The following is a 42,975-nucleotide window of genomic DNA, read 5'->3' as shown; positions in this document are numbered from 1 at the left end:
GGATCATGCCGGGCCCGACAGGCCAACACCCCTCAAGGATCACTCCTGACCAGGGCGCAAAGAAAGTAACGGGGCACGGGGGCCTGGCATGTCGCCCGCTCGCGGGGAGGGCGCCACCGGGGGCCTGACATTTCGCTCGCTCGCGCCGCCCGCTCGCGCCGCCCGCTCGCGCCACCCGCTCGTGCTGGCGCCGGGTCAGCGCGCGACCGAGGGACAAACGGAGGAACGGAGGAGCGGAGGAGCCGACTGCACACAGGTACTGCCACGGCCTCCCGGGTGCGCGCTCACTCCAGTAGCGTCGGACCCATGGAATTCAGGTACCTGGGCAACTCCGGACTCAAGATCTCCGAGATCACCTACGGCAACTGGCTGACGCACGGCTCGCAGGTCGAGAACGACGTCGCCACACAGTGCGTGCGGGCAGCGCTCGACGCCGGCATCACCACGTTCGACACCGCGGACACCTACGCCAACACCGCGGCCGAGACCGTCCTCGGCGAAGCGCTCAGGGGTGAGCGTCGTCAGTCCCTCGAGGTCTTCACGAAGGTCTACTGGCCGACCGGCCCGATGGGGCACAACGACGTCGGCCTCAGCCGCAAGCACATCATGGAGTCGATCAACGGCTCGCTCGAGCGTCTGCAGACCGATTACGTCGACCTGTACCAGGCCCACCGCTACGACTACGAGACCCCGCTCGAAGAGACCATGCACGCCTTCGCGGACGTGGTGCGTCAGGGCAAGGCGCTGTACATCGGCGTCAGCGAGTGGTCCGCGGAGCAGATCCGTGCCGGTGCCGCCCTCGCGAAGGAGCTCGGCTTCCAGCTCATCTCGAACCAGCCGCAGTACTCGATGCTGTGGCGCGTCATCGAGGGCGAGGTCGTCCCCGCGTCGAAGCAGCTCGGTCTGTCGCAGATCGTGTTCTCGCCGATCGCGCAGGGTGTCCTCACCGGCAAGTACAAGCCGGGCCAGCCGCTGCCCCAGGGCTCCCGTGCCACGGACGAGAAGGGCGGCGCGGACATGATCAAGCGGTACATGCGCGACGAGGTCCTCGAGGCGGTCCAGCGTCTCCAGCCGGTCGCTGACGAGGCCGGGCTCACCCTCGCCCAGCTCGCCGTCGCCTGGACCCTGCAGAACGAGAACGTCGCCTCGGCGATCGTCGGTGCCTCGCGTCCGTCACAGGTCGAGGACAACGTGAAGGCAGCAGGCGTGAAGCTCGACGCCGACACGATGGCGCGCATCGACGAGGCCCTCGGGGACATCCCGGAGCGCGACGCCTCGAAGAACGTCTCTCCGACGCAGCGTCCCGCCTGAGCGGAACGCGCCGCGTGACGAACGGGAGGCCCGGTACCAGCTGGTACCGGGCCTCCCGTCCGTCACGGGGCTGAGCTGGGTCAGCCGGCTGAACTGGTCAGCGCACCACCACGAGCCCTCGGCCCGTGAAACGGACGCCGTCGGTGTCGAAGTCGGCGTCGCCGAAGCTGAACAGCACCTCGCCGGTGGCACCGACGAGCGGAACCTCCGCAGGGTCGTCGGACAGGTTGACGACGACGTGGACCGGTGCTGCCGTCGGGCCGAGCAGCCCGCGGGTCAGCACGAGCCATCGCTCGTCCTCGCTGAAGCGGACGGCGTTCGCCTCGTAGCGGTGGTCGACGAACGCCTCGTCGGTGCGCCGGAGGGCGACGAGCACCCGGTAGGCGTTGAGGATCCGTGCTCCACGCTCGGACTCGACGTCAGACCAGTCGAGCTTGGAGTTGGTGAACGTCGTCGGGTCCTGCGGGTCGGGGACCGTGGACTCGTCCCAACCGTGCTCGGCGAACTCCTTGATCCGGCCCTCGGCGGTGACCTTGCCGAGTTCCGGCTCCGGGTGCGAGGTGAAGAACTGCCACGGGGTCGTGGCGGCGAACTCCTCACCCATGAAGAGCATCGGGGTGAACGGGCCGAGCAGCGTGAGCGCTGCGGCGATGACGAGACCTTCGTCCGACACGGTTGCGGCGAGACGGTCACCGGCGGCGCGGTTGCCGATCTGGTCGTGGTTCTGGTTCGCCACGACGAGGGCGGTCGTCGGCGACGTGCCGCGGTCGATCGGCCGACCGTGACGCTTGCCGCGGAAGGACGACCAGGTTCCGTCGTGGAAGAAACCCTGGTCGAGCACCTTCGCCAGGGCGGTCAGCGGGGCGAAGTCGGCGTAGTAGCCGTTCGTCTCCCCGGTGACGGCGACGTGCACGGCGTGGTGGAAGTCGTCCGACCACTGGCCGGCGAGCCCGTAGCCGGAGGCTTCGCGCGGGCGGAACATGATCGGGTCGTTGAGATCCGATTCCGCGATGAGTGACAGCGGCTTGCTGGTGAACGCCGAGAACGCGTCGGTCTCGCTGGCCATCTCGGCGAGGATGTGCGGTCGCGTCGTGTCACGGATCGCGTGCACGGCGTCGAGTCGCAGACCGTCGACGTGGTGGTCGCGGAACCACATCCGGACGTTGTCCAGGACGTACCGGCGGACCTCGGGCTCTTCGACGTTGACGGAGTCGCCCCAGGTGTTGGCCAGCCCCTGCACGAGGTACGGGCCGTAGAGCGGCAGGTAGTTCCCGCTCGGACCGAGGTGGTTGTAGACGACGTCCTGGATGACGCCGAGACCGAGGGCGTGGGCGCGGTCGACGAAGCGGTCGTAGGCATCCGGGCCGCCGTAGGGAGCGTGCACGGCGTACCACGCGACCCCGTCGTAACCCCAGTTCCACTCACCGTTGACGCCGTTCACGGGCAGCAGCTCGACGAACTCGACCCCGAGCTCGACCAGGTGCTCGAGCTTCGCGGCAGCGGCGTCGAGGGTGCCCTCTGGCGTGTAAGTGCCGACGTGCATCTCGTAGATGACACCGCCCCGCACCGGTCGACCGGTCCAGGCGTCGTCCGTCCAAGCGAAGCGTGCCGGGTCGACGACCTCGGACGGCCCGTGGACGCCCTCGGGCTGGAAGCGGCTGCGCGGATCGGGCCGGACGGACTCATCCTCGTCGATGCGGAAGCCGTACCGGGCTCCGACGACGGGGAGGACCTCGTCGGTCGTCCACCAGCCGTCGTCCCCGCGGGTGAGCGGGAACTCGGTGCCGTCGACGACGAGGCGGACGTTCTCGGGCTCGGGGGCCCAGACGCCGTAGCGGTCGGGACTGGTCATGCGTGACCCTCCAGGATCTCGACCTCGGCCTGCGCGTCGGTCTCGTTGTCTTCGGTGCTGCTGGTGGTGGTGTTCGCGGCGGTGGGGTTCGTGCTGTCGGACGTGCTCGTGTCCGTGGCGTCATGACCACCGCCGTCGACGACGTCCGCGGGCACCAGCAGTGCGACGGGGAAGTCGGTGAGGATCTCGTCGAGCAGGAGGTCCCGGTCAGCCGGGAGATGCCTCCCGGTCAGCAGGTCCACGCGCTCCACCGGCACGACGTGCAGGAGCGTGTCCGCCCATCCGCCGACGGTCTGGAGGCCCAGGGGCAGTCTCGTGGCCACCGTCACGACCCCGCCGCGGTCGAAGGCGACCACGTGGTCCGCTGCGGGGCCGGTGGCGTCGAGCGGGACGTACCGGGTGAACAGCTCCGGGTGGTCGCGACGGACGCGGAGTGCGCGGCTCGTGACGAGGGTCTTCGCGGCGGCGCCCAGGTCGATGCCGGGCAACGCGTCGGGGCCGTCGTCGTCGGCACCGTCGAGCGAGGCGAGGACGTGCCGCCGTTCGGCGTAGTCCACGGGCCGACGGTTGTCCGGGTCGACGAGCGAGCGGTCCCAGGCCTCGGTGCCCTGGTAGACGTCCGGGACGCCGGGCGCCGTGAGCTGCAGGATCTTCGCCCCGAGACCGTTGGACCAGCCGGCGGCGTCGATCCGCTCGTCGATCGCGTCGAGCTCGGCGACCACCGCGGGGTCGTCGAAGGCGGCGTCGACGATCGCGTGCATCTGCTGCTCGAACGACTCGTTCGGCTCGGTCCACGTCGTGCTGTTGCCGGCCTCTCGCGACGCCTTCTCGGCGTAGGCGTGCAGACGCTCGCGTGAGGCCGGGCGGGCCCCGACGATCGCCTGCCAGAGCAGGTTGGCGAACACCCCGTCCTCGAGCGGAGCGAGCGCGTTGAGACGGTCGAACGTCGCCGTCCACTCCTCGCCGAGTTCAGCGAGGACAGCGATGCGAGCACGGGTGTCCTCGCTGCGCTTCGTGTCGTGCGTCGTCAGGGTCGTCATGGCATGCGGCCAGCTGGCGAGACGTTCGCGCTGTGCGGCGTGGAACTCGTCGAGGGTGACCGAGAACACGCTCGGGTCGCCGCCGACCTCGCTCAGGGACGACAGGCGCGAGGTCCGGTAGAACGCGGTGTCCTCGACGCCCTTGGCCATCACCATGCCGCTGGTCTGTTGGAGGCGGATCGCGGCGGCGTTGTCCGCATCGCACAGTGCCGGTGCGATGCGGTCGATGACGTCGGCCAGGTCGGGGCGGGCTTCCGCCGCGACCTCGAGTGCCTCGATCAAGTGGTGGATGCCCTCCGGCAGGTAGGTGCGGTAGACCTCGAAGCTCGCCACGATCTCTGCGACAGCATCGACGATCCGGTCCTCGGAGACGGATCCAGAGGCGGACACGGAGGTGGCATCGCCCTGCACGGCCGGGTCGACGACCAGGAGGCGTGCCAAGCGTCGGACCTCACTGTTCAGGATGCCGTCGGCGATCCCACGACGGGTCCGGTGCGTCAGGTCCTGCCACGACACGTGCTCGCCGCGCAACCGGTCCTCGAGCGCCGTGAGGGGCGCTTCGCCGGCGGGGTCGACGAACACCCGGTCGATGAACCCGAGGGCGTCGTAACCGGTCGTCCCGTCCACAGGCCAGGACGAGGGCAGCAGTTCGCCCGGCTCGAGGATCTTCTCCACCAGCGTGTACGCACCGCCCGTCAGGTCGGCGAGGTCGTCGAGGTACCCCGCCGGGTCGTAGAGGCCGTCCGGGTGGTCGATGCGCAGACCGTCGACCAGGCCGTCGCGGAACCAGGAGCCGATGACCCCATGCGAAGCGGCGAACACCTCGGGCTCCTCCACACGGATCGCGGCGAGCGTGTTGACCGCGAAGAACCGTCTGTAGTTCAGCTCGGAGTCGGCGCGCTTCCAGTGGACGAACTCGTAGTGCTGTCGGGCGTGCACGGTCTCGACGTCGTCACCGTCGTGCACGGTGCCGGGAGCCGTCGGGTACTCGGTCTCACCGACGAGCAGCCGCGGGGCCTTGCCGTCCGGGCTCCCGGCGTCGAGGGTGACTGCATCGAGCAACCGGTCGTCGAGCACGGGGATGCGGATCCGTCCCGAGCCGGCGGCCCAGTCGATGTCGAACGCCCAGGCCACGGGGGACTCCTGGCCGTGCTCGAGGAGCGACCACCACCACGGGTTCACGGCCGGGGTCGCGACGCCGACGTGGTTCGGGACGACGTCGACGAGGACGCCGAGTCCCGCGGCGTGTGCTGCCTCGGCGAGGGCGCGGAGCGCGTCGTCGCCGCCACGCTCGGTGTCGACGTGCGTGTGGTCGACGACGTCGTACCCGTGACCGGAGCCGGGCTCCGCCTGCAGCACGGGGGAGAGGTAGAGCCAGTCGGCACCGAGGTCGCGGACGTAGTCGACGACGTCCTGCGCGGCCCTCAGGTCGAACTCGGCGGTGACCTGGAGACGGTATGTGGAGGTCGGGTTTCGGCGGGTCATTCGGTGTCCCCAATGGTGTCGTGATCGGTCTGGGTACGGGGGACGGCGGGTGCGTCGCCGTCGGGCGAGAGGGCCCCGGGAGCCGGGGCGTCGCTGGGCGCAGCTGCGGTGTCATCGATGTCGGGGCGGGCGGACACGGACGTCGGCGCCGTCGCGTCCGGCGCCGTGTCGGCCCCGGATCCGGTCGTCCCGACCGCGCTCGGCGCGGCCGATCCGGCCGGGTTCGTCGGGGTGGCTGCTGGGTGCTCCGGCTCGTCCTCGTGCGCCGTGTCGACCGGGGTGCGCTGGATCTCGTGCTCGGGCTCGGCACGGAGGACGATCATCGAGCGGGCGGGGACGTCGAGCGCGTCCCCGGCTTCGAGGACCTCGTCCCGCGCTCCGGGTTCAGCGGTGTCGATGCGGACGGTCCACCCGGGCGAGTACTCCTCCGGGGGGAGCGTGAAGGTCACGACACCGTCGTGCGCGTTGAAGTACGTCAGGAAGGCCACGTCGGTGATGCGCTCCCCGCGGGCGTCACGTCCGCGGATGCCCTCGCCGTTCAGGTACATCCCGACGCTCTTGCCGAAGCCGGAGTCCCACTCTTCGGGCTGCATGGCGTCGCCGGCCGGGGTCAGCCAGACCACGTCGGGCAACGGTTCGCCCTCACCACGGCGCACCGGTCGACCGTTGAAGTACCGGGTCCGTCGGAAGGTCGGGTGGTCGTGCCGGAGCTTCACGACGTCAGCGGTGAACTGGATGAGCTCGTCGTCGGCGGTCGCCCAGTCGATCCAGCTCAGTTCGGAGTCCTGCGCGTAGACGTTGTTGTTGCCCTGCTGCGTGCGGCCGAGTTCGTCGCCATGGGCGATCATCGGCACACCCTGACTCAGCAGGAGCGTGGCGATGAAGTTGCGGCGGCGCTGCAGTCGGAGTGCGGTGACCTCCGGGTCGTCCGTGGGGCCTTCGATGCCGGAGTTCCACGAGCGGTTGTGGCTCTCGCCGTCGTTGTTGTCCTCACCGTTGGCGTCGTTGTGCTTCTCGTTGTAGGCCACCAGGTCGTACAGCGTGAAGCCGTCGTGGGCGGTGATGAAGTTGATGCTCGCCTTGGGCGTGCGGCCGTCGTGCTCGTACAGGTCGGCGGATCCCGAGATGCGCGATGCGAACTCGCCGAGGGTGGACGGCTCGCCCCGCCAGAAGTCGCGCACGGTGTCGCGGTACTTGCCGTTCCACTCCGACCACTGCGGCGGGAAGTTGCCCACCTGGTAGCCGCCGGGGCCGACGTCCCACGGCTCGGCGATGAGCTTCACCTGCGACACGATCGGGTCCTGCTGCACCAGTTCGAAGAAGGCGGAGAGCCGGTCGACCTCGTAGAACTCCCGGGCCAGGGCTGCGGCGAGGTCGAAGCGGAAGCCGTCGACGTGCATCTCGGTCACCCAGTAGCGGAGGGAGTCCATGATCAGCTGCAGCGAGTGCGGGTGCCCGACGTTGAGCGAGTTGCCGGTGCCCGTCACGTCCATGTAGTACCGCTTGTCGTCGTCCATCAGGCGGTAGTACGCCGCGTTGTCGAGACCGCGGAAGGACAGCGTCGGGCCGAGGTGGTTGCCCTCGGCGGTGTGGTTGTAGACGACGTCGATGACGACCTCTATACCGGCACGGTGCAGTTCGCGCACCATCGTCTTGAACTCCTGCACCTGCTGCCCGCCGTCGCCCGAGGACGAGTAGTGCGAGTGCGGCGCGAAGAACCCGATGGTGTTGTAGCCCCAGTAGTTCGACAGCCCCTTGTCCTGCAGCGTCGAGTCGTTCACGAACTGGTGCACCGGCATGAGCTCGAGCGTCGTCACGCCCAAGCGCTTGAGGTGCTCGATGACGGCCGGGTGTGAGACGCCAGCGTAGGTACCGCGCTGCTCTTCGGGTACGTCGGGGTGCGTCTCGGTGAGGCCCTTGACGTGCGCCTCGTAGATGACGGTCTCGCCGTACGGGATGCGGGGTGCGCGGTCGCCCTGCCAGTCGAAGAACGGGTTGATGACCACGCCCTTGACCATGTGGGAAGCCGAGTCTTCGTCGTTCGTCGAGTCCGGGTCGCCGAACGTGTACGAGAAGAGGGACTGGTCCCAGTCGATGTCGCCGCTCGTCGCCTTCGCGTACGGGTCGAGGAGGAGCTTCGCCGGGTTCGAGCGGACGCCGTTCGTCGGGTCGTACGGGGCGTGGACGCGGAAGCCGTACTCCTGGCCCGGGCCGACGGTGGGCAGGTAGGCGTGCCACACGTGGGCGTCGACCTCGACGAGTCGGACCCGTTCTTCGGTCCCGTCGGCATCGAACAGGCAGAGCTCGACCCCTTCGGCGACCTCGCTGAACACAGCGAAGTTCGTGCCGCTGCCGTCGTAGGTCGCGCCGAGCGGGTAGGGGTTGCCGGGCCAGGTGTGCAAACGTGCCTCCAGAAGAGATGAACTGGGCCAACGTATCGGCGGGCCCCTGTGATGTCCGGGCCCGGGACGCGCACTGTGGAGCGTTGCGGCCCTCCACAAGCGTTGGTCGGACAGGCCTGCTCAGTCCTGCACAGGACGGACGTCGAGTCGAACTCCTCCACAGTTCGTCACGGCCCGTCCGCCAGCCAGTGCGCGCGGAGTAGCGTCGCCGCCATGACCAACATCGTCACGCAGATCGCAGACAAGGTGCGGCCCGTCGGCGTCGCCTCCAACTACGGCGACCCGGTGGACGTCGGGGACAGCACCCTGATCCCCGTCTCCGTCAACTGGTACGGCTTCGGCGGCGGCTCGGACGCCGACGAAGACGGGGCCGGTGGTGGCGGCGGCGGTGCCGTTTCGCTCCCCGTCGGCGCCTACGTCCGTCGTCCCGGACAGGACCTCGCCTTCGAGCCGAACGTCATCTCGCTCCTCACGATCAGCATCCCGGTGATCTGGGTCGCCGGCAAGGTGCTCGTCAAGCTCATCCGCGCGCTCAAGAAGTGACCACCTGACGGACAGGAGGCTCGTGGTGACGGACCACGGGCCTCCTGTCCGATGGGTACACTGCTGGGACACACACGGGAGTCCGCCAGAGCGGGCTGAGAGGGAGCGAACCGCGCTCCGACCGTCGAACCTGATCCGGATCATGCCGGCGCAGGGAGGAGTCATCGCGATGTCCACTGGCGCACCTACCGAAACGTCCATCGAACGCCCCGTCTCGAAGCGCTCGCTCCGCTGGCGTGTCGTCGACATCGTCGTCGCCGCGGTCCTCGCGGTCGCGGTCGGCGTCGTCTTCAAGCTCTGGGACTTCGCCTACGAGCCGATCGGCGCGGGTCTCGGCCTGGTCCTCCCGGGTTCGCAGGCACTGGTCGGCGGCGTCTGGCTGCTCGCCGGACCGCTCGTCGCCATCGTCGTCCGCAAGCCGGGTGCAGCGCTCTTCGGCGAGATCGTCGCCGCATCGGTCGAGGCCATGCTCGGCACACAGTGGGGCTGGGGGACACTGCTCTCCGGGCTGGTCCAGGGCGTCGGCGCCGAGATCGTCCTCGCGCTGTTCCTCTACCGGGTGTGGAAGCTGCCCGTGGTCATGCTCGCCGGAGCCGCGACCGGTCTCGCGCTCGGCCTGAACGACGCGTTCCGGTACTACGCGGGAGCGACCGCCTCGTTCCAGGTGACGTACGTGATCTGCGCGATCATCTCCGGCGTGGTGATCGCGGGCATCGGGTCCTGGCTGCTCGTCCGCGCACTCGCCCGGACCGGGGTGCTCTCCTCCTTCGCGGCCGGACGGGAGCACGGGCGCCGGCCACGATCCTCCGCAGCGTGACGACCGACGCGGGATCCGGCGCGTCGTCGGCGGCCCGTCCGGCGCACCTCGTGTTCCAGGGCTGGGGATGGCGGTACCCCGAGCGGCAGACCTGGGCCGTCCGGAACGTCGACCTCGACATCCTCCCGGGCGAGCGCGTCGCCGTCGTCGGTCCGTCCGGCGCCGGCAAGTCGACACTCCTCCGTGCTGCGGTCGGTGTCCTCGCCGACGACCCCGACGACGGCGACGACACCGCGGCCTCGGTCGAGGGTGTCGTCCTGATCGACGGTGCCGACCCGCGGACCGTCCGAGGACGCGTCGGCCTCGTCATGCAGGACCCCGAAGCGCACACGGTGATGTCGCGGGTCGGCGACGACGTCGCGTTCGGCTGCGAGAACCTCGGCGTCCCACGCCACGAGATCTGGCCGCGGGTGCAGCACGCGCTCGACATCGTCGGGCTCGACCTCCCGCTCGGCCGGTCCACCACGCAGCTCTCCGGTGGGCAACGGCAGCGGCTCGCGCTCGCCGGGGTGCTCGCGATGCGTCCGGGCGCCCTCGTGCTCGACGAACCCAGCGCCAACCTCGACCCCGCGGGCGTCGGCCAGGTGCACGACGCTGTCCGGGCGCTCCTCGACGACACCGGAGCGACGATGCTCGTGGTCGAGCACCGCATCGGCACGTGGCTCGACCTGGTCGACCGGCTCGTGTTGCTCGAGCCGGGGGGCGGAGTCGCCGCCGACGGCCCCCCCGACGTCGTGCTCGCTGCCCACGGGGACGCGCTCGAGCGCGGCGGGGTGTGGATCCCGGGGAGCGAACCCGCAGTCGGTTCGGCGCGGAGTGCACCCCGTGGCGGTGCGTCCTCCGGTGGAGCGTCGCGCGGAGTCGCCCTCCGCCGCGCTACGCGAGCGCGCGGAATGCCAGGGTCCGGCGATGCGGACACCGGGGGATCTCGCCCGCTCGGCGGCGCGGGCGGGCCGGAAGCCGCACGGCCAGCGCGAGCGGGCGGAATGCCAGGGTCGGGCGACGCGGACGCCGGGGGATCTCGCCCGCTCGGCGCCGTGGGGGAGCCGGAAGCCCCACGTCCCGCGCGAGCGGGCGGAATGCCAGGGGACGCAGTCCCCGAGACCGTGGTGTTCCGCCCGCTCGGCGCGGGAGCGGCCGGACAGGAGGCCCACCCCACGACGGGCGGGACCGCACTGCTCCGCGCGCGCGGCCTGGCGACCAGTCGGAGCGCGAGCCGGAGCAGCAGACGACGCAGGCGCGGCTTCGACCAGGCGCTCCACGTTGGTCACGACATCGACCTCGAGGTCCGGAGCGGACGGGTGCTCGCCGTCACCGGGGCGAACGGCGTCGGCAAGAGCACCCTCGGGCTCACTCTCGCGGGGCTCCTCCGCCCCGCTGCCGGAACGCTGGAGGCCACCCCGGTCCTGGTCGGAACAGCGAGCCCGGCGCCGACCGGAACCGCCCCGACCGGAACGGCTCCGTACTCCTGGTCCAGCCGCGAGCTCGCCGCCCGGATCGGTACCGTCTTCCAGGACCCGGAACACCAGTTCATCGCGCGCTCCGTCCGCGAGGAACTCGTCGCCGGCCCGGCCGCGCTCGGGATGCCCGCTGCCGCGATCGACGAGCGGGTCACCGAACTGCTCGACAGGTTCCGGCTCGACCACCTGGGCGACGCGAACCCCTTCACGCTCTCCGGCGGTGAGCAACGGCGGCTCGCGATCGCAGCGGTGATCGCGACACGCCCGCCGGTCCTCGTGCTCGACGAACCGACCTCCGGTCAGGACCGAGCCACCTGGAGTGCCGTGGTCGAGCAGCTCGGCGCCCTCGCCGATGCCGGGACCGCCGTCGTCGTGGTGACACACGATCGAGATCTCGTCCGAGCGCTCGACGCTGACGAGGTCGTCCTCCACGCGGACGGCCTGATCCCGGCAGCGCCGGTCGTCACTTCCACGGGGGAACCACGGTGACCGCCCCGTCGACCGCACTGAGTGGTCGGACCGGTGCCGAGCCTCCCGTCCGTCCCGGGCGTGGAGTTGCCTCCGTGCAACCGGTGGCATCGCTGCTCGGGGTGATCGCACTGGGTGTCGTGCTGGTCCTCAGCCTCGACCTGGTGTCCGCGACGGTCGCGCTGCTGCTCGAACTCGCGCTCCTGCCGTTGCTCCGCATCCCCGTCCGCACCCTCCTCCTGCGCACGTCCCCGGTCCTGGTCGCTGTCCCGTTGACCGGCGTGAGCATCGCCCTGTACGGGCAGCCGTCCGGGCGTGTCTGGTTCGACTTGGCCTTCGCGCACGTCACCGACGGGTCGTTGCAGCTGGCGCTCGCGACGATGTTGCGTGTCCTCGCCGTCGGCGTGCCGGGCATCGTCCTGTTCATCAGGACGGACGTCACGGACCTGGCGGACGGGCTCGCGCAGATCCTCCACCTTCCGGCTCGGTTCGTCCTCGGTGCCCTGGCCGCTGTCCGCATGATGACCCTGCTCGGCGACGACTGGCGGCAGCTCGCGATGGCACGGCGCGCCCGGGGTGTCGCGGACAGTGGTCGCATGCGTCGCGGCCTGTCGATGGCATTCGGGTTGCTCGTGGTCGCGTTGCGTCGAGCGACAACGCTCGCGGTGGCCATGGAGTCCCGCGGATTCGGTGCGCCCGGCAGACGCACCTGGGCACGTCCAGTCCGGTTCGCCGGTCCCGAGTGGGCGATGGTGGCGGTCCTGGTCGGCATCGGCGCGTTCGCGGTCGTCGCTGCCCTCCTCGCGGGCACCTGGCGTGCCTGACGTCGACGCACCGGCTGCGTCGGGAGCGGACGCCGACGGCCTGGAGGCCCGGATCGCCTCGACGGGGGCGCTCGCTTCCCGCGCGCGGTCGGCCTTCCGGACGGCACGGAACGCCCCCTCCCGGACGGCTCGGAACGACCGTCTCGTGGTCCTCGTGGACGGACGCTCGGGGACCGGCAAGACGACGCTCGGGAACGCTCTCGCGGCGGAACTCGACGCGACCATCGTCCATCTGGACGATGTCTACCCGGGGTGGGACGGCCTCCAGGCTGCTGCCGACAGCGTCGTTCGGGACGTGCTCGGGGCCCCCTCCGGGTACCGGCGGTGGGACTGGGCGACTTCTGCGCCTGCGGACTGGGTTCCGGTGGACCCCGCCGCGCCGATCGTCATCGAAGGGTGCGGGGCGTTGTCCCGCGCGTCGGCACCGCTGGCGACCTTCCGAGTGTGGTTGACCGCGGAGGAGGGCGAGCGTCGTCGCCGCGCACTCGACCGGGACGGCGAGACGTTCGCGCGGCAGTGGGAACGGTGGGCCCGGCAGGAGGAGGCGTTCATCGCTGCCGAGATGCCGCAGACCCTCGCCGACGAGGTGCTCCGGTCGTAGGGACGGCGCTACGCCCAGCCGAGTTCGTGCAGCCGTTCGTCGTCGATGCCGTAGAAGTGACCGATCTCGTGCACGAGCGTGGTGTGCACCTCGTCTTTGAGGTCCTCCAGGGTGTCGCACTCGAGCAGGTGTTGCTTGCGGAACACGACGATCCGGTCCGGGAGCTCCCCGAAGCCGTACTGGCCGCGCTCGGTCTGGGCGACGCCGTCGTAGACGCCGAACAGGTCGGAGCCGTCTTCGGGCTCGTCCTCGACCACGAAGACGACATTGTCGAGCCCGTCGACCATGTCGTCGGGCAGGAGGTCGAGCTCGTCGGTCACGAGCTGTTCGAAGGCCTCGGTCGACATCTCCATCACGGGAGGATCGTGGCACAGCTGCCCGGACGTGTCCTGGTCGGCGTGGACACGCCGGCACGACCCTCCACACGACGTCCGCACGACGAAGGCCCCCGTCCTGCGGACGGGGGCCTTCGCGGAACTGGGGTGAGTAACGGGGCTTGAACCCGCGACCTCCTGGACCACAACCAGGCGCTCTACCAGCTGAGCTATACCCACCATGAGTCAATCCGGCGAGCCGGAGCAACCACTCGATTGTAGTACATCCGGACGCCTGCCCGGACCACCGTCGCTACTCGCCGGCCTGCGGGGTCGGCTCCGGCTGCGGTTCGGCGCTGGACTGCGGGGCCAGGCGCGACTCCCACTTCGCCACGACCTCGGCCGCGACGGCCTTCACGTCGTCGCTCGCCGGGCCCGGCTCCGGGGTGAAGCCGGCGCGGCGGTAGTACTCGAGCTCACGGATCGACTCGAGGATGTCGGCGAGGGCGCGGTGCCCCCCGTGCTTCTCGGGCGAGTTGAAGTACACGCGCGGGAACCAGCGACGGCAGAGTTCCTTGATGCTCGAGACGTCGACGCTCCGGTAGTGCAGGTGGTTGTCGATCCGCGGCATGTACTTCGCCAGGAACGCACGGTCCGTGCCGATCGTGTTGCCGGCCAGGGGAGCGGACCCCTCGGTCGGGACGTGGGCGAGGATGTACTCGAGGACCTGGTACTCGGCGTCCGCGAGGGACACACCGTTCGGGATCTCGTCGATGAGGCCCGACGTCGTGTGCATCTTCGTGACGAAGTCGTTCATGTTGTCGAGTGCCGACTGGTCCGGCTTGATGACGATGTCGAACCCGGGGTGCACGGGGTTGAGGTCGAAGTCCGTGATGACCACAGCGACCTCCACGAGCTCGTCGACCTCGACGTCGAGGCCCGTCATCTCACAGTCGATCCAGACGAGGCGGTCATTCGCGGCAGACATACCGCGATCCTACTTCCGTGCGCCGACGCCCCGGGCCCCCTGCGGACCGGAGGTCCGGCAGCTGGCGGCGAGTGGTCGGACGAACGCACGCGCGGCCGGTCGGGCGGGGCAGCGAGCCGGGGGCGAGCGGGAGCCGCGAGCCGGGATGCCGATGAGGGAGCGGGTGAGCGCGAGCGGGCGGAGTGCCGGCGTGGTGTCGCCGGCACGACTGGTCTTCTGCCCGCTCGCGGCCGTGGTGTCGCCACGGGAGGCCCGCAACCGGCTCGCGGGACCGCTGCCGGCCTCCCGTCCGGGTCGGCGAGGTTGAGCAGGCGGATATTCCCCCGTCATCTTCTGCTGGAGCCCGTGGTGTTCCGCCCGCTCGCCAGCCAGCAGCTCCCTTCCGATCGCCAGCCAGCAGCTCCCTTCCGATCGCCACGCGGCGTGCCGCAGGAGGTTCGTCTCGCTCGTCACCTGACCGCGAACGGGAGGAATCCCACCGGACCGACGCGCGGCACCCTGGTGTTCCGCCCACTCGCGGGGTGGACGAGCGAGCCTCGCCGGACGGGAGGCCCCGCTCCAGTCCGCAGGTCGCGTCACGCGCCTCCCGACCACGGCGCCACCGCGAGTGGGCGGGATCCCACGTGGCTGGCGCGCCACGCCCTGGCATTCCGCCCGCTCACGCGCTGCGAGCGGCATGCGCGAGCCGAGGCCGCTCACACCCCACCCCGACCGGTAGCCGCGAGCGGAGCCCGCCCGCGCGCCCCGACCGACAGCCGCGTGAGCGCCAGCAACGAGAGCAGCCAGCACGAGAGCAGCCAGCAACGAGAGCAGCCAGCAACGCGAGCAGCCCGCCACCGACACCGATGGCCGGGCCCGCACCGCGGACCCGGCCATCGTCGGCAGCAGGAACTACGCCATCTCGCCGGCCGAGATCGCCTCGGCTTCGACGCGCTCGGGCTCCTCCCCGTCGTCCACGCGCCGCAGCACCTTCGTGGTGAGCACGACGACCAGGAACGCGACCGCGACGGACACCCCCGCGAAGACGTAGGCGGCACTCGGCGAGTACGCGTCGGCGAGCAGCGTCGCGACGGGCGGGGCGATGGCTCCACCGATGAAGCGGACTGCGGAGTACGCGCTCGATGCGACGGAGCGGGGCAGGTCGGTCGCCTCCATGACGCACTCGGTGAGCACGGTGTTGAGGACACCGAGCACGAGTCCGCCGATGACGACGCAGACGATCAGCCCGGCCGGCGACTGGACGACGACGGCTGCGGCGAACAGGTCGAGTGCGAGCAGCGGCAGCGCGAGCTTGAGGACGCTGGTGCGCCGCATCCGCGCCGTGAGCATCGGGGCGACCCACACCGAGGTGATGGCGAGTCCGACGCCCCAGCCGAAGAACGTGAACCCGATGCCGAGCGCCCCGAAGCCGAGCGGGAACGGCGTGTAGGCGAGGAGCACGAAGAAGCCGATGTTGTAGAAGAGGGCGGTCGCGGCGAGGGCGGCCAGGGCCGGTCGGCCGAGGGCACGGAACGGCGCGGAGAGCTTCGTCGGGGTGGGCTTCTCGAGCGAGCCGGACTTCAGCAACGCCAGGATCGCGATGAACGCGACGGCCATCAGCGTGGTGACGCCGAAGAACGGTCCGCGCCAGCTGACGGATCCGAGCAGGCCGCCGACGAGGGGGCCGACCGCGATGCCGAGGCCGAGCGCGGCCTCGTACAGGATGATCGCCGACGCGGTCCCGCCCGACGCTGCGCCGACGATCGTGGCCAGCGCGGTCGAGATGAAGAGCGCGTTGCCGAGGCCCCAGCCGGCGCGGAAGCCGATGATCGTCCAGACGTCGTTCGACACGGCGGCGAGGACCGAGAACAGCACGATGAGGGCGAGGCCGATCATCAGGGTCTTCTTCGCGCCGATGCGGCTGGACACCCAGCTGGTGAAGAACATCGCGATGCCGGTGACGGCGAGGTAGCTGGTGAAGAGCAGCTCGGTCTGCGCGGGCGTGGCGCGGAGCGACTCGGCGATGGCGGGGAGGATCGGGTCGACGAGGCCGATGCCCATGAAGGCGACGACGCAGGCGAACGCGATGGCCCACACCGCGGAGGACTGCTTCAGGATCGAACCGGACGAGCCGGCGGTGCCGGACTGGCCGGCGGGTGCGTGCGCGTTCACGCGGTGGTCTCCGTTCTGGTCCTCGCTGCGATGAGGGCCGATGCTTCGTGCAGGATGTCCCAGTCGTCGTCGGTGAGGTCCTCGAAGAGGGGGCCGACGGTGCTGGTGAGTGCGGCTCGCCACGCGACGAGTCGCTCGCGGCCGGCGTCGGTGATCTCGATGAGCTGGCCGCGCGAGTCGTCGGGGTCGACGGTCCGCGAGACGAGTCCGTCGGCGGTCATGCCGGCGACCAGGCGGGTCATGGTCGGCTGGGACACCCGCGACGCCTTGGCGAGTTCGCCGAGTCGCAGGGACTCCTCGGTCTCGAGGATCCCGAGGGTCCGCCAAACGGCGGTGGACGTGGTGTGCCCGGTGGCCTGGAGCGCGGACCGGATGAGCCGGTTGACGGAGACGAGGAGGGTCTCGATGGTCTGTTCCCGCGTTCGTTCCATAGCCGGACTATATAGCACGGCTATGGATTCGGCAAGGAGGCCCGACACGCCTCCGCCGAGCTGCTCCTGTCCGCCGGGCGCTCACGATGCGCTGGACGGCGGTGCCCCCTGTCCTGGTAGAAGGGACCCATGACCGACATCACCATCCACGAGGGCGACGAGTTCACCGCCATCTTCCACGAGGGCCCCTTCGACGGGACCACGGACACCCGCACCGCCACGAGCGACGCGCTGGACGACGAGGTGACGGTGTTCGCGGACGTCGAGGGCCTCCAGACCGCCTTCACCTACAAGGCCACCGGCTCCCGTCAGGTCCTCGACCAGATCTCGGTCGACTACACCTTCGCGCCGGACGAGTCCGACCCGGTCGACGACCTGCAGGACCGCGGCGACCGCTCCGGCGAGTTCGACCGCGAGTAGCAGCCGTCGATGGTGCCCCCGGTCGTCCTGGACGGCCGGGGGCACTGTCGTCCCGATCGGGAGTGCCCGGGTCGTGGCTGACGTTGCACGACACCATGCAGGTCGATCTCTGGACGTCCGCGTTCTGCGCGCCGTGTGCCGCTGCCCGGCGCGTCGTCGGTGACGCCGCCCGACTCGTGCCGGGCCTCGTCGTCACCGAACGGGACGTCGCGAGCGACCCCGAGCGCGTCGAGGAGCTCGGGATCCGATCGACCCCGACCGTCCTGGTCAGGAAGGACGACGGGTCCGAGGTCTTCCGCTCAGCGGGCGTCCCGACCCGCGACCAGTTCCTCGTCGCGGTCGCGAAGGCGCTCGACTGACACCGTCGTGACGGGGGCCGGGACCGTCGTCGTCGCCGGACGCAGCGCCGATCGGAGCGCCCGCCACGACCGCTTCACCGCTCGGATCGGTGTCCCTATCAGCGCCGCCGCCCGGCCGGTCACCGACCGGTCGTGGTCGCCGAGCGCGTTCCGCCGCTCCCAGGCCCGCCGCAACGCGCCGCCGCGACTCCGCCGAGCTGCGGGTCGGTCGACGAGCAGTCCGGCGTCGCGGAGGCGCATCGACTCCTCGGCACGGTCCGCCCAGTCGTCGTCCGATGCCGGGTGGAAGTAGTTGTCCGTCATCCAGTCCGGGCGGACCGTCCCGAACCGGCCGTGCACCAGGTCGTCGGCCGTACCCTCGAGCCCGCTGCCGACGAAGACCTCGTTGATGAGGGAGCGGGACGTGCCGAAGTCCGTCAGCGTCAGCGCCGGCACTCCTCGGGCAGCGGCTTCGAGGACCGCGGTCGAGCTGATCGTCACGAGCGCCACCGCCCGGTCGAGGTGTGCGGACATCGGACCGGCCTCGACCACCAGGTTCGACGGGGCGTCGACGGGGACCAGGTCGGCGTAGGGGAAGGTCTCGCGGTGCGTCTGCTGCTCACCGGCCGCTGCGCGGGTCTTCACCACGACACGCCACTCCGGGTGTGCCCGAGCCGTGTCGACGAGCCATCCGATGACGCGGCGACGGTCCTCCTCCGCGACGGGCACGCTCGGCTGCGCGGCGAACACCACGGAGTCGCGGACCACCCCGGTGCGCGTCGGACCGACAGCCCGGGCGAACGGCAGCGTCGCGAGGGCGAACGACGGCTCCACCCCACCGGCGGTCGCCAGGGCCCGGTACTCCCGGACCTCGCGGTGACTGTGCAGCACGAACAGGTCGGCGCGCGCCCGGAGGAACACGCCCTTCCACTTCGCCGGGAACGAGATGCCCGGCAGGCCGCTGAGCAGCACCGGCCGCGGCGGGACCGACCCTCGGGGGAACGACCGCAGCACCTGGTCGACGATGACCTCGGCCACCGGACCGATGCACGACACCAGGACCGCGTCCGGTGGGCCGGCCCGGAGGCGCGCCACCACCTCGTCCATGCCCACCGGCCCGGGAGGAGCCAGGTCGATCGGGCCGAGACGAGCATCGACGCCCCGGAACGCCGCCCGCAGTTGCGCCGGACTCGCCGACCGGGGCGTCGCCACCGTCAGCAGCTCCAGCGACCAGTGCGCCGGCGTCGCCGAGAGCAGGTGCGCGCCCCACTTCGCGAACGAGTCCGTGTCGACCAGGCCGACCACCCGTCGGCGGTGAGGCGGTGTGGTGGAGGGGTGGCGAGCCTCCCGGTCGTCACCGGTCCCGTCGGCGTCGTGCGCTGGAGCGCTCACGCACCCACCCGACGGAGCTTGGCGAGGGGGGCCTGCTCGCCGGGGAAGATGCGCTTGACGCCGTCGCCCATCGCGGTCTCGATGATGCGGATGTCCCGGACCAGCGTGCGGAGGCCGTGCGGCTCGAGCGACGCCGCGTGGTCCGAGCCCCACATGGTGCGGTCGAGCGTGATGTGGCGTTCGACGGCCGTCGCACCGAGCGCGACGGCCGCGAGGGAGATCTGGAGGCCCGGCTCGTGTCCCGAGTAGCCGACCGGCACGCCCGCGTAGGCGTACCGGGTGGCGAGGGTCTCGATCATGCGGAGGTTCGCCTCGTCGGCGGGGAGGGGGTACGTCGACGTCGCGTGCATGAGCACCAGACGCTCGGTGCCGAGCGTCGAGACGGCGCGGTCGATCTGCTCCAGCGTCGACATGCCGGTCGACAGGATCACCGGCTTGCCGGTCGCGGCGACGACGGCGAGCATCCCGAGGTCCGTCACCGACGCCGAAGCGATCTTGTACGCGACGACGTTGAGGTCCTCGAGGAACGCCACCGAGGGCTCGTCCCACGGCGACGCGAACCAGTCGAGGCCGCGGAGTGTCGCGTGGTCGCCGATCTCGATGTACTGGTCACGGTCGAACTCCACGCGGTAGCGGTAGTCCAGGTAGGTCATGTCGCCCCACGGGGTGCTGCGCGGCATCGACTTCATGTGCTCCGGCGTCGAGATCTCCGGCGTACGCTTCTGAAACTTCACCGCCTGCATGCCGGCGTCTGCGGCGATGTCGATGAGCTGCTTGGCGATCTCGACGTCGCCGTTGTGGTTCAGGCCGATCTCGCCGATGAGGTACGCGGGGTTGCCCGCGCCGATGGTGGAGAGGCCGATGCGGACGCTCATGGTGCTCCGTTCTCCGCGGCGGAGGCCCGCGCGGGGTGGGGGTCGATGGGTGCGGGTGCGTGGGTTCTGTTGCGCGAGCGGGCGGGAACGTCGGGTGCGGCTGTTTCGGGGCGTGGCATCTCGCCCGCTCGCGCAGCGGCGGCGGGTGTGACCTCGGTCGCAGGCTCGGCACCGGCACCGGCACCGGCACCGGCACCGGCACCGGCTTCGGCTCCGGCATCGGCCGCGGCTGTGACCTCGAGGAGGGGAGCCAAGGCCGACGCGAGGGCCAGGTCATGCGGCTCGTCGATGTCGATCGCGGTCGAGGCCGGGACGACCACCAACTCGACGCGCCCGACGAAGCGGTGGCGGGCCTCCCGGAAGGCGACGACCCGTACGGCGTAGAACGCGCCGGTCTCGCGGTACTCCGGCGCGCGGTCCTGCCGGCGCGGGCGGGTGGCGGCGTCGTGGTTGACGGCGAGGGCCGAGCCGTCCTCGGCGACGCGCCAGAGGAACGCGTGCGAGGGAGCGGCTGCGAGGACCGAGTCGGCGGCGCCGTCGAGGACGCGAGCGACGGCCCGGTCGAGATCGGCGGGGTCGATGAAGGGCGACGTGGCCTGGAGGAAGAGGAGGACCTCCGGCGCGTCGTGCCCGGTCGCGACCGCGTCGAGGGCGTGCAGGAGCGCGGACTCCGACGAGGCCTGGTCTCCCGAGAGACCCTCCAGCCGCCGCACCACCCGCGCTCCGGCTGCGACTGCCTCGGCGGCGATCGCATCGCCGTCGGTGCTCACGATGACCTCGTCCACCGAGGTTGCGGCGAGTGCCGCCCTGACGGCGCGGGCGACGAGGGTGCGACCGGCGACCTGGCGGAGGTTCTTGCCGGGGATGCCCTTCGAGCCCGCTCTCGCCGGGATCACCGCGAGGACGCGGGGCGTGGAGCTCATGAGGGGAAACGTAGGGAGCAGCGATGACGCTGAGCGGAACGGCAGGGAGACGGCTGGCGAACCGTTCCGGAAGGGGGCCGCGCGGGCTGGCGGGGCGGCGATGCGAGCGGCGCTGGCGCGCGGGCGGGCGGAGTGGCGCGCGGGCGGGCGGAGTACCCGGGTCCGCTTGGGTGCGTCCCGGGTCTTCCGCCCGCTCGCCTCGCCTCGGCGAGGGCGAGGGCGAGGGCGACGGGCGGAAGCGCGGGCGCAGGCAATGGACGGGGCGGGGCCGGGAGGCGCGTGGCGCGTGAGCGGGCGGAGTACCCGGGTCTGCCTGGGTGCGTCCAGGGTCTTCCGCCCGCCCGCTCGCCTTGGGCGAGGGCGAGGGCGAGGGCGAGGGTGAGGGCGCGGGGCGGGGCGAATGGGACGGTGCCGGGAGGTGCGTGGCGCGTGAGCGGGCGGAGTACCCGGGTCCGCCCGGATGGTCCCTGGTACTCCGCCCGCTCGCGCCGCGGGGCGGGCGGGGGCTTGTCCTATGGTGGAGAGATGCTCGACGCCGAAGACGTCCTCGATCCTCCGCCACGACGGGTCCTCGTGGCGGGGACGGCCGGCGTCGGCAAGACCACGACGGCGCGCCGGATCGCCCGGGCGATCGGCGCACCGCACACGGAGCTCGACGGGATGTACCACGGGCCCGGATGGACGGTGCTGCCGGACTTCGAAGCTCGGGTGGACGAGATGACCGCGACCCCGAGCTGGGTCTGCGAGTGGCAGTACCGAGGCGTGCGGCATCTGCTGGTCGAGCGTGCGGACACCCTGGTCTGGCTCGACCTGCCGAGGTCGGTGGCGTTCCTGCGCCTCCTCCGACGGACAGTCCGACGACGCCTGCACCGTACGGAGTTGTGGAACGGCAACGTCGAACCGCCGCTGTGGACGTTCTTCACCCGGAAGGAGCACATCCTCCGCTGGGGCATCGCGAAGCGGAACGAGATGCGGGAGCGGGTGCCTTCGCTGGCTGACGACGCTCCGCACCTGCGCATCGTGCGCCTGCGCTCGCAGCGGGAGGTCGAGCGGTTCGTCGGGCAGCTCAGCACGCGCACCGAATAAGATCGTCGGCGTCCGCCTCCGTAGCTCAGTGGATAGAGCAGGTGGTTTCTACCCACCGTGCCGCGGGTTCGATTCCTGCCGGGGGCACCGACGACGAAGGCCGCCATCCTCGGGGATGGCGGCCTTCGTCGTCAGGCGGTGTCAGTTCACTCGTCGTCGTCCACAGCGCGTCGACGCAGTTCGCTCGCGCTGACGGGATTCGAGTACGGGGACTCAGACGTCTCGTTCGCGTCAGCGGGCTCGGCGGGGGCATCGGCGATCCGCGTCGGGATCGACGTCGTGCTGGCGGTGCCGGCAGCGCCGACAGGCACGTCGGTCCTGTCGCTCCTGGCACCGCGGCCGTCGTCACGCTCGTTGTCGTCGTGTGAGAAGCTGCGCGCGGTCCACGACGCCGGGAGGTCGTTGCGACCGTTCCGTTCGTCGCGCACCACCGGTGCACGGTCCGCGGAGCCGGGGCGGAGAGAACTCACGGGGAAGTCGTCCACGGCGTCCTCGTTGTCAGCGTCGGTTTGGTCGGCGTCGGCGGTGTCGTGCTCTCGGGAGGCTGACCAGCCGCGGTTCGGCGACCCGAAGGCAGGGGAGCCGAGGGTCGGACGGATAGGCGTGGTTTCCCCGTCGGAGTAGGGGCGCGTCGCGTTGTCCGAGATCGGGACCGTCGCGTCGGAGCCGTACGAGCTGTCACCGGTACCGGCGGCCGAACCGGCGCGAGCGCCGGCGTCCGGCGTGACCGGCGGCTGGGCGGGGCGGAGCGAAGTGGTGGTCGGAGTGGGCGCCGGCTCCGGCGTGCGGGCCGAGTCGACCTTGTCGGCGTTCCAGTCCTGCTGGCGCTTGATGAGGTCCGCGTCGGGGTCCGGGGAATCGAACTTCCAGCGCTCGAGGTCGCTCTTGAAGAGCTTGCGCGCGCGACCGGGCCGAGCCTGCCACTCGAGGATTCGGTCACGGAACTCTGTCAGCGACTGCTCTGCCTGGAAGCTGAAGGTCGAGGAGTTCTTCTTGATGTCCGCGATCTCGTGCTGCGCCCAGTTCGCGGCAGTCGGTGCGCCGGTGACGGGGAGCAGACGGAGTCGGATGTCGGCGTCCTCGGCGAGATGGTCCGCGTAGGCGCGCTCATCGTGCCCGAGCGAACCCCAGTTGGCGGCCTTCCGCGCTGCCGAGATGAGTCCGGCGACGGCAGCGTTCTTCGCTTCACGCTCCTGCAGCGAGACGACGCGCTTCGTCGCTCCGCGGCCGATCAGTGCCGCGACGATGCCCGCGACGACGATCGCGATGAAGGGGATGATCGCCCCCGACAACACGCGCCAGCCGTCGTCCGACGAGGTCCAGTCGTTCAGGTCGTTCCACCACTGCATGCGCGCACCCTACGTCGGGATCGGTCAGGGTCTGGGGATGACAGGCGGAGGAACCGCACATCCATCGCATCTGATTCCGATGTGGAACATCATCACCAGCGCAGGGTGTCGACGGCGTCGTCCGCGTCCCAGACGTTGGGGAGTTCGACGAACCGGCGTTCGGCCGCGATGTAGCGACGGGCGCGGTACGCGGTGTCCCCGGCGACGTCGACCCGGTCCACGTACCCGACGATCTCGCCGTTCGCCCGCGTGACACGGCTCAGGTCGTCGCGTACGTCCAGGATCCGGAGATCGCCGCGGGAGCGCGCGACCGGTCGAGGCGAGTGGATGCTGAGCCGGGCGTCCGTCGTCGTCTGCATGTGGGCCTCCTGGTCGGCGGGTGTGACTCGAATGTACGTTCGGCCACCGACACCGCGGCCGGCCGCAGCCCGACCTGGGGAACACGCACGGGCCTCCCGGCGTTGTGGAGGAATGTTCCCTCAACGGCTCTCCCGAGCCTCGGAAGGCAGGTCCTGACCATGACCACGTTCGTGCTCGCAGGTGGATGTTTCTGGTGCCTCGACGCGGTGTACCGCACGCTGCAGGGCGTGCAGGACGTCGTGTCCGGCTACATCGGCGGGAGTGACCCGCACCCGACGTACGAGCAGGTGTGCACCGGCACGACCGGCCATGCCGAGGCCGTCGCCGTCACCTTCGACGAGACCGTCCTGCCGGCGCAGGTCGTCCTCGACGTGTTCTTCACCCTCCACGACCCGCGCCAGCTGAACCGTCAGGGTGCCGACGTCGGTACCCAGTACCGGTCGGCCATGTTCCCCGCGGACGGCGAGCAGCGTGCGCTGTTCGAGCAGGCGATCAGGCGGGCCTCGGACATCTGGGACGGCGGGATCGTCACCAGCATCGAGCCGCTCGGCGAGTTCCACCGCGCGGAGGAGTACCACCAGGACTTCTTCGCGAAGAACCCGGGGCAGGGCTACTGCCTCGCCGTCGCACTGCCCAAGGTCAACAAGGTCCGCAAGGCATACAGTCAGTACATCCTGGCGTCCTGAACGACGGGGCGTCGGGGCCACGAGGAGGTGGTCGCACGATGACGAACGACACGCTGCAGAACGCGGACGCGACGACGGGGACCTGGGTCGCCGTCGGACCGGCAGGAGCGGTGGGCACCATCCACCGCGATGCCGACGGGTTCCGTGTGGAGCTGTACGGGCGACGCGGCCCGGGCGGGACGTACCCGTCGCTCCAGTCCGCCAAGGGCGCGGTGCACAAGGCGATGGGTCCGCTCGCGGACCGGCCCGAGTTCCGCGCACACTGATCGGGACGGGAGGCTCCGATCACCTTCCTGCACAGGGAGCGTGATCGGCGCCTCCTCTCCACATCCTCGGCGCCACGAGCGGGCGGGGGCTCGCGCTGTCCGACGATCGAGCCATGAACGACACGATCACGGTCTGCGGCATCGTCGCCACCGAACCCCGCCACCTCGTCACCGAGACGGGCATCGCCATCACGAGCCTCCGGCTCGCCTCACCGTCCCGCCGCTGGGACCGCCAGACCTCGACCTGGGGCAACGGTCCGACCAACTGGTACACCGTCACCGCTTTCCGTTCCCTCGCCGCCAACGTCAACCGATCGCTCAGCAAGGGGGACCGGGTGGTCGTCACCGGACGCGTGCGCATCCGCAACTGGGAGCGCGACGGCCGTGGCGGGACGAGCGTGGAGATCGACGCCGAGGGGATCGGCCACGACCTCGCCTGGGGGATCAGCAACTGGATGCGACTGCCGCGCCACGTCACCGAGGCGACCGCCGCCCCCGGCTCCTCGCCACGCGTCGACCACGACACCGGCGAGGTCCACGAAGACATCCCGGACGCTGCGCACCCACCCGTCGAGGCAGTGCCGGACGACACCCACCCCGACGAGCGCCAGGGCGCCGACGACTCCCTCGCCGCGATGCTGACCCCCGCCGGCGAGCCGCCGGACCACCCGGTCGGGCTCGATGCGGCCTGATCTCGGCACCCGAGCCCACGAGTGACCGGTGTCATCACTACACTTGGAGCAATATGGCTGAGTACATCTACCAGATGGTCCGCGCCCGCAAGGCGGTCGGTGACAAGCTGATCCTCGACGACGTCACGATGTCGTTCCTGCCCGGCGCCAAGATCGGCGTCGTCGGGCCGAACGGTGCGGGCAAGTCGACGATCCTGAAGATCATGGCGGGGCTCGACCAGCCCTCGAACGGCGAGGCGAAGCTGACCCCGGGCTTCACCGTCGGCATCCTCATGCAGGAGCCGGAGCTCGACGAGACCAAGACGGTCCTCGAGAACGTCCAGGAAGGCGTCGGCGAGATCCACGGGAAGCTCGCGCGCTTCAACGAGATCTCCGCGCTGATGGCGGAGCCGGATGCCGACTTCGACGCGCTCCTGGCCGAGATGGGCACCCTGCAGGAAGAGATCGACGCGGCTGACGCGTGGGACCTCGACTCGCAGCTCGAGCAGGCCATGGCCGCCCTCCAGTGCCCGCCCGGGGACGAGCTCGTCACGCACCTCTCCGGTGGTGAGAAGCGTCGCGTGGCACTGTGCAAGCTCCTGCTCCAGAAGCCGGACCTGCTGCTCCTCGACGAGCCCACCAACCACCTGGACGCCGAGAGCGTGCAGTGGCTCGAGCAGCACCTGCAGCAGTACCACGGTGCCGTCCTGGCCGTGACCCACGACCGGTACTTCCTCGACCACGTCGCCCAGTGGATCGCCGAGGTCGACCGCGGTCGCCTCTACCCGTACGAGGGCAACTACTCGACCTACCTCGAGAAGAAGCGCGCCCGCCTCGAGGTCCAGGGCAAGAAGGACGCCAAGCTCGCCAAGCGCCTGACGTCCGAGCTCGACTGGGTCCGCAGCAACACGAAGGGGCGCCAGGCCAAGTCAAAGGCGCGTCTGGCGCGCTACGAGGAGATGGTCACGGAGGCCGAGCGCACGCGCAAGCTCGACTTCGAGGAGATCGTCATCCCCGTCGGACCGCGTCTGGGCTCGCAGGTCATCGACGCCGAGAAACTGCACAAGCAGTTCGGCGAGCGCGTCATCATCGGCGACCTGTCGTTCACGCTGCCCCGCAACGGCATCGTCGGCGTCATCGGCCCGAACGGTGTCGGCAAGACCACGCTCTTCAAGACGATCGTCGGCCTCGAGCCGCTCGATGGCGGCACGCTCAAGATCGGCGACACCGTCGACATCTCGTACGTCGACCAGAGCCGTGGTGGCATCGACCCGAACAAGAACCTGTGGGAGGTCGTGTCCGACGGACTCGACTACATCCAGGTCGGTAAGACCGAGATCCCGTCTCGTGCGTACGTGTCGCAGTTCGGGTTCAAGGGCCCGGACCAGCAGAAGCGTGCCGGCATCCTGTCCGGTGGTGAGCGCAACCGTCTGAACCTGGCGCTGACGCTCAAGCAGGGCGGCAACCTGCTGCTCCTCGACGAGCCGACGAACGACCTGGACGTCGAGACGCTGGGCAGCCTCGAGAACGCGCTGCTCGAGTACCCCGGTTGCGCCGTGGTCATCACCCACGACCGGTGGTTCCTCGACCGCATCGCGACGCACATCCTCGCCTGGGAAGGCCTGAACGAGGACGGCACGCCGATCTGGTACTGGTTCGAGGGCAACTTCGAGGCGTACGAAGAGAACAAGATCGAGCGCCTCGGAGCCGACGCTGCGAAGCCCGGCCGCGCGACGTACCGCAAGCTCACCCGGGACTAGTCCCGGTGGCACGCCTGCACGCTCCGATCCGCATCCGGTGGAGTGACATCGACGCCTACGGGCACGTGAACAACTCCGCGATGCTCCGGCTGCTCGAAGAAGCACGCGTGCTGGCGTTCTGGGCGCCGGACCCCGACGAGATCGATGAGTCGGGGTCCGCGCCCGAGCCGGTGATCGACGGCCGCCCGGGTTCGGGGACGATGACGGTGATCGCGGCGCAGCGCCTCGAGTACCTCGCATCGACGCCGTACTTCCGTCGGCCGCTCGACATCCAGCTCTGGATCGGGCGGATGGGTGGGGCCAGCCTCGACATCTCGTACGAGGTGTGGTCGCCGATCGGGCACGATCCCGCCGAGCTCTACACGCGGGCCACGACCACGCTGGTGCTCGTCGACGCGGAGACGAACCGCCCACGACGCCTCACCGACGTCGAGCGGGCCGCTTGCCAGCAGTACGTCGAACCGCCGGTGACGTTCTCGCGACCCTGACGATCGCTCGATCGTGTAGCCGGCGGTAGGCTCTTCGGGCTCTCGAGTCCTCGGCCCGTCGGACACGTCAGCTCGTCAGTGCGTCGGGCCGCCGGACACGCCAGTCCTCGCGCAGGTTGACACTGCGGCACAGCGTCACAGCGTCAGCTCGACACTCCGTCAGGCGGTCGGAACGCGCATCATGCCCTCCTGGGCGACGGTGGCCAGCAGGCGGCCGTCGTGGGAGAACATCCGGCCCAGCGCGAGGCCCCGGCCACCCTGGGCGCTCGGCGACTCCTGCGCGTACAGCACCCACTCGTCGGCGCGACCGTCACGGTGCCACCACATGGCGTGGTCGAGGCTCGCCAGCTTCACGCCGGGCGTGCCCCAGGCCATGCCGTGCCGACGCATGATCGGTTCGAGGAGGGACAGGTCGCTCGCGTAGGCGAGGACGGCACGGTGCAGGGCGGGGTCGTCCGGCATGTCACGCTCGACGCGGAACCAGACCGCCTGGTGTGCGACCTGCGCGCCCTGGACGCCCACGTAGACCGGACCGTCGACGTGTCGCATGTCGATCGATCGTTCCGCCCACGCCTGTGCGGTCGGGTGGTCGATGCCCGCCAGCACGGAGGCTGCGGAGGGCAGGGACTCCGGCGTGGGGACGTCGAGGGGCATCGGGTCCTGGTGTTCGGCTCCGGCGTCCGGCGTCTGGAACGACGCGATCATCGAGAAGATCGGTGTGCCGTTCTGGTACGCCTGGACCCGGCGGGTGGCGAACGATCGGCCGTCGTGGATCCGCTCCACGCCGAACGTGATCGGGACGTCGATCGCTCCCGGCCGGAGGAAGTAGCCGTGGACGGAGTGGATGTCGCGGCCCTCGATGGTGGCCTGCGCGGCGACGATGCACTGCGCCAGGACCTGCCCTCCGAAGATCCGGCCGCCCGGCGACCAGTGACTCGCTCCGGTGAGGATCGTCTCCCTGGTGCTCGCTCCGGTGTCCTCGAGACGCAGCGTGGAGAGGAAGTCGGGTTCGCGGATCACGCCATCAGTCTACGAAGACTGCATGCGCGTGCCAGAGGTGCTGTCCAGGGGTCCTGACCGGGGTGTCCTCAGTCGCTTCCGGTCGCAGTCGCGCCGAGCAGGTCGAGGACGCGCGGGGATGTCCTCAGCACGCTCCAGACGATCACGGCGACGAGCGTCCCGCTGGCGCTGGCCAGCCAGGGAGTGACGAGGTGTGACCAGGCTGTCGGCGAGATGATCCACACGAGCTGGTTGGCGATCACCGATCCCGCCAGCGAGAGCAGCAGACCGAGACCTGGGCGGAGGCTCTGGGCGGCGAACAGGCCGGCGACGACGAGGACGGACGACAGGGCGTTGAACAGATGTGGCATGGGCGTGTGGGGGATCGACAGGCGAGCGCGGGGTGAGGGGTGTCGGGGAGTCGACCGTGGGGTTGGTCCTCATGGGACCGACCCCACGGTCGACTGGCTGGTGCGTCAGCTGCTCGACGCGGCGCGTTCGACGGCGAGTGCCCCGGTGCTGTCACCCGTGCTGATGGCGATCTTGCGCGGCTTCGACGACTCCTGGACGGGGATCGTCACGCTGAGCACGCCGTTGTCGTAGTGCGCGGCGATCCGTTCGACGTCCAGGCCGTCGCCGAGCGTGAGCTGCCGGACGAACGAACCGGGCTGCCGCTCCCGCGTGAGCCACTGTGCACCGTCGGGGGCGCCGAGGGTCCGTTCAGCCCGGATGGTCAGCACGGAACCGTCGACGTCGATGTCGACCGAGCCCGGATCGACGCCGGGCAGGTCCACGTCCATGACGTAGTGGTCACCGGCGCGGTAGAGGTCCATCGGCATCGAGCGTGGGCCCGCTCCTGCTCCGGCGAGGAGGGACCCGGCGAGACGGTCGAGCTCGCGGAACGGGTCGAAGTTCATGGCCATCTGACATCAACTCCTTCACTGGATGGTTGTCGGTTGAGTCGCTGTGACTCAACTGCATCCGGTTTTAGCACTCGAACCCGGAGAGTGCCAAAAGGACGCCGAGAGGACGCCGAGAGGTCGACCAGCGGGTCTCCGGACGGTCGCGGCTAGGATCGGAGGCGACATGAGCAGCTCGTTCACCCTTCCCGACGCCGCCTCGCTCGGTGACCTCCGCACCTACCTCGGGCGGGCCGCTCGCATCGAGGACGGGTCGGTCCGACTCATCGCCGACTCGGGCGTCCTGGCGGTCTACACCGCCATCCTCTACCCGCTCGGTCTGCTCGACGAGCTGCCGACCGTCCTCGGCCTCCGGACCTTCGCGCTGACGCAGCCGGAGCACATCGACGTCGTCGTGCCGCTGCGGTCGTTCCAGGAACGCCTGCGGCTGCTCGCCGAGGCCCAGGACGCCGACCAGGCCGACAGCGCCGACCCGACGCGTGCCACCCCGATCGAGGTCGAGTTGCCCCTCGAGGTCCACACCGTGACGTGGGCAGCGATCTCGCCGCCCCGCGGTGGATGGGCCCCGCTGCCGGACGTCTCCGCGGAGCTCCTGCACCGCGCGGCGCGGCAGGGGATCGACGAGGTCGCGGCTGCCGTGCCGGCGAGCTCGGGGGAGTCGATCGTCCGACGCGTCCGCTCCGAGGTGTGGGGTCGGCCGATCACCGGCGTCGAGCACCTGCCTGCCGGCGCGGGATTCGCTGCCGAGAGCCTCGGGTTCCTCGGCACCGAACCGGTGCGCCTGTTCGAGACCGGTCCGTGGAGTCGGCTCACGACCTCGCGTGGGCACGTGCTCGTCAAGCGGCGCGCCTGGACGCTGAGCTCCTAGCCCGGTCTCGACCGCCGACGGCCGGCCTCGACACGCGACGCCTGGCCCCGATCCCGGCCCGAGTCCCGACCCCGGCGGTCACCCGACTGACCTGCCTGGGCGGGGGCGACCGGACGGCGGACGGGAGGCCCGTGGCGGATCCGCCACGGGCCTCCCGTCCGTCATCCGGCACGTCGGACGATGCCGAACGTCCCCCCCCGACTCAGTCGAACGCGTTCGTCATCGCGTGGGCCGCGCGGTCCAGGTACCCCCAGAGCTCGGCCTCGTCGAGCGGAGCGAGTCCGAGCGACTCCACCGCGTCGTGCATGTGCTGGAGCCAGTGCTCGCGCGCCTCGGGCGTGATGCGGAACGGGTTGTGCCGCATCCGCAGGCGGGGGTGTCCGCGCTGTTCGCTGTACGTGGACGGTCCACCCCAGTACTGCTGGAGGAACTGCGACAGCCGCCAGATCGCCCCCTCGAGGTCGTCGGCCGGGTACATCGGCCAGATGACCTCGTCGTGCTGCACTCCCTCGTAGAAGCGTCGTACCAGACGGTCGAACGTCGGGGCGCCGCCGATGCGGTCGAAGAGCGAGCCGCTCGCCGCGGCGCCGCCGAGTCCGACACGGAGCGTGACGGGCTGCGCCGGAACCGCGCCGGCACCGTCGGCGTGGCCGCTGCTGTCTGCGTGGGCGCTGCTGTCGGGCCGACCAGCGGCTCCGGCCGGTGGCACGATCGGCAGGGACGGTCCGGTCATGGCGAGTCCTCGTGGTCGGTGCTGGGCTCTTCCCCGGTGCGGATGGCCCGCCCGAAGACGTTCCGTCGTGCGCTGCGGGACCGGGCGGGTGTCGGGACCGGCGCGGTCCGCACCGGGCGCAGGCCGTTCACGGAGGTGGCGTTCTCCCACCCGGCGGGCATGATCATCGCCATCGCGGGCAGGGTGACGCCGAGTTCGTCGACGCTGTGCTTGAGCCGGATGCGGAGCTCGCGGCCGACGACGTCGAGCTCGGAGGCGCGGGTCTTCACGACCAGGCGGAACACCATGCCGGTGTCCGTGATCGACTGCAGGCCCCAGATCTCGGGCTTCTCGACGATGCGCTGACGCCACCGGGACTCCTGCGACATGGTGACGGCAGCGTGCAGGAGGGCGTCCTGCACCGCGTCGATGTCGGTGTCGTAGGGAACGGTGATGTCCACCAGGACACGGGACCACCCCTGGGACAGGTTGCCGACGCGCAGGATCTGGCCGTTCGGCACGAACCAGAGGATCCCGTTGACATCGCGGATCTGCATGACGCGTAGGCCGACGCTCTCGACGACGCCGGTCGCCTGCCCGGTATCGACGACGTCACCCACCCCGGCCTGGTCCTCGAGGATCATGAAGATGCCGGACAGGATGTCGCGGACGATGCTCTGGGCACCGACCGCCAGGCCGGCGGCGACCACCGAGGCGCCACCGACGATGCCGACGGCGGCGGTGGGGAACACCGTCGAGATGATGATGGCGAACGCGATGACCGCGACGACGACGGTCGCCAGGTTCTCGAGCACGCTGCCGAGGGTCCGGGTGCGCTGGACGACCCGGGCCGTCTGCAGCGGTGAGGCGACGAGCGCCTGCGTGTCCGCGGCACCCTGCCGCTTCTTCACGCCGTTGACGATGCGGTCGACGACCTGCTTGATCGTCCGGCGGAGGATGAGCCGGAGGACCACCGCCGCGAGCAGGACGATGACGATGGTGATCGGGACGTGCCAGGTGTCGACGAACTGGGTGAACGTGTTCGACGCCCACTTCGAGACGTCGGTGGTGTCTGCAGCCAAGAGCATGATCCGATCGATGCTAAGCGGCGAGGCCTCGGCCTCCCTGGAGGAACGCCGAGGCCTCGCCGCTCGTCACATCAGGGTCAGACGTCCGCTGCCTGGACCCGGAGGGCCCGCTCGGTGCCCGCGAGGTTCTCGGTGACGATGCGGCGCAGTGCCGGCGTCTCCGGGTGTGCCTCGAGCCACGCCACGGCCGCGTCGCGCAGCTCCGTCGACGCCAGCGGCGCGGGGTAGAGCCCCGTGACGACGGTGTCCGCGATGTGGTAGCTACGCTCGTCCCAGATGCGGGTGATCACGTCGAAGTACCGTGACACGAGGCCCTCGAGCACGACCGGGGAGTTGACGTGCTGGAACCCGATCGTGGTCTGACGGACGATCGCGTTCGGCGCGTCGTCGCTGTCGACGAGCGACGAGAACGCGGCGAGCTTGCCCTCGGCCGTGGGGATCGTCGCCCGGGCACGCGCGGCGGCCTGCTCACCCGAGGCCGTGCGGTCGGCGGCGAGCTCGGTGTCGATCTCGTCGTTGCCCGCAGCGCCGGCGAGCACGAGGCCCTCGAGCAGCTCCCAGCGGAGATCGGTGTCGACCTCGAGCCCCTGCAGCGTCACCGAGCCGTCACGCAGCCCCTGGAGCGTCGCCACGTGCTCGGGCGTCGAGGGGATCTGCGCGAAGAACTTCACGAACTGGAACTGCGCGTCGGAGCCGGACTCGGCCGACGACGCGAGCTGCCAGAGGGTGTCACCGACGGTACGGACGGTGCTGTCGGACTTCGCCGGCGCGACGTAGTTGCGCGCGGTGAGCAACAGCTGCGACAGCGTGGTCCGGATCGTCGTGGACTCGGTCTCGGTCGCGATGTTGCCGAGCACGAGCGACACGTAGTCGCTGGCGGGGGACTCGGCGTCGCGTGTGGCGTCCCAGACGGCACCCCAGACGATGGAACGCGCGAGGGGATTCGCGATCGCGGCGAGGTGCTCGATCGCAGTGCGACGGGACTGCTCGTCGAGACGGATCTTGGCGTAGGCCAGGTCGTCGTCGTTGAGCAACACGAGGTCGCCGCGGTGCACGCCGACGAGTTCGGGCACGTCCGTGCGGGCTCCGTCGACGTCGATCTCGACGCGGTGGGCCCGCTCGAGCTTGCCGCCGGACGACGCGGTGTCGGCGCCGAACGGTGCCGAGGCGTCGTTCGTGAAGGAATAGACGCCGATCGCCAGTCGGTGCGGTCGCAGCGTCGGGTGGTCGGCCGGGGCTTCCTGCAGCACGGCGAACGAGGTGATCACACCGTCGGCGTCGGTCTGGATCTCCGGGCGGAGGGTGTTCACGCCAGCGGTCTCGAGCCACAGCTTCGACCACTCGGACAGGTCACGGCCGCTGGTGGACTCGAGTTCGACGAGCAGGTCCTTCAGCTCGGTGTTGGAGTGGTGGTGCTTCTTGAAGTAGGCCGAGACGCCCGCGAAGAACGCATCGATACCGACCCACGCGACGAGCTGCTTGAGGACCGAGCCACCCTTCGCGTAGGTGATGCCGTCGAAGTTGACCTGGACGTCTTCGAGGTCGTTGATCGTCGCGACGATCGGGTGCGTCGAGGGCAGCTGGTCCTGGCGGTAGGCCCAGGACTTCTCCATCGCCTGGAACGTGGTCCACGCTTCGGTCCACTCGGTGGCTTCGGCCGTGGCGATGGTCGACGCCCACTCGGCGAACGACTCGTTGAGCCACAGGTCGTTCCACCACTTCATGGTGACGAGGTCGCCGAACCACATGTGGGCGAGTTCGTGCAGGATCGTGACGACCCGGCGCTCCTTGATGGCGTCCGTGACCTTCGAGCGGAACACGTACGTCTCGGTGAAGGTGACGGCACCCGCGTTCTCCATCGCGCCGGCGTTGAACTCCGGCACGAAGAGCTGGTCGTACTTCTCGAACGGGTAGGCGACGTCGAACTTCTCCTCGAAGTACGCGAAGCCCTTGCGGGTGATGTCGAAGACGTACTCGGGGTCGAGGTACTCGGCCAGCGACTTCCGCGCGAACACCCCGAGCGGGATGGTCCGGCCGTCGCGGCTGGTGAGCTCGCTGCGGACGACCTCGTACGGGCCGGCGACGAGCGCGGTGATGTAGCTCGAGATCTTCGCCGTGGGCGGGAAGGTCCACGTGGCGTGGTCGCCGTCGACGTGCGGCTCGGGCGTGGGAGCGTTCGACACGACTTGCCAGCGTGCCGGTGCGGTCACGGTGAAGCTGAACTCGGCCTTGAGGTCGGGCTGCTCGAACACGGCGAACATGCGCCGGCTGTCCGGGACCTCGAACTGCGCGTACAGGTAGACCTCGTCGTCGACGGGGTCCACGAAGCGGTGCAGGCCTTCGCCGGTGTTCGTGTACAGCGCGTCGGCGACGACGACGAGCTCGTTCTGCGCCTGCAGGTCGGCGAGCTGGATGCGGACGCCGTCGTTCACGGCGGCGACGTCGAGCGCCACGCCGTTCAGGGTGACCGAGTGCACGGTCTTCGTGATGGCGTCGATGAACGTGCTGGCGCCGGGCGTGGCCGTGAAGCGCACACGGGTGGTGCTGCCGAAGCTCTCGGCGCCGCGGGTCAGGTCGAGTTCGACGTCGTACGTCTGGACACTGACGATGCCGGCACGTTCCTGGGCTTCGGTTCTGGTGAGGTTCTCTCCGGGCACGGACGCTCCATCTTCGCTGCGGACGCGGACGATCGATGTCCGCGTGTCGGTGGTCCCGCTCGGCGTCGTGCGCCGGCGGGACGGCTCGTGACCAGCCTAGCGAGCGGGCGTACGCTCACGACCTGTGACTGACACCACTGTGGAGAACACCCCTGCGACCCGGACTGCTGTGGAGTTCTGGTTCGACCCGACCTGCCCCTGGGCGTGGATGACGAGCCGCTGGGTGGGTGAGGTCGAGCAGCACCGCGACCTCGACGTCACCTGGAACGTGATGAGCCTCTTCGTCCTCAACGAGCACAACGAGGGCATGCCCGCGGAGTACCGCGAGGCGATGGAGCGGAACCAGGTGTACTCGCGCCTGGTGACGGCTGCGAAGGCCCGCCACGGCCAGGAGGTCGTGAAGCGCCTCTACGACGCGCTCGGCGAGCAGATCCACCACCGCCAGCAGAAGGACCCGCAGCAGGTCGTACCGGCCGTCCTCGAGCAGCTCGGCCTCGAGGCCGACCTCGCCGACGCCGCATGGACCGACGAGACCGATGTCGCGATGCGTGAGAGTCACCGAGACGGCATCGAGCGGGTCGGCCAGGACGTCGGCACGCCCGTCATCGCCGTCGACGGTGTCGCCTTCTTCGGACCGGTCATCTCCCCGGCGCCGAAGGGCCAGCAGGCACTCGACCTCTGGGACGGCGTCGTCGCCGCGGCCCGCTACCCGGGCTTCTTCGAGCTCAAGCGCTCGCGCACGACCGGTCCGGTCTTCGACACGGTCGAGGACTGACCCCGGCGCGACCACGACGGTCGTGCCGGGCCGCGTGCACCGCGCCCCGTCCTGACGGGCGCGGTGTCGGTGCGGGGCGCAGCACATCCGATGCCGTCGCGGTCCCGCGGGCTCGCGTGGTGCGGGGCGGACGGGAGGCGTGGGTCGGCCCCGCCACGGGCCTCCCGGTCCGCGCACCGCCGCTTGCACTGCGCCCCGTTCTGACGGGCCGCGATGTCCGTGCGGGGGTGCAGCACGGCCGAGACCAGGCCAGATCAGGCCAGCGGCAACCGCATCAGCGTCAGGTCGAGCCATCGGTCGAACTTGCGGCCGACCTCCGGGACGACCGCGACCGTCGCGAACCCGAGTCGCTCGTGGAGCGCGATCGAACCCGTGTTGGTGCTGCAGATGCCGGCGATCATCACGTGCCGTCCCTCCTCGGTGGCGCGGGCGACGAGGGCGCGCATGAGCGTCGAGGCGACACCCCGCCCGCGGAACGACTCGACGACGTAGACGCTGTGCTCGACGGTGAGCCGGTAGCCCTGGTGGGGCCGCCACTGCGAGTAGGTCGCGTACCCGGCGACGACCCCGTCGACCTCGGCGACCAGGACGGGCCAGCCGTCGCCCTGCCGCTCTGCCAGCCACGTGTCGAACCAGGCGCGGGGGTGCGGGACCTCTTGCCAGATCGCCGTCGAGTGCAGGACCGCGTCGACGTGGAGTGCGTGCACGACGTCGAGGTCCGCGGGAGTGCAGTCGCGGACCCGAACCGCATCCGTCGCATATGCTGTCGCCATGTCTCACATCGTAGACGAGCCCGAGGGCACCGATGCAACCCCAGACCGGGAGCGGACGGACCACGAGCGCACAGACCACGAGCGGACAGACCAGGAGCGGACGGACCACGAGCGGAAGGTCAGCGAGCGCGGGGACAGTGAGCGCGGGGACAGCGATCACCCGGACGACGCCGACCAGCGCCGGCTGGGGGAGCGGTTGCAGCGCCTCCGCACCGAGCGCCGCTGGAGCCTCACGGAACTCGCCGAGGAGTCCGGCGTCTCCCGCGCCATGATCAACCGCGTCGAGCGGGGTGTCTCGAGCCCGACCGCGACGATCCTCGGCCGCCTCTCCGGCGCGTTCGGGCTCACCGTCTCGCAGCTCCTCGACGAGGCCCTCGAGCACGAGGTGCCCCGGACCAGCGATCCGGACGAGGCCCGCGGGGTGCAGCGTGCCGCCTCGGCCGACTCGTGGACCGACCCGGAGACCGGGTACCGCCGCCGCCCCCTGTCGAGCGCGGACTTCCCCGCCGACGTGACCGAGGTGCGCCTGCCCGCCGGTCGCGAGGTGGCCTACCCCGCCAGCGCGTACGCCTTCCTGCGGCACTGCATCTGGGTCGTCGACGGGGCCCTCGAACTGCAGGTGGGTGCGACCACGACGCGCCTCGGTGCGGGGGACCGGATCGAACTCGGCGAACCGGCCGACGTCGTCTACCGCAACGCCGGCGCCGAGCCGTGCCGGTACGTCGTCGTGGTGGTCCGCCAGCGCTGACGGGAGGCCCTCCCCGGGTCCGGCACCGCGCCTCCCGGCCGGAGCGGACGGGAGGCCCGCCCCGGGTCCGGCACCGCGCCTCCCAGCCGGAGCAGACGGGAGGCCCGCTGCGGGTGCAGGAATAGGATCGGTCCATGCGCATCCACCTCGGAACGGACCACGCCGGCCTCGAGTTCAACAAGACCCTCGCCAGGCACCTGACCGAAGCCGGCCACGAGGTCGTGGACCACGGTCCGACCGAGTACGAGCCGCTGGACGACTACCCCTCGTTCTGCATCAACGCGGCGCACGCCGTGGTGCAGGACCAGCGCGCGGGGGTCCAGGCCCTCGGCGTCGTCTTCGGCGGTTCGGGCAACGGCGAGCAGATCGCCGCGAACAAGGTCGAGGGCATCCGGGCGGCGCTGGTGTGGAACGAGTCGACCGCGGTCCTCGCCCGCCAGCACAACGACGCCAACGTCATCTCGATCGGTGCCCGTCAGCACACCGAGGACGAAGCCATCCGTTTCGTCGACCTGTTCATCGCCGAGCCGTTCTCCGGTGAGGAGCGTCACGCCCGTCGGATCGCCCAGCTCGCCGAGTACGAGACCACGGGGCACATCGCCGGCAAGCAGATCGACCAGTAGGGCCGAGTAGACAAGAGCAATGCCCGAGGGTCACTCCGTCCACCGCATCGCCCGCCAGTTCGAGCTGCACTTCGTCGGCCAGGTCTGCGAGGTCTCGAGCCCGCAGGGGCGGTTCGCTGCCGGAGCCGCGCAGCTCGACGGCCGGAGGATGATCGCCGCACGAGCCGTGGCGAAGCAGATGTTCCTCGAGTTCGAGGGCGACCTGTTCCTCCGCGTCCACCTGGGCCTGTACGGCGCTTGGGACTTCGCGGGTGAGATCTCGACCGACGCGACGATGCGGAGCGCGAACGGGCGGATCGGCCAGACGAACCAGCGCGGCACGGTCACCGACGACACGGGTGACGCCGACGAGACCACCACGACCGGCACCGACGCCCATGTCCCGGACGATGCCGGCGAGGACTCGCTCCGGTCCATCGGTGCCCCGCGACGCTCCCGCTACCGGATGGCCGAGCAGGAGAAGGTCGAGGACCCGATCGAGGCGTTCCCGCCGGACCCGGTCGGCCAGGTGCGGGTGCGGATCCTCACCGAGACCGCCGTGGCAGACCTCCGCGGGCCGACGGCGTGTGTGGTCGAGGACCCGGCCGGCGTGCAGCGTGCGCTCGACAAGCTCGGCCCGGACCCGATGAACGACGACGGGCCCGAGGCCGAGAAGGCGTTCGTGGACAACGTCCGGAAGCGCAACGTGGCGATCGGGCAGCTGTTGATGGACCAGTCCGTGGTGAGCGGCATCGGCAACGTGTACCGGGCGGAGCTGCTGTTCCGGCAGCGGATCGACCCGTACAAGCCCGGGAAGAAGATCACCGTCAAGCAGGCGAAGGCGCTGTGGCAGGACTGGTCGAAGCTCCTGCACGACGGCGTCCGTATCGGCCAGATGATGACGATGGACGGCCTGACCGACGCGGAGTACGAGAAGGCGATGCGCTCCCGCGCCGACCGGCACTGGGTGTACCACCGCGCGGGGGAGCCGTGCCGGGTCTGCGGGACGGAGATCCGCGTCGCCGACATGGCCGGTCGGAAGCTCTACTGGTGCCCGAAGGACCAGAAGTAGCCTTCCCGCAACACGCAACGGTGGTGGCGCTCCGCAGGGATACTGCCTTCCGCGACGGCGCGACCGTTGCGTTCCGAGGCCTCACAGAGCCCGGTGGGTCCAGCGGCCGGCGACGGCGGTGGCCAGGACCGGCATGGTGCGGAGTGCGGCCGACGAGGCGGTGAGCGGGTCGGACGGCACGAGGACCAGGTCGGCCACGTCGCCGACGGCCACGCCGACGCGGCCGTCGGTGCTGCCCCGCCACGCGGCGAGTGCCGACATCCGCTGCTCCGGGTGCCACGGATCCCGTCCGTCGCGGTCCCGGCCGACGGCGGCGGCCAGCGCCACCCACGGGTCGAGTGGTGCGACGGGGGCGTCCGATCCGAGTTGCATCCGGGCTCCGGCTCGCTCGAGTGCGGCGAACGGGAAGGCGCGGTCGGTGCGGCCCGCCCAGTGGTGGTCGGCGATGTCGCGGTCGTCCATGGCGTGCTCGGGCTGGACGGAGGCGATGACGCCGAGCCGCGCGAACCGTGGGACGTCGTCGGGCTGCAGCAGTTGGGCGTGCTCGATGGTGCCGCGGGTGCCGACGGTCTCGAACGCGTCGAGTGCCAGCGTGACGGCGCGGTCGCCGATGGCGTGGACGGCGGGGACGAGTCCGGCGGCGACGGCACGGCGGAGGACCGGGACGAGGTCCTCCGGCGTCCAGGTGAGCAGCCCTTCGCCGTCCGAGGTCGCGGCGGTCCGGGTGCCGAGGGACCCGTCGGTGATCACCTTGAACGGCCCCATCGTCAGCAGGCCGCGGGTGCCCGCCACGACGTCGCCGGTGCGGAGGCCGCGGGCGAGCACGCCGTCGAGCTCGCCCGGGTAGACGCCGGACGCCACGCGGATGGCGCCCGTGCCGGCGGCGATCCGGCGCGCCCATCGGTCGAGTCCGAACACCATCTCGAGGTCGACGACGCCTGTCACCCCGCGTCGGGTGGCGGCGTCGACCGCTTCCTCGACGGCGGCGTCGAGCAGTTCGTCGGGCACCCGGGACAGCGCACCGGTGACGTCGAAGGCATCCTGTTCGCGGAGGACGCCGTCCTCGCCCGCCGGCAGGGCACGGCCGAGCGCCGCTGCGAAGTGCGCGAGGGCGCGGGTGTTGCACCAGACGGCGTGCAGGTCCGCGGCGACGACGACGACCGGGAGGCCCGGGGCGGCTCGGTCGAGCAACTCGCGTCGCGCCGGGGCCGGCCAGAGTCCGTCCCGGTAGCCGTGCCCGACCAGGACGCGGTCCGGGAGCGCAGTGCGGGCGGCCTCGGCGAGGCGGTCGGCGGTCTCCTCGGCGGAGGCGCAGTCCTGCACGTCGATGCGCTGCCGCATGAGTGCCCACTGGTCGAAGTGCACGTGGTGGTCACGGAGCCCCGGTCCGAGCCAGGCGCCGTCCGCCTCGACGACCTCGGTGGTGACCTCGGTGCCGGAGGGCACGTCGATCGTCCCCGCCGGTCCGATCGCGGCGACCCGTCCGTTGACGACCAGGACGTCGGAGGGGGCGCCGGACGTGCCCACACGGCGGACGGTGCGGAGCAGGACGGATGTCACAGCGCCTCCCGTCCGGCGTCGCCCAGGTCCTCACGACGCGCGCGCACGCGCTCCATCTCGTCCGCCAGCGCCGGCGCCGCGTAGGGCCCGTCGGCGCGGAGACCCTCGATCACCCGGTCGACGACCTCGGGTGCCTTGTTCTGACTGAGCTTCGCGCGCGCGTCGAACCGGGTGACGCGCAGCCGGATGCCGACGGTGCCACGGGCGATGCGGCGGGCGGTGTCCTGGTCGACGTCGAGCGACACCGGGGACGGCATCTCCCGTTCGAAGTGGTCGACGAGGTCCCCGAGGACGCGGAAGTTCTCGTCGTCGGACAGGATCTCCGGCGTGCCCCACAGATGCGCGGTGGTGTGGTTCCAGGTCGGGACGAACTGCTCCGGCGGGTACCAGGCGGGGGAGACGTAGCCGTGTGGGCCCTGCACGATGACCAGGACCTCGTGCTGGCCGAGCTCGTGCGCGACCTCGTCCGGACGGCCGACGTGCGACACCAGGACGAGTTCGTCGTCAGCGCTCGCTTCGAGCAGGAACGGGTAGTGCGACGCCACCAGCCCGGTGGCCGTGTGCGACACGATCGTCGCCCAGGGGTTCCCGTCGACGAGTCGTCGGACCTCGTCGACCTCGGTCATCAGGAAAGAGGGTGTGTGCCGCATCCGACGAGCGTGGCACATGCCAGGCTGGTCGGCATGGAGAAGCGCGCTGCCTACGAGTCCGTCCTGCCCTACGTCCGGGAGTGGATCGCCTACAAGGTGTGGCAGCTGCGGTTGCCCGGCGTGCAGGTCGCCGTCGGGTTCGAGGGGCAGGAACTGTTCGCCGACGCCTTCGGTTACGCGGACGTCGAGGCCGGGCGTCGCCTGACCACCTCCGACCTGTTCCGGATCGCCTCGCACTCGAAGACGTTCACCGCGACGGCGCTGCTCCAGCTCGCCGACCAGGGCGCCCTGCGCCTCGACGACACCGTCGGCACGTTCGTCCCCGCCCTGGTCGAGGCCGGTTCACCGATCGCCGACGCCACCGTCCGCGAGCTCATGGAGATGGGCGCCGGAGTCGTCCGCGACGGCGCCGACGGCGACCACTGGGCGCTGGCACACCCGTTCCCGGACGCCGCGGAACTCGTCGCGCTCGTCGTCGCGGGCGGCGCGAAGGTGCCCGTCGGGTCGGCCTTCAACTACTCGAACCTGGGCTACGGCCTGCTCGGCCTCGTCATCGAGGCGGTCACCGGCACCCGCTACGCCGACCACGTCCGCACGGCGATCACCGAGCCGCTCGGGCTCACCGGCACCGGCGCCGAGTTCGACCCGGCGCGGGAGGACGAGTACGTCATCGGCTACACCGGCCTGCACACCGCCCGCACCCGGCAGCGCGTTCCGCACGTGACGACGGGGGCGCTCGCCGCGGCCACCGGGTTCCACGGCACCGCCTCGGACCTGGTCCGGTACTTCTCGGCACACGTGCCCGGCCGCGGCACGCTGCTCTCCGACCATGCCAAGCGGCTGGCCCAGCGGAAGGCGTGGAGCGCGCTCGACAGCGACCCCGCCGCCCGCGGTTACGGCGCCGGGTTCGTCGTCGACCGGATCAACGGCCGGGAGGTCCGTGGCCACTCCGGCGGGTTCCCCGGGCAGATCACGCAGTCGGTGTTCGACCCCGCGTCCTCGTTGGTCGTGTCGGTGCTGACGAGCAGCGCCACGGGTCCCGCGACGATGCTGGCCTACGGCATCGTCCACCTGCTCGATGCCGCCGCCGACGAGCACGCCCCCGGGGCGCCGGTGCCGGCTGACGTCGACACCGACCGCTACACCGGGCGCTTCACCACCTTCGAGGGGATCACCGACATCGCCCGCGTGGGGGAGCGGCTGCTGGCGATCGACCCGACGCAGCCGGTGCCGACCGAGTCGCCCGTCCGCCTGGAGGTCGTCGACGCGGACACGCTGCGGATGGCGTCCGGCAACCGGTTCGGGTCGATCGACGAGGACATCGTGTTCACGCGCGACGACTCCGGCGCGATCGTGTCCGTCCGGGGCGACAGCGGGATGACGCAGCGTCCGTGGTCCGTGCCGGAGGAGTCACCCGAGGTCGCGGCCGCGCTCGTCTGATCACTGCGCTCGTCAGCACACGCAGCCCTGCGGCCGGGGCTCGGGCGGTCGACGTCAGCGGACGTCGGCCGTCTCCCACAACCGCCGGGCACCGTCGCCGACCGGGCGGAGGAGCGGCGGCGCGAACACCAGCTCGGCACCGACGCACGCGACGAACAGTCCGGTCAGCGGGACCGCGAACAGGGTGGTCAGCGCGTCCTGCGGCGGCATCCAGAACCCGAACAGGACCGGCTCGACGACCGTCCACGCGAGCCACACCGCGGCGCCGACCAGCACAGCCCAGGCAGCGACGCGGTGCAACGGACCGCTCGCAGCGCCGGCGGTGGTGTCTGCTGTGGTGCTGGGCCTGGTGCGCAGGACGAGCAGCACCCCGAAGACGAACAGCAGCACTCGGGCCGCGATGAACAGCACGGTTCCGACCGCCCACACGGCACTGGGCACGAGTCCGGCGAGCGCGTAGGCCAGCACGGCCAGGGCGAAGGCGAGCAGGACGTGGTCACGACTGCGGAGCGCCCGGACCGTCACCACGATCGCCGCGACGAGGCCGATGCCCATGACGGCGCGGAAGCCGACCGCGTACTGCTCCGGCCAGGCGAGGGCGAGTTGCAGCCAGCTGGCGACGACGGCGAGCGCCGGGACGAGTGCGGCGATGACCGCGGCGAGTGCCGTCAGTCGGTCGCGTGTGGTGTCGTGCATGGTTCCCCCTCGCGCTGTCCTGCATCCGTGCAGTGTCGGCACCCTACACATCACCGGCCGCGGCGGGGAAGGGTCGGGAGGACGGGGTGGGGAGGCTGTCTCTTATACACATCT

The 42,975-nt window shown here is 70.7% G+C and carries 42 protein-coding genes, 2 tRNA genes and 1 riboswitch; of the genes, 21 read left to right on the top strand and 23 right to left on the bottom strand.

Annotated features, from left to right (window positions below; translation table 11 throughout):
• Nucleotides 1-306 precede the first annotated feature (306 nt).
• The gene (locus tag DEI89_RS16060; RefSeq protein ID WP_110905063.1) at nucleotides 307-1,311 is read left to right on the top strand and encodes an aldo/keto reductase family protein; all 1,005 of its coding nucleotides are present in this window, start codon (nucleotides 307-309) and stop codon (nucleotides 1,309-1,311) included.
• 97 nt (nucleotides 1,312-1,408) lie between these two features.
• Here DEI89_RS16060 and treZ read toward each other — a convergent pair whose 3' ends face one another.
• The 3 genes from treZ to glgX are packed head-to-tail and all read right to left on the bottom strand — an operon-like array spanning nucleotide 1,409 to nucleotide 8,090.
• A complete protein-coding gene (gene treZ, locus DEI89_RS16055; protein WP_110905062.1) occupies nucleotides 1,409-3,163 on the bottom strand; it encodes a malto-oligosyltrehalose trehalohydrolase in 1,755 nt (584 codons plus the stop codon).
• Nucleotides 3,160-5,688: a malto-oligosyltrehalose synthase gene (gene treY / locus DEI89_RS16050; protein WP_110905061.1), complete on the bottom strand. Its 2,529-nt coding sequence runs from the start codon at nucleotides 5,686-5,688 to the stop codon at nucleotides 3,160-3,162. The genes treZ and treY overlap by 4 nt, the downstream gene beginning before the upstream one ends.
• Nucleotides 5,685-8,090 carry a glycogen debranching protein GlgX gene (glgX, locus tag DEI89_RS16045; protein WP_258366119.1) on the bottom strand — a complete coding sequence of 802 codons (2,406 nt, stop codon included), beginning with the start codon at nucleotides 8,088-8,090 and terminating at the stop codon, nucleotides 5,685-5,687. Before glgX ends, treY begins: the two co-directional genes overlap by 4 nt.
• 213 nt (nucleotides 8,091-8,303) lie before the next feature.
• On the opposite strand from glgX, the gene DEI89_RS16040 reads away from it, so the two are divergent.
• From DEI89_RS16040 to DEI89_RS16020, 5 genes are all read left to right on the top strand, one after another.
• Nucleotides 8,304-8,633: a hypothetical protein gene (locus tag DEI89_RS16040; protein WP_110905060.1), complete on the top strand. Its 330-nt coding sequence runs from the start codon at nucleotides 8,304-8,306 to the stop codon at nucleotides 8,631-8,633.
• A gap of 64 nt (nucleotides 8,634-8,697) precedes the next feature.
• Nucleotides 8,698-8,808: riboswitch (TPP riboswitch) on the top strand.
• On the top strand, nucleotides 8,803-9,450 hold the full coding sequence (locus DEI89_RS16035) for an ECF transporter S component (RefSeq protein ID WP_110905070.1): 648 nt from the start codon (nucleotides 8,803-8,805) through the stop codon (nucleotides 9,448-9,450). It overlaps the preceding riboswitch by 6 nt.
• Nucleotides 9,447-11,399, top strand: coding sequence for an ATP-binding cassette domain-containing protein (locus tag DEI89_RS18270; protein ID WP_309146539.1), 1,953 nt, complete (start codon nucleotides 9,447-9,449; stop codon nucleotides 11,397-11,399). Before DEI89_RS16035 ends, DEI89_RS18270 begins: the two co-directional genes overlap by 4 nt.
• A gap of 74 nt (nucleotides 11,400-11,473) precedes the next feature.
• Entirely contained in the window at nucleotides 11,474-12,202 is a 729-nt protein-coding gene (locus DEI89_RS16025) for an energy-coupling factor transporter transmembrane protein EcfT (RefSeq protein WP_258368994.1), read from the top strand.
• Nucleotides 12,195-12,803 (top strand): ATP-binding protein, encoded by a 609-nt coding sequence (locus DEI89_RS16020; RefSeq protein ID WP_258366117.1) that lies wholly within the window; start codon nucleotides 12,195-12,197, stop codon nucleotides 12,801-12,803. Before DEI89_RS16025 ends, DEI89_RS16020 begins: the two co-directional genes overlap by 8 nt.
• 8 nt (nucleotides 12,804-12,811) lie before the next feature.
• Here DEI89_RS16020 and DEI89_RS16015 read toward each other — a convergent pair whose 3' ends face one another.
• The 5 genes from DEI89_RS16015 to DEI89_RS15990 form a co-directional block, all read right to left on the bottom strand.
• Complete coding sequence (locus tag DEI89_RS16015; protein WP_110905059.1) at nucleotides 12,812-13,156, bottom strand: metallopeptidase family protein; 345 nt, start codon at nucleotides 13,154-13,156, stop codon at nucleotides 12,812-12,814.
• Between the two features lie 125 nt (nucleotides 13,157-13,281).
• Nucleotides 13,282-13,357: transfer RNA gene (locus tag DEI89_RS16010), tRNA-His, on the bottom strand.
• Nucleotides 13,358-13,430: 73 nt separating this feature from the next.
• The gene (gene orn, locus DEI89_RS16005; protein ID WP_110905058.1) at nucleotides 13,431-14,105 is read right to left on the bottom strand and encodes an oligoribonuclease; all 675 of its coding nucleotides are present in this window, start codon (nucleotides 14,103-14,105) and stop codon (nucleotides 13,431-13,433) included.
• A gap of 891 nt (nucleotides 14,106-14,996) precedes the next feature.
• Nucleotides 14,997-16,256: an MFS transporter gene (locus tag DEI89_RS15995; protein WP_110905056.1), complete on the bottom strand. Its 1,260-nt coding sequence runs from the start codon at nucleotides 16,254-16,256 to the stop codon at nucleotides 14,997-14,999.
• On the bottom strand, nucleotides 16,253-16,687 hold the full coding sequence (locus DEI89_RS15990) for a MarR family winged helix-turn-helix transcriptional regulator (protein ID WP_110905055.1): 435 nt from the start codon (nucleotides 16,685-16,687) through the stop codon (nucleotides 16,253-16,255). Before DEI89_RS15990 ends, DEI89_RS15995 begins: the two co-directional genes overlap by 4 nt.
• A gap of 129 nt (nucleotides 16,688-16,816) precedes the next feature.
• Between DEI89_RS15990 and DEI89_RS15985 the strand changes: the two genes are divergently transcribed.
• Nucleotides 16,817-17,107, top strand: coding sequence for a hypothetical protein (locus DEI89_RS15985; protein ID WP_110905054.1), 291 nt, complete (start codon nucleotides 16,817-16,819; stop codon nucleotides 17,105-17,107).
• A gap of 95 nt (nucleotides 17,108-17,202) precedes the next feature.
• Nucleotides 17,203-17,466: a thioredoxin family protein gene (locus DEI89_RS15980; RefSeq protein WP_110905066.1), complete on the top strand. Its 264-nt coding sequence runs from the start codon at nucleotides 17,203-17,205 to the stop codon at nucleotides 17,464-17,466.
• Here DEI89_RS15980 and DEI89_RS15975 read toward each other — a convergent pair.
• From DEI89_RS15975 to DEI89_RS15965, 3 genes are read right to left on the bottom strand one after another with little or no spacing between them, the layout of a single operon-like run.
• Entirely contained in the window at nucleotides 17,407-18,837 is a 1,431-nt protein-coding gene (locus DEI89_RS15975) for a DUF6716 putative glycosyltransferase (protein ID WP_146236831.1), read from the bottom strand. The two genes, DEI89_RS15980 and DEI89_RS15975, sit on opposite strands and share 60 nt — an antisense overlap.
• The gene (locus DEI89_RS15970) at nucleotides 18,834-19,712 is read right to left on the bottom strand and encodes an N-acetylneuraminate synthase family protein (protein WP_110905052.1); all 879 of its coding nucleotides are present in this window, start codon (nucleotides 19,710-19,712) and stop codon (nucleotides 18,834-18,836) included. Before DEI89_RS15970 ends, DEI89_RS15975 begins: the two co-directional genes overlap by 4 nt.
• Nucleotides 19,709-20,635, bottom strand: a complete 927-nt coding sequence (locus tag DEI89_RS15965) for a cytidylyltransferase domain-containing protein (RefSeq protein ID WP_110905051.1) — start codon at nucleotides 20,633-20,635, stop codon at nucleotides 19,709-19,711. The genes DEI89_RS15970 and DEI89_RS15965 overlap by 4 nt, the downstream gene beginning before the upstream one ends.
• A gap of 525 nt (nucleotides 20,636-21,160) precedes the next feature.
• Here DEI89_RS15965 and DEI89_RS15960 point away from each other — a divergent pair.
• Both DEI89_RS15960 and DEI89_RS15955 read left to right on the top strand, forming a co-directional pair.
• The gene (locus DEI89_RS15960; protein ID WP_110905050.1) at nucleotides 21,161-21,721 is read left to right on the top strand and encodes an AAA family ATPase; all 561 of its coding nucleotides are present in this window, start codon (nucleotides 21,161-21,163) and stop codon (nucleotides 21,719-21,721) included.
• 14 nt (nucleotides 21,722-21,735) lie between these two features.
• Nucleotides 21,736-21,808 (top strand) — tRNA-Arg (locus tag DEI89_RS15955).
• Between the two features lie 59 nt (nucleotides 21,809-21,867).
• Here DEI89_RS15955 and DEI89_RS15950 read toward each other — a convergent pair.
• Both DEI89_RS15950 and DEI89_RS15945 read right to left on the bottom strand, forming a co-directional pair.
• The gene (locus DEI89_RS15950; protein ID WP_110905049.1) at nucleotides 21,868-23,070 is read right to left on the bottom strand and encodes a hypothetical protein; all 1,203 of its coding nucleotides are present in this window, start codon (nucleotides 23,068-23,070) and stop codon (nucleotides 21,868-21,870) included.
• Between the two features lie 92 nt (nucleotides 23,071-23,162).
• Complete coding sequence (locus DEI89_RS15945; protein WP_110905048.1) at nucleotides 23,163-23,429, bottom strand: hypothetical protein; 267 nt, start codon at nucleotides 23,427-23,429, stop codon at nucleotides 23,163-23,165.
• Between the two features lie 159 nt (nucleotides 23,430-23,588).
• Between DEI89_RS15945 and msrA the strand changes: the two genes are divergently transcribed.
• From msrA to DEI89_RS15920, 5 genes are all read left to right on the top strand, one after another.
• Nucleotides 23,589-24,116, top strand: a complete 528-nt coding sequence (gene msrA / locus DEI89_RS15940; RefSeq protein WP_110905047.1) for a peptide-methionine (S)-S-oxide reductase MsrA — start codon at nucleotides 23,589-23,591, stop codon at nucleotides 24,114-24,116.
• Between the two features lie 38 nt (nucleotides 24,117-24,154).
• Nucleotides 24,155-24,382, top strand: a complete 228-nt coding sequence (locus DEI89_RS15935; RefSeq protein WP_110905046.1) for a methyltransferase — start codon at nucleotides 24,155-24,157, stop codon at nucleotides 24,380-24,382.
• 113 nt (nucleotides 24,383-24,495) lie between these two features.
• Nucleotides 24,496-25,074 (top strand): single-stranded DNA-binding protein, encoded by a 579-nt coding sequence (locus tag DEI89_RS15930; protein ID WP_110905045.1) that lies wholly within the window; start codon nucleotides 24,496-24,498, stop codon nucleotides 25,072-25,074.
• 53 nt (nucleotides 25,075-25,127) lie between these two features.
• Complete coding sequence (ettA, locus tag DEI89_RS15925; protein WP_110905044.1) at nucleotides 25,128-26,813, top strand: energy-dependent translational throttle protein EttA; 1,686 nt, start codon at nucleotides 25,128-25,130, stop codon at nucleotides 26,811-26,813.
• 5 nt (nucleotides 26,814-26,818) lie between these two features.
• Nucleotides 26,819-27,301, top strand: a complete 483-nt coding sequence (locus tag DEI89_RS15920) for a thioesterase family protein (RefSeq protein WP_110905043.1) — start codon at nucleotides 26,819-26,821, stop codon at nucleotides 27,299-27,301.
• 159 nt (nucleotides 27,302-27,460) lie between these two features.
• Here the strand turns inward: DEI89_RS15920 and DEI89_RS15915 are convergent, their stop codons facing one another.
• The 3 genes from DEI89_RS15915 to DEI89_RS15905 form a co-directional block, all read right to left on the bottom strand.
• On the bottom strand, nucleotides 27,461-28,318 hold the full coding sequence (locus DEI89_RS15915) for an acyl-CoA thioesterase (RefSeq protein ID WP_375537610.1): 858 nt from the start codon (nucleotides 28,316-28,318) through the stop codon (nucleotides 27,461-27,463).
• Between the two features lie 71 nt (nucleotides 28,319-28,389).
• Nucleotides 28,390-28,671 carry a hypothetical protein gene (locus DEI89_RS15910; RefSeq protein WP_110905041.1) on the bottom strand — a complete coding sequence of 94 codons (282 nt, stop codon included), beginning with the start codon at nucleotides 28,669-28,671 and terminating at the stop codon, nucleotides 28,390-28,392.
• 105 nt (nucleotides 28,672-28,776) lie between these two features.
• The gene (locus tag DEI89_RS15905) at nucleotides 28,777-29,223 is read right to left on the bottom strand and encodes an Hsp20/alpha crystallin family protein (RefSeq protein ID WP_110905040.1); all 447 of its coding nucleotides are present in this window, start codon (nucleotides 29,221-29,223) and stop codon (nucleotides 28,777-28,779) included.
• 163 nt (nucleotides 29,224-29,386) lie between these two features.
• Between DEI89_RS15905 and DEI89_RS15900 the strand changes: the two genes are divergently transcribed.
• Nucleotides 29,387-30,088, top strand: coding sequence for a hypothetical protein (locus DEI89_RS15900; protein ID WP_110905039.1), 702 nt, complete (start codon nucleotides 29,387-29,389; stop codon nucleotides 30,086-30,088).
• A 202-nt stretch (nucleotides 30,089-30,290) separates the two neighbouring features.
• Here the strand turns inward: DEI89_RS15900 and DEI89_RS15895 are convergent, their stop codons facing one another.
• The 3 genes from DEI89_RS15895 to pepN all read right to left on the bottom strand — a co-directional run bounded on the left by DEI89_RS15895 (nucleotide 30,291) and on the right by pepN (nucleotide 34,545).
• The gene (locus tag DEI89_RS15895) at nucleotides 30,291-30,821 is read right to left on the bottom strand and encodes a globin (RefSeq protein ID WP_110905038.1); all 531 of its coding nucleotides are present in this window, start codon (nucleotides 30,819-30,821) and stop codon (nucleotides 30,291-30,293) included.
• Nucleotides 30,818-31,888 (bottom strand): mechanosensitive ion channel family protein, encoded by a 1,071-nt coding sequence (locus DEI89_RS15890; protein WP_258366114.1) that lies wholly within the window; start codon nucleotides 31,886-31,888, stop codon nucleotides 30,818-30,820. Before DEI89_RS15890 ends, DEI89_RS15895 begins: the two co-directional genes overlap by 4 nt.
• A gap of 77 nt (nucleotides 31,889-31,965) precedes the next feature.
• Nucleotides 31,966-34,545: an aminopeptidase N gene (gene pepN, locus DEI89_RS15885; RefSeq protein ID WP_110905036.1), complete on the bottom strand. Its 2,580-nt coding sequence runs from the start codon at nucleotides 34,543-34,545 to the stop codon at nucleotides 31,966-31,968.
• 124 nt (nucleotides 34,546-34,669) lie between these two features.
• Between pepN and DEI89_RS15880 the strand changes: the two genes are divergently transcribed.
• The gene (locus DEI89_RS15880) at nucleotides 34,670-35,320 is read left to right on the top strand and encodes a DsbA family protein (protein WP_258366113.1); all 651 of its coding nucleotides are present in this window, start codon (nucleotides 34,670-34,672) and stop codon (nucleotides 35,318-35,320) included.
• 254 nt (nucleotides 35,321-35,574) lie between these two features.
• Here the strand turns inward: DEI89_RS15880 and DEI89_RS15875 are convergent, their stop codons facing one another.
• A complete protein-coding gene (locus DEI89_RS15875; RefSeq protein ID WP_110905035.1) occupies nucleotides 35,575-36,093 on the bottom strand; it encodes a GNAT family N-acetyltransferase in 519 nt (172 codons plus the stop codon).
• Between DEI89_RS15875 and DEI89_RS15870 the strand changes: the two genes are divergently transcribed.
• From DEI89_RS15870 to DEI89_RS15860, 3 genes are all read left to right on the top strand, one after another.
• Nucleotides 36,092-36,841, top strand: a complete 750-nt coding sequence (locus DEI89_RS15870; RefSeq protein ID WP_110905034.1) for an XRE family transcriptional regulator — start codon at nucleotides 36,092-36,094, stop codon at nucleotides 36,839-36,841. The two genes, DEI89_RS15875 and DEI89_RS15870, sit on opposite strands and share 2 nt — an antisense overlap.
• 134 nt (nucleotides 36,842-36,975) lie before the next feature.
• Nucleotides 36,976-37,464, top strand: a complete 489-nt coding sequence (locus DEI89_RS15865) for a ribose-5-phosphate isomerase (RefSeq protein WP_110905033.1) — start codon at nucleotides 36,976-36,978, stop codon at nucleotides 37,462-37,464.
• Nucleotides 37,465-37,483: 19 nt separating this feature from the next.
• A complete protein-coding gene (locus DEI89_RS15860; RefSeq protein WP_110905032.1) occupies nucleotides 37,484-38,515 on the top strand; it encodes an Fpg/Nei family DNA glycosylase in 1,032 nt (343 codons plus the stop codon).
• An 81-nt stretch (nucleotides 38,516-38,596) separates the two neighbouring features.
• Here the strand turns inward: DEI89_RS15860 and DEI89_RS15855 are convergent, their stop codons facing one another.
• Nucleotides 38,597-40,075, bottom strand: a complete 1,479-nt coding sequence (locus DEI89_RS15855; RefSeq protein WP_220034551.1) for an amidohydrolase — start codon at nucleotides 40,073-40,075, stop codon at nucleotides 38,597-38,599.
• Complete coding sequence (locus tag DEI89_RS15850; RefSeq protein WP_110905031.1) at nucleotides 40,072-40,725, bottom strand: FMN-binding negative transcriptional regulator; 654 nt, start codon at nucleotides 40,723-40,725, stop codon at nucleotides 40,072-40,074. Before DEI89_RS15850 ends, DEI89_RS15855 begins: the two co-directional genes overlap by 4 nt.
• Nucleotides 40,726-40,758: 33 nt before the next feature.
• Between DEI89_RS15850 and DEI89_RS15845 the strand changes: the two genes are divergently transcribed.
• Nucleotides 40,759-42,165: a serine hydrolase gene (locus DEI89_RS15845; RefSeq protein WP_110905030.1), complete on the top strand. Its 1,407-nt coding sequence runs from the start codon at nucleotides 40,759-40,761 to the stop codon at nucleotides 42,163-42,165.
• Nucleotides 42,166-42,219: 54 nt separating this feature from the next.
• On the opposite strand, the gene DEI89_RS15840 is transcribed toward DEI89_RS15845, so the two are convergent.
• The gene (locus tag DEI89_RS15840; protein WP_110905029.1) at nucleotides 42,220-42,861 is read right to left on the bottom strand and encodes a hypothetical protein; all 642 of its coding nucleotides are present in this window, start codon (nucleotides 42,859-42,861) and stop codon (nucleotides 42,220-42,222) included.
• Between the last annotated feature and the right edge of the window lie 114 nt (nucleotides 42,862-42,975).

It is taken from the genome of Curtobacterium sp. MCBD17_030 (assembly GCF_003224255.1).
In the GTDB taxonomy this organism is placed as follows: domain Bacteria; phylum Actinomycetota; class Actinomycetes; order Actinomycetales; family Microbacteriaceae; genus Curtobacterium.
This window is presented reverse-complemented; position numbering and strand designations above follow the sequence as displayed.

Bases quoted from the DNA above. Each gene is read 5' to 3' on its own strand.
- DEI89_RS15970 (WP_110905052.1), bottom strand. From the start codon at position 19,712: ATGAGCGTCCGCATCGGCCTCTCCACCATCGGCGCGGGCAACCCCGCG.
- DEI89_RS16015 (WP_110905059.1), bottom strand. From the start codon at position 13,156: ATGGAGATGTCGACCGAGGCCTTCGAACAGCTCGTGACCGACGAGCTC.
- DEI89_RS15935 (WP_110905046.1), top strand. From the start codon at position 24,155: ATGACGAACGACACGCTGCAGAACGCGGACGCGACGACGGGGACCTGG.
- msrA (WP_110905047.1), top strand. From the start codon at position 23,589: ATGACCACGTTCGTGCTCGCAGGTGGATGTTTCTGGTGCCTCGACGCG.
- DEI89_RS16040 (WP_110905060.1), top strand. From the start codon at position 8,304: ATGACCAACATCGTCACGCAGATCGCAGACAAGGTGCGGCCCGTCGGC.
- ettA (WP_110905044.1), top strand. From the start codon at position 25,128: ATGGCTGAGTACATCTACCAGATGGTCCGCGCCCGCAAGGCGGTCGGT.
- DEI89_RS15985 (WP_110905054.1), top strand. From the start codon at position 16,817: ATGACCGACATCACCATCCACGAGGGCGACGAGTTCACCGCCATCTTC.
- treY (WP_110905061.1), bottom strand. From the start codon at position 5,688: ATGACCCGCCGAAACCCGACCTCCACATACCGTCTCCAGGTCACCGCC.
- DEI89_RS15860 (WP_110905032.1), top strand. From the start codon at position 37,484: ATGCCCGAGGGTCACTCCGTCCACCGCATCGCCCGCCAGTTCGAGCTG.
- DEI89_RS16060 (WP_110905063.1), top strand. From the start codon at position 307: ATGGAATTCAGGTACCTGGGCAACTCCGGACTCAAGATCTCCGAGATC.
- DEI89_RS15980 (WP_110905066.1), top strand. From the start codon at position 17,203: ATGCAGGTCGATCTCTGGACGTCCGCGTTCTGCGCGCCGTGTGCCGCT.
- DEI89_RS15930 (WP_110905045.1), top strand. From the start codon at position 24,496: ATGAACGACACGATCACGGTCTGCGGCATCGTCGCCACCGAACCCCGC.
- DEI89_RS15845 (WP_110905030.1), top strand. From the start codon at position 40,759: ATGGAGAAGCGCGCTGCCTACGAGTCCGTCCTGCCCTACGTCCGGGAG.
- orn (WP_110905058.1), bottom strand. From the start codon at position 14,105: ATGTCTGCCGCGAATGACCGCCTCGTCTGGATCGACTGTGAGATGACG.
- DEI89_RS15890 (WP_258366114.1), bottom strand. From the start codon at position 31,888: ATGCTCTTGGCTGCAGACACCACCGACGTCTCGAAGTGGGCGTCGAAC.
- DEI89_RS15840 (WP_110905029.1), bottom strand. From the start codon at position 42,861: ATGCACGACACCACACGCGACCGACTGACGGCACTCGCCGCGGTCATC.
- DEI89_RS15895 (WP_110905038.1), bottom strand. From the start codon at position 30,821: ATGACCGGACCGTCCCTGCCGATCGTGCCACCGGCCGGAGCCGCTGGT.
- DEI89_RS15900 (WP_110905039.1), top strand. From the start codon at position 29,387: ATGAGCAGCTCGTTCACCCTTCCCGACGCCGCCTCGCTCGGTGACCTC.
- DEI89_RS15905 (WP_110905040.1), bottom strand. From the start codon at position 29,223: ATGGCCATGAACTTCGACCCGTTCCGCGAGCTCGACCGTCTCGCCGGG.
- DEI89_RS15875 (WP_110905035.1), bottom strand. From the start codon at position 36,093: ATGGCGACAGCATATGCGACGGATGCGGTTCGGGTCCGCGACTGCACT.
- DEI89_RS15870 (WP_110905034.1), top strand. From the start codon at position 36,092: ATGTCTCACATCGTAGACGAGCCCGAGGGCACCGATGCAACCCCAGAC.
- DEI89_RS15960 (WP_110905050.1), top strand. From the start codon at position 21,161: ATGCTCGACGCCGAAGACGTCCTCGATCCTCCGCCACGACGGGTCCTC.
- DEI89_RS15865 (WP_110905033.1), top strand. From the start codon at position 36,976: ATGCGCATCCACCTCGGAACGGACCACGCCGGCCTCGAGTTCAACAAG.
- DEI89_RS15965 (WP_110905051.1), bottom strand. From the start codon at position 20,635: ATGAGCTCCACGCCCCGCGTCCTCGCGGTGATCCCGGCGAGAGCGGGC.
- DEI89_RS16035 (WP_110905070.1), top strand. From the start codon at position 8,803: ATGTCCACTGGCGCACCTACCGAAACGTCCATCGAACGCCCCGTCTCG.
- DEI89_RS15910 (WP_110905041.1), bottom strand. From the start codon at position 28,671: ATGCCACATCTGTTCAACGCCCTGTCGTCCGTCCTCGTCGTCGCCGGC.
- DEI89_RS15945 (WP_110905048.1), bottom strand. From the start codon at position 23,429: ATGCAGACGACGACGGACGCCCGGCTCAGCATCCACTCGCCTCGACCG.
- DEI89_RS15950 (WP_110905049.1), bottom strand. From the start codon at position 23,070: ATGCAGTGGTGGAACGACCTGAACGACTGGACCTCGTCGGACGACGGC.
- DEI89_RS15990 (WP_110905055.1), bottom strand. From the start codon at position 16,687: ATGGAACGAACGCGGGAACAGACCATCGAGACCCTCCTCGTCTCCGTC.
- treZ (WP_110905062.1), bottom strand. From the start codon at position 3,163: ATGACCAGTCCCGACCGCTACGGCGTCTGGGCCCCCGAGCCCGAGAAC.
- DEI89_RS15850 (WP_110905031.1), bottom strand. From the start codon at position 40,725: ATGCGGCACACACCCTCTTTCCTGATGACCGAGGTCGACGAGGTCCGA.